Raw genomic sequence first — 46,987 nt, forward strand, 5'->3', positions numbered from 1 at the left:
TACGTTTAAACCGGCGGCAACAGAATATATGATTGTTGATAACGTTGATGTAGAAGGAGCATTGTCTACTTCTGAAATAAAAGAAATGGTTGGTTCCGGCATTTTCTCGGTGCAATCTCATACTGCAACACATGCAGACTTACCGAAAATTACAAACTATGAGGAAGAGTTAAAAGGTTCAAAAGAAAAGCTAGAAAAAATAACAGGTAAGCCTGTTATCGCGATTGCTTATCCATTCGGTCATGTAGATGATAAGGTTGTTGCAGAAACGAAGAAGTATTATCAATTTGCGACGACAACAAAATCCGGAAAATTCATTACAAAAGGTGAACCCGATGAATTGTTAAAAATGAAGCGTGTTCGCATACACCATACGACGACCGTAGAACAGTTTGCTTCTTCGATTAAATAACGATGAGGGCTCAATATATTTTGAGCTCTCTTTTTACGCTATATTTATATATATTTTTTGAATTTTCTTGTATTATATATAGTAAGAAATCTTTCAAATTAAAGGAGATTATACATATGTCATTTGAACAAACGTTAGAGAAATATGCTGCCCTTGCAGTCAATGTTGGTGTTAATATTCAACCAGGACAAACATTATCAATTAGCGCACCTCTTGAAGCTGTACAATTTGTACGCCTCGTTACAGAAAAAGCATATAAATCTGGTGCAAAACACGTATATGTGGATTGGAATGATGAGACGTTAACACGCTTAAAGTTCGATCTAGCTCCTGAAGAAGCATTCGCTGAGTTTCCATCTTGGAAAGCACACGCTCGTGAAGAATTAGCAAAAGAAGGCGCTGCATTTATGTCTATTTATGCAGAAAACCCTGATTTATTAAAAGGTGTAGAACCAACGCGTATCGCAACAGCTCATAAAGTAGCTGGTGAAGCAATGAAAGTATACCGTGATTACGTACAAGCTGATAAAGTAAGCTGGTGTGTCATTTCTGTTCCTACGAAAGAATGGGCTGCGAAAGTATTCCCTGACGTTGCACCAGAAGAACAAGAAGCAAAACTATGGGATGCTATTTTCAAAGCTACTCGTGCTGATTTAGAAAATCCTGTGGAAGCATGGAAAGAACACGATAAAACATTACATACAAAAGTTGATTACTTAAACGAAAAGCATTATAAAGCTCTTCACTATACAGGTCCTGGAACAGATTTAACGATCGAACTTCCAGAAAAACATGTATGGGCTGGTGCTGGTAGCTTAAATGAAAAGAACGTACCATTTATGGCGAACATTCCAACTGAAGAAGTGTTTACAATGCCACTTAAAACAGGTGTAAATGGCCAAGTATCTAGTACAAAACCGTTAGCATTTGCAGGTAACATTATCGATAACTTCACGTTAACATTTGAAAACGGACGTATCGTAGATTATAAAGCTGAAGTTGGAGAAGAAGCTTTAAAACATTTAGTAGAAACAGATGAAGGTTCTCACTTCTTAGGCGAAGTAGCTTTAGTACCTCATGATTCACCAATTTCAAACACAAATATTTTATTCTACAACACGCTATTTGATGAAAACGCATCTTGCCACCTTGCAATCGGAAATGCTTATGCATTTAACTTAGTTGGCGGAAAAACGATGTCTAAAGAAGAACTTGCTGAAAATGGCGCAAACGCTAGTATTACACACGAAGATTTCATGATTGGATCAGCTGAGCTTGATATCGACGGCATTACAGCTGATGGCAGACATGAACCAATCTTCCGTAAAGGTAATTGGGCGTTTTAATAAAAGCAAAAGGCTATCTTCCACACTGGAAGATAGCCTTTTATGATGCAGATGAAACCTTAAGCCCAATTACTCCTAACACGATGAAAAGAATACAAAATGCTTGGAATAGGCTAATGTGCTCTTTAAAAAAGTACACACTAATAATCGTAATAAGTAACGTCCCAACACCAGACCAAATTGCATAAGCAATACTTAAATGAATCTTTTTTACAACGATGGCGAACACGCTGAAACAAATTCCGTAAAATACAAAAATAAGTACACTTGGAATGAGCTTTGTTAAACCGTTTGATAATTTCATCGCAATTGTTCCAGCTACTTCAAAAATAATTGTTACAAGTAATAATAGCCAATATACCATACTAGAATCTCCTTCTCTGTTACCTTATAGAGATTCTAGTATACTACTTATAGTCCTAATGAAATATATTTAATTTCTAAATATTCCTCGATACCGAAATGACCACCTTCACGACCAATGCCACTCTCTTTAAAGCCACCGAACGGCGCTTGTGCAACTGATGGGAGGCCATCATTTAAACCGATAATACCATACTCTAGTGCTTCACTAATTTGGAATGCTTGGCTAATGTCTTTCGTGAAAATGTACGCTGCTAAACCGTATGGCGTATTGTTCGCACGTTCAATTACTTCTTCAACCGTTTTAAATTTCGCAACAGGTGCAACTGGTCCAAATGTTTCTTCATTCATACAAAGCATCGTATCATTCGCTAATCCAATTACAGTTGGTTGAATAAAGTGTCCATCTAGCTCTGTAACCTTTTGGCCACCATATAAAACTGTTCCACCTTTTTGAATAGCATCTTCAATATGTTCTTGTACTTTTGAAACTGCATTCTCATCAATAAGTGGTCCGACAGTCGTTCCGTCACCGAAACCATCTCCTACTTTCAACTTCCCTACTGCCTTTTGAAACTTCTCTGCGAATACTTCGTAAACTTCTTCCTGAACAAATACTCGGTTTGTACATATACACGTTTGTCCTGCGTTACGGAATTTCGAACCGATTACTGCCTCTACTGCTTTATCTAAGTCTGCATCATTCATAACAATAAACGGTGCGTGACCGCCTAACTCAAGTGAAACCTTTTTCATCGTTTGTGCCGCACTAGCCATTAACTCTTTCCCAATTTCCGTTGATCCTGTAAAGGACACTTTTCGAACACGCCCATCCTCCATCCACGTATCAGCAATTGCTTTCGCACTACCTGTTACAATATTTATTACGCCTTTTGGAATGTCTGCTTCATGAGCTAATTCAGCTAATTTTAACGCAGTTAACGGCGTTTGACTTGCAGGTTTTACAACCGCTGTACATCCTGCTGCAAGCGCCGGAGCTACCTTTCTCGTAATCATAGCAGCCGGGAAGTTCCAAGGCGTAATAGCTGCCATAACGCCAACTGGTTGCTTCATGACTAAAATACGTTTATTCGGATGAGAAGCAGGAATCATTTCACCATATACGCGTTTTCCTTCTTCTGCATACCATTCAACAAAACTATTTGCATAATTCACTTCACCAAGCGCTTCTGCAAAGGGCTTTCCTTGTTCTTTCGTCATGATCGCTGCAATCTCTTCTTTATTTTCCTCAATAAGTGTGAACCATTTTTTTAATTTCGCTGCACGATCTGCCGCTGTTAACTTAGACCATAATTTAAAAGCTTCATGCGCAGCATCAACAGCTTGCTTTGCCTCTGTTACCCCGCCCTTTGGTACAGTCGCAAATATTTCCTTCGTTGCTGGATTATTTACTTCGATTTGCTCTTGCAATGTAATCCACTCACCATTTATATACATCGCCTTTTTCTCTACATTTACAAACGTCGCTTTTTTATCCAATATTCTCTTCCTCCTCTATAAGTTTCTTTATTTTCCTAGTCGCAGCAGATTGACTTATTTTTAAAAACTCCGCTACTTTATAACTCGATCCATATGTTTTATATGCTTTCAAAATAATATTCCGTTCTACTTCTTCTAACATTTTATAGAGACTTTGACCGGACTGTTCAACCGTTGATTCTTGCATCGCTATTGGTAAATCTTCTATCGTAACGATATCATCGGCAGTTATAACAATTCGCTCAATCACATTTTCAATCTCTCTATTATTTCCTTCCCACGGGTAACCAACAAACATTTGTAATGTGCTAGGCGCTAATTTTACATTTCTACCATATTTCTCGTTAAAGTGTTGTAAATAATGATAAATAAGTGGCAAAATGTCTTCTGTTCTTTCCCGTAGTGGCGGGATTACAATGGGAATGACATTCAGACGATAATATAAATCTTTCCGAAATGTTCCTTGTTTCACCATCATACTTAAATCTCTATTTGTTGCCGCTACAATTCTAACGTCCACCTTTTTTAATTCTCTTCCGCCTATAGGGCGAAACGTTTTTTCTTGCAACACTTGCAAAAGCTTTGCTTGAGTTTCAAGCGGCATTTCGCCAATTTCATCTAAGAATAGCGTTCCTTTATGCGCTGATTCTAATAGTCCCTTTTTCCCTTCACGATTCGCACCTGTAAAGGATCCGCCTGAGTATCCAAAAAGCTCTGATTCAATTAAATTTGTCGGCAATGCCGCACAGTTAATTTCATAGAAACTTTCATTCTTCCGGTTACTCACTTCATGTAAATGACGCACCAATCGACTCTTTCCTACTCCTGTCTCACCTAAAACGAGAACCGTACTATCTACCACGGATACTTTCTTGATTGTCTCGACTATTTTTTGCATAGCGATACTTTTAAAAATAAGTCCTTCATGTTCATATGTTTCTCTCAATTCTTTTTTATATGTTTTTAACTGATTATCCATTTCTTCTACCTTTTGACGTAATTGATAGAGTTCTGTAAGATCACGAGAGTAACTAATTACTCTTCTTAAATTGCCCTCTTCATCAAAAACAGGCCTTGTACGAACGTGTAAATACTCTCCTGATTTTGTCGTCTGAACTAGTTCGATTGGCCTCTTTTTTTCAATTACTTCTAACGTTGCTGATGGGTAAAAGATACCATCTTTCTGCAATTCTTTTACATGTTTACCTACTAACTCTTTTGCAGCCAATTGATAGTGCCTTTCACATGTACTATTTACACGTACAACGATTCCCTTTTCGTCCGTCACAAAAATTTCGTCAAACGCATATTCAAATACATCTTGTAAATCCATTAACACTCGTTCCTTTTCTGCAACCATCCTAGCCACCCCTAACTTCCAATCCGTCGATTCACTTCACTACCTTTATTATAAAGTGAATTTTCTGCATTTTATATAGAGTCAGCTAGAATGTTTGCTGTTTTATTATTTAACTTTTAAACACGAGCAATATTTGCTTTCTCATAACAGACTTGCAACGATTCTTCAATGATTGTTAATCCTTCTTCCAGTTGCTCATCTGTAATCACTAATGGCATTAGCACACGAATAACATTACCGTATGTTCCTGCTGATAGTAGAAGTAAGCCACGTTTATTTGCTTCTGCGCATAAATTAGCTGTTAACGTTTTATCAGGTGCTTTCGTCTTACGATCTTGAACGAGCTCAAATGCACACATTGCTCCTAAACCGCGCACATCACCGATGCAATTATATTTATTTTTCATCTCTTCGAATCGGTTCATTACGACTTTTCCTAATTCTATCGCTCTATCATTTAAATTCTCTTTTTCTATTACATCAAGTACTGCTAATGCTGCCGCACATCCTAGCGGGCTTCCTGCATACGTTCCACCAAGTTCTCCTGGTGCAGACTCATTCATAATTTCTTTGCGCCCAATAACACCACTAATCGGTACACCAGCACCTAATGATTTAGATACCGTAATTAAATCCGGAACGACATCATAATGATCAATGGCGAAATATTTTCCTGTACGGCTAAATCCAGTTTGAATTTCATCCGCTACAAATAAGATGCCGTGTTCTGAACAAATATTGCGTACTTCTTGCACAAACTTCTTACTTGGGACGATAAATCCACCTTCCCCTTGAACAGGTTCCATTACAACGGCTGCAATCGTTTCTGGTGCTACTTCTGATACGAAGAAATTCTTAAACTCTTCAATCATAAAGTTATCGTACTGCTCTCCCGTTAATCCTTCTGGGCGGCGATATTCGTACGGGAATGGTGCTTTATAGACTTCAGGCGCAAATGGACCAAATCCAAATTTATATGGTTTTACTTTACTTGTCATCGTCATTGTCATTAATGTACGCCCGTGGAATCCTTTAGAAAATGCGATAATACCAGTTCTTTTTGTATATTTACGAGCGATTTTCACAGCGTTCTCGACTGCTTCTGCACCACTATTTAAAAATAGTACTTGCTTATCAAAACTTCCCGGCGCTAATGCCGCAAGTTTTTCTGCTAATTCAATATATGGCTCATACATCATGACATTAAAGCCAGTATGAATGTATTGATCTACTTGTTTATGGAGCGCTTCTTTAACAGCTGGGTGACAATGTCCTACGTTAATTGTTCCTATCGCTCCAGCGAAATCAATGTACTGATTACCATCAACATCAGTAACAAGAGCACCATTTGCAGATTGTACAAACGTTGGGATGCCGTTACTTACTCCTTTTGGTACTATATTTTGGCGGCGTTCTAGTAAAGACGCTGCTTTCGGTCCAGGAATTTGTTCATTTACTTTAGCAAATTTTTTTATACTCATTACGTACCCCATCCTTTTCTTTACATTGTTTTCTCTTTTCATTGCAAAATGTATGCCAATATTCTTTTCTAGTATTCATCTATTTCGTCATAAAAAATAAGTCTATAAAGACTCAAAACGAGTCTTTATAGACTTATTTTTCTTACACACTAGACTTTCCTTGTTCCCAAACAAGCTCACCTGAATGCGAAATAAAGTCCCCAACAGATTGTACTACTAAATCCGCAAGTGGTTCTAATGTTTGACGATTCCCTGTACCAGATAGTACTCCTATTGCATAGCAATCACCATTTTTCGCTAAATATAAATCAGTCGGTGTATCCCCAACGACCGCTACTTCACATGCCTTTAAATGAAACCTCTCACAGAAGGATTCTATAATTCTTTTATCGGGTTTTTGTGCCGCAAATGTATCTGAAGCTACAACATAATCAAAAAAGGTCTCTAATTGATACTGTTTTAAAAATAATTCTGTCGGTGCGAAATCATCAGCTGTAACAACACCTAAAATAAATCCTCTATCCTTTAAGCTTTGTAAAATTCTCGGTAAATCTGCCGTCATTTTCATGTAAGAACGATGCTCGTACATAAGGGCAAACAGTTTTTCACTTACCCATTCATGCATTTCCTCTTCCTTAGATGACGTAATATACTTACAAAGCCCCTTTGCCACATCAAGGCTTGTTCCTGCCGCTATTGCGCTACGTGGGTGAACAAATACCCCATCCACACCGATTTCTTTTAATAAAGTCGGCTGCATTGATTGTGGCAGTTGGTATAATTTTATACATTCAGCCACAAGTTCTTCAGCCACTTTTATCCAAATTGAATGAAAATCCATTAATGTCCCATCTTTATCAAATAGTATTGCTTTTACTTTCTCCATAACACCCCACCTCTCGTCTCTTATCTCCTCCATTGTATCAATAAAGTATGGATATAAAATAAACGAATTGTAAAAATACCATGAAAATCAAACTAACTTCCAATTTACAATACAAACCGGATTGTTTGACTATTACGTAACAGAAGCGTAAAATTACTCTCATCTTATTGAAAATTAGCTAATTACTTAACCTCATTAACTATCATGATAGTTTCCTAATTCTTTTTTTAGTAGGAGATGTTTATATATGGTTGAAGAAATATTTTATAAGAAAACATTAGAAAATCTGTTTTTAGATCCTGTTCAAATTACACTTTGGGATGGAAACACTGTACAGTACGGTGAAGGGAATCCTCAATTTCATATTACATTCCACAAACCTCTTGCCAAAAAAGAGATAATAAAAAATCCCTCCATCGCATTTGGTGAAGCTTATATGAATGGAGATATTGAAATAGAGGGTAACCTTGAAAAAGCGATTGAGTCTATTTATAAAAACAAAGACAGTTTTTTAGGTAATAGCAAATTACAATACCTTACAAGCAGATGGAATTTTTCAAAACGAAAAAATAAAGAAGATATCGCCTATCATTATGATATTGGGAACGATTTTTATAAATTATGGCTAGATGAAACAATGACATACTCTTGTGCATATTTCCAAAATGAAACCGATTCCTTAACAGCTGCTCAACATAATAAAGTAAATCATATTTTAAAAAAGTTAAACCTTCAAAAAGGAGATACTTTGCTAGACATTGGTTGCGGATGGGGTGAACTCATTACAGCTGCCGCAAAACAATATGGTGTGAAAGCAACGGGAGTCACATTAAGTGAAGAACAATATGCAAAAACTCTAGAAAGAATCGAAAAAGAAAATCTCACAGATTTAGTTGAAGTAAATTTACTCGATTATCGTGATATTCACGAGCGAAAGTTTGATAAAATTGTTAGTGTAGGTATGATTGAACATGTCGGGAAAGATCACATTACAGAGTACTTTGAAACGGTCAATGCATTACTCAATGATGGTGGTATTTCCGTTCTTCACTGTATTACTTCTCCTACAGAGGGCGCTACTAATAGTTGGATTGAGAAATATATATTTCCTGGTGGATACGTCCCCGCCGTTAATGAATTAATTACTAACATAACTAATCAGCATTTCTTTATAGTTGATGTTGAAAGCTTGCGCAGACATTACGGTAAAACACTTCAACACTGGGCAGAAAACTTTGAAAATACACTAGATGAAATACGTAAAACAAAAGATGAGCGATTTATTCGTATGTGGCGCTTGTATTTAAATGCTTGTGCAGCTTCGTTTTATACTGGTAACATTGATTTACATCAATTTGTATTTACAAAAGGGATTAGTGATTCCATTCCTTGGACACGTTCATATATGTATAAATAAAAAAGGATGCCTTTACAGGGCATCCTCTTGATGTTCAGGAACAAATAGTTCCAGACAATGATACATATTTTCGAATTCCATCGGTGCATCTCCACCATATTCACCATCTAAATTAATCATTAGTTTATCTGGTGAATGCACTTTAATTCGGTTCGCTTGTGTGTATAGTACTTTTGGATTGTTAATATGTTCACCACGCTGCGCTTGTGTTGCAGCTTTAATTAAGTCGGCAATCGAACCTTTTTTCAGCACTAATAAATCAAATAAGCCATCGTTAATCGATGCATATGGTGCTACCTTTTCAAAGCCACCCACTGAACGAGTATTCGTAATTAAAAACATCGTAATTTCTTCTTGTAGTAATTTTCCATCATACTCAATTTCAACATATGTTGGATGTAGTGATGGTAGCATTTCGATACCTTTTAAATAATAAGCAAGTTGTCCTAATACAGTCTTTAGCTTACTTGGTACTTCATATGTTAATTCTGTAATACGACCGCCACCAGCGATGTTAATAAAATATGTATCGTTTGCTCTACCAAGGTCTAATGGCACAGTTTTTCCTTCACAAATAATATCCGCTGCTTCTTCAATAGAACGAGGTACACCGATTGCACGTGCAAAGTCATTTGTCGTTCCAACTGGAATAATTCCAAATTTCGGACGGAATTCATGACCAACTAGACCGTTTACGACTTCATTTAACGTGCCGTCACCACCAGCCGCAATAACAACATCAAATTTACGCTCTACAGCTTGCCTCGCCGCCACCGTTGCGTCTCCAGGACCCGTTGTCGCATGACAAGATGCTTCATATCCAGCTTGTTCTAATTTTTGTAATACTTCCGGTAAGCTCTTCTTAAATAGCTCACGCCCAGAAGTAGGATTATAAATAATTCTTGCTCGCTTCATCATTTATTAGCACAGGAAATTTCTTTATGTATCGACAAAGAACATACCGAACTTCTATTCAGTATTCCCATGCCTACCTCCTCTCATCTTCCTATCCTTCTTTTATCTCGCTCAAACAGGCAGTAAGAACCCGATTCGTGTAGCCCATCAAAAGTAAATATTCATTTCAATGGTTTTGTTTTATTTGACAAAAAATTTATGTCCATCTATTTCCTCACAACAATTTACATATAACGAATAATAATTATCTATTATTTCATGAGATGAAAAAACCTCTATTTCTAGATTTATCATTATTCCCACCTTTTTGCAACTATCATACCATAGTTGCTATACAAACATTTTTCCACTTTTGACAGTTAATCAAACGTTTGTTTAAATAATTTTCTCTCATTTAAACAAACGTTTGATTAACCTAGAAAAACACCCATGTACGGGTGTTTTTCTGCTTAATCTTTAAAAGTTACTACTATTATCGCTTATTAATCTCTTCAAGTAAGATTTTGTTAACAAGCGGTGGATTTGCTTGTCCTTTTGTAGCTTTCATAATTTGACCAACTAAGAAGCCAATTGCACGGTCTTTACCGTTTTTAAAGTCTTCGATAGATTGCTCATTATTATCAAGAATTTCTGTTACAACTTTACGAAGTGTACCCTCGTCAGAAATTTGAACAAGGCCTTTCGCTTTAACGATTTCTTCTGGGTCTCCACCTTTTTCAATTAATTCGTTAAATACTTTCTTCGCAATTTTAGAAGAAATTGTACCTTTTTCAATTAATTGAACCATTTTAGATAAACCAGCAGGCGTTAATGCAACGTCTTTTAATTCTTTTTGTTGTTTGTTTAGGTATGCAAGTACTTCACCCATTAACCAGTTTGATGTTAATTTCGCATCAGCACCGTCTGCAACAGTTGCTTCAAAGAAATCAGACATTTCTTTCGTTAATGTTAATACGTGTGCATCATAAGCTGGTAAGCCTAATTCTGCAACGTAGCGAGCTTTACGTGCATCTGGAAGTTCTGGAATAGAAGCACGAACTGCTTCTTTCCACTCATCGTCGATGTAAAGTTCAACTAAGTCCGGCTCTGGGAAGTAACGGTAATCATCAGATCCTTCTTTCACACGCATTAAGATTGTTTTCTTCGTTGCTTCATCATAACGACGTGTTTCTTGTTGGATGATACCACCAGATAATAATTCTTTTTCTTGGCGAGCTTGCTCAAACTCAAGACCTTTTTGTACGTAAGTGAAAGAGTTTAAGTTTTTCAGTTCCGCTTTTGTACCGAACTTCTCTTGTCCAACTGGACGAAGGGAAATGTTCGCATCACAACGCAAGGAACCTTCTTCCATCTTACAATCAGATACGCCAGTGTATTGAATGATTGATTTTAACTTCTCTAAGTATGCATATGCTTCTTCTGGCGTACGCATATCTGGCTCAGATACGATCTCAATTAAAGGCATACCTTGACGGTTGTAGTCTACTAATGAGCCGTCAGCTGTATGCGTTGATTTACCAGCATCTTCTTCTAAATGAAGACGTGTAATACCGATACGTTTCTTTTTACCGTCTACTTCAATTTCAATCCAACCATTTTCACCAATTGGCTTATCAAACTGAGAGATTTGGTAAGCTTTCGGATTATCTGGATAGAAATAGTTTTTACGGTCAAACTTCGTTTCTGTTGCGATTTCACAGTTTAATGCCATTGCAGCTTTCATTGCAAAGTTAACTGCTTCTTTATTTAAAGTAGGAAGTACTCCTGGGTATCCTAAGTCAATTACACTTGTTTGTGTATTTGGTTCCGCTCCGAATTCTGTTGGACTCGCAGAGAAAATTTTCGAATTTGTTTTTAACTCAACGTGAACCTCTAAACCAATAATTGTTTCTAAATTCATCTATGCTCGCCTCCTTACAGACTTGCTTTTTTTGTATGATGGTCTGTTGCTTGCTCAAACGCATGTGCAACGCGGTAAATTGTCGCTTCATCGAAGTGTTTACCAATGATTTGTAAACCAAGTGGCATGTTGTTAGCACCGAACCCACATGGAACAGAAATCGCTGGAACACCTGCTAAGTTTACTGGGATTGTTAAAATGTCATTTGCATACATTGTCATTGGATCATCAACTTTTTCGCCCACTTTAAATGCCGGAGTTGGCGTTGTTGGTCCAATAATAACATCGTAGTTAGCAAATACATTTTCAAAGTCGTTTTTAATTAATGTACGTACTTGTTGTGCTTTTTTGTAATATGCATCATAGTAACCAGAGCTAAGAGCAAATGTACCAAGCATAATACGACGTTTTACTTCATCACCGAAGCCTTCGCTACGTGTGTTTTTGTAAAGATCCATTAAGTTATTCACATTATCAGAACGAACACCATAACGTACGCCATCAAAGCGTGAAAGGTTAGCTGATGCTTCAGAAGAAGATAATAAGTAATACGTTGCTAGAGCGTATTTAGAGTGTGGAAGAGATACTTCCTCCCAAGTTGCGCCCATACCTTCTAATACTTTTAAAGCAGCTAGTACTGACTCACGAGCTTCTTCGCCAACACCTTCTCCTAAGTATTCTTTCGGTACAGCAATGCGTAAACCTTTAACGTCGCCTGTTAAACCAGCTAAGTAGTTTCCTACTTCAACGTTAGCAGAAGTTGCATCCATACGGTCAAGACCTGAAATAGCTTGTAATAAGTATGCATTGTCTTCTACTGTACGTGTAATCGGTCCGATTTGGTCAAGTGAAGATGCAAATGCTACTAATCCGTAACGAGATACACGTCCGTAGGTTGGTTTTAAACCTACAACGCCGCAATATGCAGCTGGTTGACGGATAGAACCACCCGTATCAGAACCTAGAGAGAATAATACTTCTCCTGCTGCTACAGCTGCTGCAGAACCACCACTAGATCCGCCTGGAACGTAATCTAAGTTCCATGGATTTTTCGTAGCGTAGAAACCTGAGTTTTCATTTGAAGAACCCATTGCGAACTCGTCCATATTTAATTTACCGATTGTAATTGTGTCAGCAGCTTTTAGCTTTTGCACAACTGTCGCATCATAAATTGGATCGAAGTTTGCTAACATTTTGCTTGCACAAGTCGTACGAAGACCGTTAGTTACAATGTTATCTTTAACACCGATTGGCATACCGAATAATAAACCATTATCTTCAGCACCAATTTTCGCGTCTAATTCTTTCGCTTTCGCGCGTGCGTTTTCTTCATCTAATGTAAGAAAAGCTTTTACGTTATCTTCAACATCCGCAATACGTTTGTAAGATTCTTCTACTAAATCCGTAACGGAAATTTCTTTGTTGTTTAATTTCTTATGTAACTCTGATACTGAATGATCAAATAATGACATCGAAATTCCCCTCCTCTATTCTAATACTGCTGGAACACGGATTTGATTATCTTTGTGATCCGGTGCATTTTTTAATACTTCTTCAACTGGTAAACCTTTTTCTGGTACATCTTCACGCATAACATTTTTCATAGTTAATACATGAGTTGTTGGTTTTACATCTGTTGTATCTAATTCATTTAACTGTTCTGCAAATGTAACAATTGCATCTAGTTGTTTTTGAAATTTTTCTGCTTCTTGATCAGTAATTGCAAGACGTGCTAAATGTGCTACGTGCTTTACATTCTCAACGGAAATTCTTGACACGGCTAGGCCACCTCCATAATATATCGTTCAATCTACAATACTATTGATGATACCAAATTTTCAGTACTTCAAGCAAGTCAACACACGGCACTTACAGCATTTTTACATAAAAAAAGAAAGGCAAACGCCTTTCTTTACGATTTACTCTTTATCTAACGGTTTATTTTTCGGAAATCTCTCGTTATCTTCTTCATTATCACGAATTGTTTTTTGTAATACAAAACAAGACATCGTTAAAAATAATGTTCCAATTAAATAATATCCTTTTACACTAAGCGTTTCATCTAGCGTATAAATTCCAATTAGCATACCTGAAAGCGCGCAAACAAATGAAGTCCATGCTAAAAACGTGAACGCTTGCGTATTACGTCTTCTCATCGTTCTCCCCCTCGTTAGCTGTACATCTATTATAGATAAGTATATTTACTATGATGAATTTTTATGTAAATTCTAGTTTTATATTTATAAATCTTTCATAAAAGAATAATATTTTAAGATGAATTTTCTGTTTAATCCGAAAAAACAATTAAAATCATTTACATTTATTTCAATTCTACATAAAATAAAAATAAATATTACGAAACTCGAAATATACGGGAGTGGAATTAATTGTTGCAATACGAACATTTTTTAGACTTACTGCTAGATAATGCCAAGAAACTTTTCTATCCTGAAGAATGGGTAAGCTTAGATTTAACACTTTCTAAAACTGAAGTATTTTGTTTACTTTGGATGGAGCGAAATACAGATATTACAATGACAAAAATCGCTGACCTTCTTGATATACCGATGAGTACAACGACAGGTGTTGTAAATCGTCTTGTAAAAAAGGGATATATTGAAAGATACCGTGACGAAAATGACCGACGCATTGTATTAATTCGTTTAACAGAAAACGGCGTATTGCTCGTTCAAGAAGTAAAACAAAATGCAGCCCATTATTTTAACCTAGTGACCGAAGCATTATCGGAAGAAGAAAAAGCATTTTTACTACAAATCTTCCAAAAGATTATGAATCACATTGCTACGTCACAACAAAAAACAGAAGAAAAGGTTTCAACACCTAAAATGAAAAACATTCCGATTGAATAAAACCCTAGCTGGGTTTTTATTCAATCATTTATTTCGCCACTCGTAATATTTGATACTCGAAACAAAGGGGATATGAATGATGAGAATTATTTTGTATACAGGTAAAGGCGGCGTAGGAAAAACTAGCATTTCAGCGGCAACTGCACTTCAAAGCGCAAAACAAGGATTAAAAACTTTAGTAATGAGCACAGACCCAGCTCATAGTTTAGGAGATTCATTTGGTATAAAACTATCTTCTGAACCATTAGAAATTCGTGAAAACCTATGGGCACAAGAAATTAATACGATTTATGAGATGGAAAAAGGCTGGGGGAAATTACAGAAATATATTACACTACTCTTCACTTCCAAAGCAGCTGATGATATTACAACAGAAGAGTTAACGATGTTTCCTGGTATGGAAGATTTAATTAGCTTACTTCGTGTACTCGATTATTATAAACAAAACACATATGATGTTATTATCATTGATTGTGCCCCAACAGGAGAAACATTAGCCATGCTCAGTTTTCCAGACATGCTCGGCTGGTGGATGGAAAAACTCTTCCCTATTAAAAGAAAAGTTTTAAAAGTTGTTCGCCCTGTAGCGCAACCACTTCTTGGTGTCCCCCTTCCAACCGATGATATTATGGACGAATTAACAAATACACTTGAACAACTTGGAGAAATGAGAGATATTTTATCAAACCGAGACGTAACAAGTATCCGCATCGTTGTAAATCCCGAAAAAATGGTTATTAAAGAGGCTCAGCGTAGCTTTACGTATTTAAATTTATACGATTATAACGTAGATGCGATTATGATTAACCGCGTCATCCCTAACACTGTCATCGATCCTTATTTTCAAGCTTGGAAAGATACTCAAAAGAAATATAAAACATTAATTCAAAATAGCTTTGATCCGCTTCCTATTTACGAAGCTCCAATGTTTGAACAAGAAGTTGTTGGCTTACCTATGTTAGAACGCGTTGGAGATGCTTTATTTAAAAAAGATTATTGTCCTACTGAAGTAAAATTTAACGGTCGCACTCAATATGTAAAAAAAGATGGCGATGAGTATATTTTCGTTCTGTCCATTCCCTTCTCTAACAAAAGTGAACTTGCATTAAATCAAAAAGGTGACGAGCTTATCATTCGTGCTGGCTCTGTTAAACGAAACATCACATTACCCAAAACGTTAACACACCTTTCTATTCAAGGAGCAAAATTCGAAGATGATGTACTAAACATTCGATTTGGAGGTGTCGTGCATGCATGAGGAATTAATAAGGAAGGTAATTCGTACAAAAATAAAAATCGGTATGCATATATTAGAAGAGTTACCTGCACCAATCCAGCAATCAGCTAAGCAAATACTAAATATTTTACAAGAGGAACTATCTTCTTATGCTACCGAACAACCACAACATAATAGCAATTTAAAAAGTATTGTAATTGAATAGTTATATCCTTGTAGAAGTCCTTTTCCTATAGGCTTTCTACACCTTTATTGGAGCTGATGTAAATTGATAAAAACATTTTCTGTAAGACACTTTACTCCTCTTACAATCTGGCTAATTCCCTTTTTATTTTTCATTCATAACCTTGAAGAATCTTTCCAAATGCCACAATATCTTGCTAATCAATTTTCAATTACTTTTATAACTAGTCAACAATTTTCCATTGCGATTTCTATATTGACTCTCTTTGTTTTACTTATCGTCTTTCTATATCAAATAAACATCTTGTCTTCTATATACTGGATTATTTTTATACAAGGGGCAATTTTCTTCAACTCTGTTCAACATATTATTTTATTTTTCATTTACCGTTCTTATAACCCTGGCGTAATATCCGCAGTTTTCATTGCCATCTTTTCTATTTTCTTTTTTTCATCCCAAAAACACTTAATTCATAAAAATAAATTCTTAATTACACTCGCTTTCAGTTTATTTTCTTATCCTATTATAATTTGGATTACCTTACTATTCGCTAGCTACTTTCATCCATAAAAAAGACCAGGAAAACTCCTGGTCCATTACTCTACTTAACAAACATTGGATTCTATGTTATACAGAATTGGAAGGTACAGAATTAGGGTTTGTTTTGTTTGTTAAGTAGATTATATGTTGAACGAACTAACAGCGGAGGGGTTCCTTCTGTTAGTCCATTAAACCCAATCATTATTTTACGATTTTTTCAAGCTCATCAAGTGAAAGATCTACTGAAATTGAACCATCATTTGTTTCTTTCTTAATTGCATCTGTTACTTCTTTTGAATGATATAATTCAATTACTTTTTTCAGTGTTGGATCATCTTTATCTTTCGTACGAGCTGCGAAAATATTAATATATGGCTTCGCATTTTCATTCTTTGGATCTTCTAAGAAAATTGGATCCTTCGCTGGATCTAATCCAGCTTGACCAGCAACACCGTTATTAATAACTGAAGCTGCTACATCTTTTAATACACGAGGTGTTTGCTGTGCGATAACCGGTGTAATTTTTAACTTCTTCGGATTTTCAGCAATGCCGCTTGGATCTCCAAATAGACCAAAGTCTTTTTTAAGCTTTAATAACCCAGCTGCATCAAGAAGTTTTAATGCACGTGCTTGGTTCGTTGGATCATTTGGAATCGCAATTTCTGAACCATCTGGAATTTCATTTGCTTTCTTATGTTTTTCAGAGTATAAACCCATTGGTGCAATTTGCGTTGTACCAACAGCTGTAATATCTAGCTTATGCTCCTTTTTAAATTGCTCTAAGAATGCAATATGCTGGAATGAATTTAATTCAATATCTCCATCAGCTAACGCTTTATTTGGCGTTGTGTAATCAGAGAACTCAACCAGTTTAACTTTAATTCCTTCTTTTTCAGCTTTTTCCTTTACAATTTCCCAAGCGTTTCCATCCGTTCCAGTTACACCAATACGAACTGTTTTCTCTTTTGTTCCTGCATCCGAGCAGCCACTTAACGCCGAAATTCCTACAATTGCTGATAATGCAAATGCTAAAATTTTCTTCATTTCCTTTTCCCCACTTCCTTTTTATGATCTGCGTAAAAAGACTTTCGCAAAGTAGTTTCCTAAATTTTGAGCTAACTGTACAAGAATGATAAGTAAAACGACCGTTACGAACATAACTGATGTATCAAAACGTTGATAACCATATGTCATTGCTAAATCACCAAGACCGCCGCCACCGACAAGCCCAGCAACTGCAGAAAATTCAATTAAACCAACTGTCATAAATGTAACACCTAAAATTAATGGCGCTAACGCTTCTGGTACAAGGATTTCAAAAACAATTCTAATTGGTGAAGCACCCATCGCTTGAGCTGCTTCGATTACCCCTTTCGGAACAGAAACAAGATTTGTTTCAACCATTCTAGCAATACCGATCGCTGCAACTAACGTCATTGGAAAAATTGCTGCCGCCGTTCCAATCGTTGTTCCAATAACACTTCTTGTTAGCGGACTTAAAGCTACTAAGAATATGATGAATGGAATCGGACGAATTGTATTAATAATGATATTAAGAATAGAAAAGACCCATTTATTTTCTAAAAAGTTTCCTTTTCTCGTTACATATAAAAGTAAACCTAGAGGTATACCAAGAATTGTAGCAAATATAAGGGTTACAATTACCATTAAAAGAGTATCCCCCGTCGCATCTAATATGCGCGGCCAAAATATACTCCAATCAACTCGCATGAGCTTCTACCTCCTTCAGCTGCACTTGCAGTCTTAGATGTTGTAATGCTTTTTGAATTTCCCTCTGTTCACCTTGCAATTCTACAAGAAGATTTCCAAATAGCACATTTTGAAGTTCAATAATATTTCCGTACAGTACATTTACATCGACATTATAGTTTTTTGCGATATATGATAGTACTGGCTGTCCTGTCTCCTCACCAGTAAATGTTAGACGATAAATCTGACCACCATTTTGAATTTTTGCTAAAACACTTTCCGGTAAATGATCATTAATAACAGAACGTACAAAGTTTTGAGTCGTCTTTGTTTTTGGTTGTGTGAAAACATCAAACAGTTTTCCTTCTTCAATAACTTTTCCTTTCTCCATTACAGCTACACGGTGACAAATTTCTTTCACAACATGCATTTCATGTGTAATAAGAAGAATTGTTAAATTATATTCTCGATTTACTTTCTTTAATAAGTTTAGAATTTCTGTCGTTGTTTCTGGATCTAAAGCTGATGTTGCCTCATCACATATAAGAATATCTGGTGATGTTGCAAGTGCTCTAGCAATACCAACACGTTGCTTTTGTCCGCCTGATAGCTGCTCTGGGTAATTGTTTGCTTTATCTTCTAACCCTACAAACTTCAGCAATTCATTTACTCTTTCTTTTATTTCATTCTTTGGTACTTTTGCTAACTTTAATGGATAAGCAATATTCCCAAATACTGTTCTTGAATTAAATAAATTAAAGCTTTGAAAAATCATCCCGATTCTTTGTCTTAGCTTCCGTAATTCTTTCGTCGATAATGATGTAATCTCTTTATCATCTATTGAAATCGTTCCTGCCGTTGGTCTCTCTAACATGTTTACTAGGCGTAATAACGTACTCTTTCCAGCGCCACTAAAACCAATAATGCCAAAAATTTCGCCTTTCTCAACTGATAACGTTACATCCTCCACCGCATGAACAGATTGCCCACCTGTTTCATATACTTTACTTACATTGTTAAAAGAAATCATTTTTCCCCCTCCTATATGCTGTGAAAACTTGAAGCAGAGCTCTCGAGGTAAAATAAAAAGTGCTCTCCTTCTTATCAACCATAAAGATAAGAAGGAGAGCACTTATATGTACTCGTTCACATCTTCTCATCTTCCAAGCCTTTCATAGACTTGCTGGAGTTAGCACGGTATTAAAAAAACCCGTTGCTGAGGTATCGTAGGGCCAGTCCCTCCACCTCTCTGGATAAGAATGTATCGATTTAATTGTCGTTTAATTAATTCTCATTATAGAACTCAGAATAATAAGAGTCAATACATTTTTTAGAAAAATATTAATTATTTCTTTATTAAAATTTTCAGATGAAAAATTCAATAAAAAATAGTAATCTTTAAAGTTATGTAAAATTCTCCTCTTGCATATTTTTTAAAAGGATAATCTTCTCTACTAATTGAATACCATTATTTGAATATGAAATCGGAGGAAGATAAATATATGAAAACAGCTCTTTTACTCATTGATATTCAAAATGATTATTTTCCACACGGCAAAATGGAATTACGTAATCCAGTCGAAGCAAGCGCATATGCCCGTCGGCTACTACAGCTCTTTAGAAAGAAAAACGAACCTATTTTTCATATCCAACATGTAGCAATAAAAGAGGACGCTACTTTTTTCCTACCCAATACAGAAGGTGTACATATTCATGAAAGCGTACGCCCACTTAAAGAAGAAACCGTTATACTCAAACATTATCCAAATAGTTTTCGAGAAACCGATCTTCTAGAGCAATTACAACGTTTAAATATTGAGCACCTCGTCATATGCGGGATGATGACTCATATGTGTATTGATGCTACCGTAAGGGCTGCCTTTGATTTCGGCTTGCAATGTACTGTTATACATGATGCTTGTGCGACAAAAGATCTTTCTTTTAAGAATGCTACGATACCAGCTGTTTATATTCATAATACAATTTTAGCTAGTTTAAATGGCGTATATGCAAATGTAATGAGTACAGAGGAGTTTTTAGCTACAAAAAAACACTCTCTTCAGTGAGCAAAACCGAAAAGAGTGTTTCTTGTCAAACCATAGATTTTCTTTCAAATTGTATTATACAGGAAATCCTTAAAATGAATACAAAAAAATGTGACTAATAAGTCAACTTTTCTCATTGTTTTATTTCTATTTACATGTTTATCCCGATATGAATAGGTTTTAGCTAGTTCCACTTACCAAATAGTAATATATGGTAAGTGTTTTTTAATGCAAATTAACTAATTTCTCCTATTATTTATCTGTTTGTTTTTGTTTCTTTTTCAAATACTCCGCACGCAATTTTTCAATTTGCTGCTTTTTATCAAATTTGACAGGCGTCTGTTTTTCATGAAACTTCGCGACAGCTACCTGACCTTTGTAATCCAATTGATATTTTCCCACTTTGTTCACCTACTTTTCTTATCTTTAAAGAGAATCTATTCAGCAAATATAAATATACCTCATTTTGCTGAAGTAAACCTTATTACTTTATTAGTTTTTCTACTGATTACTATGTTAATCCACATATAAAAAATTTTTCAAAAAAAGAGATCTTCGCAGACTGCGAAGATCTCTTCTACTATTTCTTATAAAGTTTCAGAAGTAGTTTTTGCTTGCATGTGAAGCGCTAAGTAGTCAGGACCACCAGCTTTAGAGTCTGTACCAGACATGTTAAAGCCACCGAATGGTTGGTATCCTACGATTGCACCAGTACATCCACGGTTGAAGTATAAGTTACCTACGTGGAAGTCTTCACGTGCTTTTTCAATATGATCACGGTTGTTAGAGATAACTGCTCCTGTTAAACCGTATTCTGTATTGTTTGCAATTGCAAGTGCATAGTCAAAGTCTTTTGCTTTACAGAATGCTACTACTGGTCCGAAGATTTCTTCTTTCATTAGACGAGCATCTTCTGCAACGTCAGCAACGATTGTTGGTTGGATGAACCAGCCTTTAGAATCGTCTCCTTCGCCACCTGCTAAAATTCTACCTTCTTCTTTACCAATTGCAACATAGCTCATTACTTTATCGAATGCAGCTTGGTCATTAACAGGACCCATGTTTGTACCTAATACAGCTGGGTTAGCAACTGTTAATTCTTTCGTTAATTCAACAGCACGATTTAATACGTGATCGTATACATCTTCGTGGATTACTGCACGAGAACATGCAGAACATTTTTGTCCTGAGAATCCGAATGCTGATGCAACGATAGATTTAGCTGCTAATTCAAGATCTGCTTCTTTATCAACAACGATTGTATCTTTACCGCCCATTTCAGCGATAACGCGTTTTAACCAAATTTGGCCTGGGTTTACTTTCGCTGCGCGCTCATAAATACGGATACCTACATCACGAGATCCAGTGAAGCTAATGAAACGTGTACGAGGGTGATCTACTAAGTAGTCACCAACTTCAGAACCATTACCTGGTACGAAGTTTACTACGCCAGCTGGTAAGCCAGCTTCTTCTAATACTTCCATGAATTTCGCTGCTACTACAGGAGTTGTACTAGCTGGTTTTAGTAATACTGTGTTACCAGAAACTAAAGCAGCTGTTGTCATACCTGCCATAATTGCGAATGGGAAATTCCAAGGAGAAATGATAACACCTACTCCTAATGGAATGTAAGAGAAACGATTATATTCAATTGGACGGCTTTCTACTGGAATTCCGTCTTTTAATTTCAACATTTGACGACCATAATATTCCATAAAGTCGATTGCTTCTGCTGTATCAGCATCTGCCTCATTCCATGGTTTACCTGCTTCTTTTACAAGAATAGCAGAGAATTCATGTTTTCTACGACGAACGATCGCTGCAGCACGGAATAAAATGTCTGCACGCATTTCTGGCTTTGATTTTCTCCAAGTTTGGAATGTTTCATCCGCTACTTGCATTGCTTTTTCAGCTAACTCACGGCTTGCTTTTGAAACACGACCAACAAGTTCCTCTTTATTTGCAGGGTTTACAGAAACAATTTTGTCTTCTGTAGTGATTTTTTCTCCCCCAATAATTAATGGATAGTCTTGCCCAAGATAAGATTCTACTTTCTTTAAACCTTCTTCAAACGCTAATTTGTTAGCCTCCACTGAAAAATCTGTAAATGGCTCATGTTTGTATGCTACTACCATTATTTTTAGCCTCCCCTTAGAAAAACGTTTACATTTTACAACATTATTCTACACGATAATTTAGATTTATTCAAATATTCCTAGACTTATATTTTAAAAATTAATTAATTTTTAAAATATAATAAAAAAACAGAGTTATACAAATGTATAACTCTACAAAATATGAGTATATTCCAAAACGTTTTTGCTAATCAATAAAATAGTTACTAACAAAAATAAAGTCCTTACATATCCAACACCTTTTTGAACTGCAAACTTCGATCCAAAATAAGCGCCAAAAATCATTGATAATCCCATAATAATACCGTATTCAAAATGAATTATGTCTAAAAATAAAAAAGTGATTAACGATACGATATTACTAACAAAATTCAAAAGTTTTCCAGATGCTGCCGCTTGAATAAAATCCAAACCAATTAATAAAAATGCAAAAATTAAAAAGGATCCTGTTCCTGGTCCAAAAAATCCATCGTAAAACCCTATCATTAAAATAACAAAGAAAAATATTAATGTTTTTCTTTTCGTCATCTTCTTATAGGTAGATACACTTCCCCAATCCTTTTTCGCAATAATATAAATGGCAATAAACACCAACATCACAAGCACTAACGGACGTAAAATATCCGGCGGAATAAACTTTACTACTAAAGCACCTGCGACCGCTCCTATAACAGTTAACGGGATTAACTTTCCTACAATTTTAAAATCAACCTTTCCCGATCGAATAAAGTAAATCGCACTCGTAAACGTCCCCATCGTTGCAGCTAATTTATTCGTTGCAATTGCCGAAGCTGGTGGTAAACCAACAAACATAAGTGCCGGAAGCGAAATTAATCCACCACCACCAACAACTGAATCAATAAAAGCTGCTAAAAAACCGAATGCAATTAATAAAATAATGACTTGAAAACTTAATTCATCCATGCCCTTTACCCCTTACCCCATTATTTATAACATTTTAAATTATAACAAAATTAACCAAGAAAAAAAGCCGTTCCATAAAGGAACGGCCCTTCTACTTAATCTAAAATTTTCACATACGGTTCATCTTGCTTCGCTTCACGTATAATAATCGCTTCTGGACGTTCTACAGATTTAATCGTTACTTGTACTTTCATATAATTCGGGAAGTATTCCATAACAAGCCCAGCTACATATTGTGTAAAGCCAATTATTTCTGCTTTCCCATTAAACTGGACAGGAATATTGAGCTTTATTTCTCTTAATTCATCGTCTCTATACATACCAGTCCCGATAACAGCTGTATAGTCGCCTTGGAAATAATCGCTTAATTTTGCCTTGAAGTTTGATACTCTCGCCAAGTCTTCACGTTTATTATCTGTTTTCGCTTGTTCAGATGGGAACAAATAATATTTCTCATTAATTTGTTTCCAATCCTCAACGGTTTCACTACCTTTTTCAACATTCGCATAAGAAACAAAGTTCCCTGGTACGAGTGAGGACTTCGGAGCCTGACGATAAATTGCAAATGTTATCGGAAGGTTTTTTGTTTCAGGATCTTGTTGATGCATAACTTTCAAGATTTCTGGCACCATTTTTTTCCCTTCAGCTAACATCTTTTCATTCGAAATTGCAGCCTCACGCGGGTACCCATGCTCTTCCTCATAATAATGAACCGAATTCATCGCTAATCCAACTACAATGCCACTACGCTCATTTTTTTCGCCTTTGTTCACATAATAATCATGCTCTAAAATATTTGAAATATATATTGGATTTTTTTTATTTTTCACTTCTAATGATTCGGATCCTGTACCTAATGCAGGATTTAACCCTATGTTCGGGAATTTAACCGCATCTTTTTTTAATGTATCTTCTAGTTCCTTTTGTTCTGCATCTGTACGTTTTCTTTTAACAAGCATCTGTATATACTGAGTTGTTAGGGATTTTCCGCCTTTGAAAACATTATCTTTCGTACTAAATGATTCTTTCGCAATACGCATTAATCCTGTTTCAAATTCATCTATATCAAGACGATTACTTACTCCTTGCACAACTAAGCCACGTGCGTTTCCTCCCTCAAATGGAATAGTCGTCTTATAATATTCATCCGAAATAGAGTAATTCGGGACGATTGCTTGCTCTTTTGCTTTCCCCGATTTCTCAACCACTTTTTCATCTTTGTCGGCACCTGCACTACACCCGCTTACAAGTAGGCCAAGGCTTAATACCGCTAATGCTATTTTTTTCATGGTAAGTTTGCACCTCTTACTTATTTAGCTCTTGTAAGAACCTCTCTTCATTCCAAACCTCGACATTATGTTTCTCCGCTTGTGCTAATTTCGAACCTGCCGCTTCACCTGCAACAACTAAATCTGTACTTTTACTAACACTTCCTGTTACCTTTCCACCTAATGCCTCAATCTTCTTCTTCGCTTCACTACGTCCCATAACTTCTAATTTCCCTGTTAAAACGACAGTTTTTCCTGCGAAGTACGACTCAACGTTTTGTAAATCAGCAATTTTCATGCCTTTATATGTCATGTTCACGCCGTATTCTTTAAATTGTTGTAATAACTCTAATACGTCTTCATTATCGAAATACGTTACTACGGATTGAGCCATTTTTTCACCAATTTCATTAATTGCTTTTAGTTCTTCTTCCGTTGCCTTCACAAGCGCATCCATCGTTTCGAAATGCTCTGCAAATGTACGTGCCGCTTTCGCTCCAACATGGCGAATACCAAGACCGAATAATAATCGCTCTAATGAGTTTTCTTTAGAATTCTCAATTGCTTGTACTAAATTCGTTGCTGATTTTTCTCCAAATCGTTCTAGCTGTAATAATTGCTCTTTCGTCAACGAATATAAATCAGCAAATGTACGAATATAATCTGCCTCAAAGAGTTGTGTAATGACACGTTCTCCAAGTCCATCAATATTCATTGCATTTCTTGAAACGAAATGGATTAACCCTTCTCGAATTTGAGCAGGACAAGTTGGATTTATACAACGAAGTGCTACCTCTTCTTCTAAACGAACTAGTTCACTCTCACATGCTGGGCAATGCGTTGGCATATGATACTCTTCTTCCTCACCAGTACGCTTATCGAAAATAACATTCACAACTTCAGGAATAATATCTCCAGCCTTCTTCACAACAACGTAGTCACCAATTCGAATATCTTTTTCACGAATTAAATCTTCGTTATGTAAAGAAGCACGACGAACGATCGTACCAGCTACTCGCACTGGCTCTAGCTCTGCAGTCGGTGTTACAACCCCTGTACGACCAACACTTAATTCAATGCCTGTTAATCTTGTTACAACTTCTTCCGCTGGGAATTTATAAGCAATCGCCCATCTTGGACTTTTTGCTGTAGTGCCTAGACTTTCTTGAAGAGCAACATCATCTACTTTTATAACGATCCCATCAATCTCATAATCAAGATGCGGACGTTTTTCTTGCCATTCTTCTACATAAGCTATAACTTCTTCAATTGTTTCACATGTGCGTCGATTTGGATTTGTTTTGAATCCAAGTTCACCTAAGAAATCAAGCGATTCACTATGTGATAGGATTGTTTTTTCTTCTACATTCGCAAGACCGTATACAAACATAGATAAGTTACGCTTCGCTGCAATTTTCGGATCAAGTTGGCGGATTGAACCTGCTGCCGCATTACGCGGATTTGCAAATACATCTTCACCATTTTGCTCTTTTTCTTCATTTAACTTAACGAATGAACGCTTCGGCATATAAGCTTCGCCTCGTGCTTCTAACGTTACTTCTTCATTTAAACGAAGCGGGATTGCTTTAATCGTTTTTAAATTTTGAGTAATATCTTCACCTGTTACACCATCACCACGTGTTGCCCCTTGAATGAAGCGTCCTTTTTCATAATGAAGTGAAACAGCAAGTCCGTCAATTTTTAATTCGCATATATATCTTACATTCGCATCATCAATTCCTTGACGTACTCTTCGGTCAAAATCACGTAAATCTCCTTCGTTAAATGCATTTCCTAAACTTAACATCGGTGACTTGTGTGTTACTTTTTCAAATATATCAAGAACCGTTCCCCCAACGCGAACAGAGGGAGAATCTTCACTCATAAACTCTGGGTTCTCTGCTTCTAATTTTATAAGCTCCTGCATATTACGGTCATACTCCGCATCAGAAACAGAAGGATTGTCTAACACGTGATATTGATAGTTAAATGTATTTAACAAATCACGTAGTTCTTCTATACGTTTTTTTGCTATCTCTTTTGACATATCCTCATTCCTTTCCTATTGTTTCGTCACAGGTGCAAATTTTGCTAACAAACGTTTAACACCAATTGGGCTTGGGAACGCAATATCTAATTCTTTTGCATCACCTTCACCTTTTACACTTACAACTGTACCGATTCCCCATTTTTGGTGGGAAGCTTTATCGCCTACTGCCCAGCCGATTTGTTCGCCGCCTGTCGTCTTAGCTGCAGGACGCGCGAAAGCTGAGCGAGAACGTGTTGTAGTTGTCGTTTTACTGCTACTTGCCGTTCTTCCTTTTGCACCAAACGAAGTTTCACGCTTCGGCGCTGTTTCATTTAATGATTCTACTAGTTCTGTCGGGATTTCTGTAATGAATCGGGATGCGGCATTCATACTTGTTCTACCAAATAAAGTACGCATTTGTGCATTTGATAAATACAACTCTTCTTCTGCACGAGTAATACCTACATAAGCAAGACGACGCTCTTCTTGCATTTCATCTTCTTCCATTAGAGAACGAGTATGCGGGAATATTCCTTCCTCTAAACCAACAATAAAGACAACTGGGAATTCTAATCCTTTCGCTGAGTGCATCGTCATTAAAATAACTTCCTCACCAGCAGTTGGGTCTTCATCTACACGATCAATATCTGCAACAAGTGCTAAGTCTGTTAAGAATGCAACAAGGCTCTTATCTTCGCTTTGAGATTCAAATGTTTGCGTAACAGATAAAAACTCATCTAAGTTCTCTAGACGACCTTCCGCTTCTAACGTACGCTCGTTTTTCAACATGTCGCGATAGCCTGTTTTCTCAATAACTTCTTCTACCAATTCTGTAACAGATAAATACTCTTGCATATTTACCCAGTTGTGTAATAAACCTGCGAATTCCTTTACTGCCTTTGTAACCTTTGCACTTACTCCAACATGCTCAATCTCATCGAATACAGCTGTTAATGAAATTCCATTTTGTACACCGTAATTAATAATTTTGTCGATAGAAGTCGCACCAATTCCACGCTTTGGCACGTTAATAATACGTGCGAAACTAATCTCATCATCTGGATTCCCAATTAAGCGTAAATACGCCAAAATGTCTTTAATCTCTTTACGGTCGTAGAACTTCGTACCGCCGACAATTTTGTAAGGAATATTAGATTTCAGGAAAATCTCCTCGACCATACGAGACTGCGCATTTGTACGATATAACACCGCAAAATCAGTATATTTTCGTTTTCCCATTTGAATATCGTCGCGAATTTTTTTCGCAACAAAGTATGCTTCGTCCTTTTCCGTTGCAGCACGATAGTAAGAGATTTTGCTTCCAACTTCATTATCTGTCCATAATTTCTTCGGTTTACGATTCGTATTTCTTTCAATGACAGCATTCGCTGCATTTAAAATATTTTGTGACGAACGATAATTTTGTTCTAACAGAATAACTTGCGCATTCTCATAATCTTTTTCAAATGACAAAATGTTAGAAATGTCCGCACCACGCCAGCGATAAATTGACTGATCTGAGTCACCTACAACACATAAATTTTTAAAACGTGCTGCCAAATGTTTAACAAGAAGGTACTGCGCTTGGTTCGTATCTTGATACTCATCCACGTGAATATACTGGAATTTACGCTGATAAAACTCTAGTACTTCTGGAACACGTTCAAATAGTTGAATCGTCGTCATAATTAAATCATCAAAGTCTAATGAGTTATTTTTCAAAAGACGTTTTTGATATTCTGTATATACATCGCTCGTTAATTTTTCATATGGATCAGCAATTGTAATTTTCTTTGCATATTTATCCGCAGATAACAATTCATTTTTCGCATTACTAATACCAGCTAAAATAGAGCGTGGTTCAAATTTCTTCGGATCAATATTGCGCTCTTTCATAATTTTTTTGACTACAGTTAACTGATCACCTGAATCTAAAATTGTAAAGTTACGATTAATACCAATGCGATCGATATCACGTCGTAAAATACGTACACACATAGAGTGGAACGTAGAAATCCAAATATCTTCTGCTTCTGGTCCGACAAGTGTATCAATACGCTCGCGCATTTCACGAGCCGCTTTATTTGTAAAGGTAATAGCTAGTACATTCCATGGTGCTACTCCTTTTTCACCAAGTAAATACGCAATACGATGTGTTAACACACGTGTTTTACCACTGCCTGCGCCTGCCATTAATAGAAGTGGTCCGTTCGTTGTTTGTACTGCTTTTTGTTGCTGCGGATTTAAACCATTTAATAATCTATCTGTCATACTCATATATGCCTGCACCTACTCTCCTTTTACTGCTTTAACCGTTTTTAACGCTGCTTTTATATCATCATAAATAATATTTCCAACAACTACTGTATCAGCATACTGCGCCATTTCCTTCGCTTGTTCAGCATTAGAAATACCACCGCCATAATATAACTTAGCTTGTTTCAATTCTGCTTTCACATTTTTAACAAGTTCAACATCTCCATACGTACCGCTATATTCTAAATAAAATATCGGTAAACGTAATAGCTTGTCTGCTAAACGCGCGTATGCAATTACATCATCTTCTGTTACATCACACTTTGCATCTGTAAGCTGGGCTACTTTCGCTTCAGGATTTAAAACACAATATCCTTCCATAAAAATTTCGTCCCAATCCATAATATCCCCAAATTCTTTCAAAGCCTCATGATGAACGCCTGTTACCCATTCCACCTTTCGGCTATTTAAAACGCTTGGGATATAATAAAAATCGAATCCTGGTGTAATTGCTTCCACATCAGAAACCTCTAACACACAAGGAACTGCATATCTACGAATGCTAACTAGCATGTGTAGTACATTATCAATTGTCACCCCATCACTTCCGCCTACAATAACAGCATCTGTTCCAGACTCACAAATCATTTCTAAATGTTCGTCACTTAATTCCTTATTCGGATCAAGCTTAAATACATGTTTCCATCCGGAAATATCGTACATGAAAACACCCTTTCTTTTCTCAAGTTGTATATATTTCTGTTTAAAATAACAGTTTATTTTCATTAGGATTTTTTTAGTTCACCTTAAATATTTGTTTAAAGCGGAGAATTAAGTTTGAAATCCCCTCTTCCACATTTTTTAAACGAGAGGATTTAATTTTGAACTTCCTTTTATGCATTCTTTCATTATAACAAAAAAAGCTACTTACACACACGCACAATCCAACATCTTTTTCCACGTCAAATGTTGGATTACATATCCGAAAAATCAAAAGGGATACTAATAAAAGAAATAGTATTATCTATTTCAACTTTCATAAAAGGAGTGTTTTTCTAATGAAGCAAAATATCGGTACAATAAATGCCCTAATTCGAATTACACTCGGACTTGTCCTCTTCGGTTGTAGTGCAACGAAACTCGTGCGCAAACCTTGGTGCACTTGGTCTAACATTTTGCTATGGATTGGTGCAATGAAAGTTGCAGAGGGAATTGTTCGTTTCTGCCCTATTGTTGAAATGTGGAAATTCGGAAAATACATGAACATGGGGGCATTTAAAATGCCTAGCATGGATTTTGCTAAAAAGGGACATACTAAAAAAGAAGCGAATCAAACTTCCAATCACGACAAACCACAGTCAAATGGAAGTTATGACGCTTCTGACAAAGAGATTGAGTCAGCGATTGAAGATATAATCCTGGCAAAACCGCTTTGAATCATTTGTCACGATGCAAGATGCTCTCAAAGGGACTTAGCTGCTGCAGTGGGCGGTTAAGTCTTCTTTATTTTACCACGAAACAGAACATACATTCTCATTTTAAGTATTTAAATATACATAATCAATAAAATTCAGAAAATTAGGTGTAAAACCCTTGCTTAAAATGATATAAAAGTGATATCATTTTTATATCAGGAGGCGATCATATGAAAGAAAAACAAGTATTTTACGTTAATGGTTTTCTTGGGATTATTGGAATTTTAATTTTAGCCGCTATCGGTGTATTTTTCCTTGTACAAGAAATTTTCATAGGAGCAGCATTAACTATTATTTTAGCTGCAGTTCTTGCTACAGGTATCGGGATTGTTCAGCCAAATCAAGCAAAAGTCATTACGTTTTTCGGTAATTATTTAGGAACAATTCGTCAAAACGGTTTATTTTTAACGATTCCGTTCGCGTTCCGTCAAACTGTATCGTTACGTGTTGAAAACTTTAATAGTAAAAAATTAAAAGTAAATGATGTCGACGGCAACCCAATTGAAATTGCAGCTGTTATCGTATATAAAGTTGTTGATTCTGCAAAAGCAATGTTCGGCGTTGAACATTATGATCGATTTGTAGAAATTCAAAGCGAAACGGCAATCCGCCACGTTGCAACGAAATATCCTTATGACAATTTTCAAGATGAAACTTGCATTACGTTACGTGGAAACACTGAAGAAATCTCTGAAGAATTAAAACGTGAGTTAGAAGCACGCCTTGAAATTGCTGGCGTAGAAGTATTAGAAACTCGTTTAACACATTTAGCTTACGCAACAGAAATTGCCCATGCAATGCTACAACGTCAACAAGCAAAAGCAGTATTAGCTGCTAGAAAAGAGATTGTTGAAGGTGCTGTGAAGATGGCCAAAGATTCAATCCATATGTTAGATGAAGAAGGCGTACTAGAACTCGATGACGAGCGTAAAGCAAATATGGTGAACAACTTATTAGTTGCCATCGTTTCAGACAAAGGTGCGCAACCAGTTATTAATACAGGAAGCCTATACTAAAAGGTTGTAAATCCTTATGGCTAAAAAGAAAAGCTTTCCATTACGTATTGATCCTGAATTACACGCAGTCATCGAAAAATGGGCGAATGATGAGTTTCGTAGCGTCAATGCACACATCGAATATTTACTTCGAGAAATGGCAAAGCAAAAAGGGAAATTAAAAAAGAATAAAGATGCATAAAAAATCCCGCTGAGGAATCAGCGGGATTTTTCACATATTAATTTCTCGTCATCTCATGCCCAATTGCACGATATCCTATATCACTTCGGTAAAATAGACCATCACTCTCAATTTTACCGATTTCTTTATATACTTTATCTTTTGCTTCTTGTAAACTATTCGCCTTACAAGCAACAAATAGTACACGGCCACCGTTTGTCACAAAGTCACCATGTTTCATTGCTGTACCCGCATGGAAAACAATTACATCTTGCAATGCATCTAGCCCTTTAATAATTTCACCTTTTTTATATGCTTCCGGGTATCCTTTCGAAGCAAGCACAACACCAATTACCGATTCCTCTGACCATTGTAACGTTAACTCACTTTCATCTAATACAGCGTTACATACATCCACTAAATCATTTTCTAAACGGGGTAATACAACTTCAGTTTCAGGATCGCCAAAACGTGCATTAAATTCAATTACCTTTGGACCATCATTTGTTAAAATAAGTCCCGCATATAAAATTCCTGTAAACGATCGATTTTCTTGGATCATCGCTTTAGCAGTTGGATGTAACACCGTTTCAATCGCCTCTTGAACTGCTGACTCCGAAATTTGTGGTACTGGAGAATATGCACCCATTCCGCCAGTATTTGGACCTTTATCACCATCAAAAGCTCGTTTATGATCTTGTGCAATTACCATCGGATGTACAGTTGTTCCATTCACAAATGCCATTAATGAAAATTCTTGTCCATCTAAAAACTCTTCAATAACAACTTTCTTACTCGCTTCCCCGAACTTTACATCTTGCAGCATTTCTTTCACAGCTTGTAATGCCTCTTCAAGTGTCATTGCTACCGTTACACCTTTACCAGCCGCTAAACCGTCTGCCTTAATAACAATTGGTGCACCAACCTTTTCAATATACTTTACTGCTTCTTCATAGTCTGTAAAAGTTTCGTACGCTGCAGTTGGAATATTATATTTTTTCATAAGCTCTTTTGTAAAAGCTTTACTACCTTCAATAACAGCAGCCGCTTGATTCGGACCAAATACGCGAAGTCCCTCTTCTTTAAAACGATCAACAATTCCATTCATAAGTGGAATTTCTGGTCCAACGAAAGTTAACTCAACATGATTCTCTTTCGCAAATAAAACTAATGCATCAAAATCATTTTCATCAATATCAATTGGTGTTGCAACATCACGCATACCTTCATTACCTGGTGCTACATATACCTTTTCTACTTTTTCAGATTGTGCAAACTTCCAAGCTAAAGCATGCTCACGCCCACCGCGTCCAATTACTAAAACATTCATATTTCATCCCCCAATATTTAAATAAGTACAAACTAGAAGCTATGCTCCTAGTTTGTTTTTTCATATCAATCAAAGTTTAAAAAGGAAGGTTATCTTAACCGGACTTTTTAAACTTCCTCTATTAGTGTTTGAAATGACGTACGCCAGTGAACACCATAGCAATCCCATACGTATCCGCCACTTTAATAGAATCTTCGTCACGGATTGATCCGCCTGGTTGAATGATTGCTGTAATCCCTGCTTTTGCTGCTTCTTCCACTGTATCTGGCATTGGGAAGAAAGCATCAGATGCAAGTGCGCTACCTTGTGCTTTTTCACCAGCTTGTGTAATTGCGATTTTTGCAGAACCTACACGGTTCATCTGTCCAGCACCGACACCAATTGTCATATCATCTTTTGCTAAAACAATTGCATTTGATTTCACATGCTTTACAACTTTCCAAGCTAATTTTAAATCTTTCCATTCTTGCTCTGAAGGTTCACGTTTCGTTGGAATTGAAATTGTACTTTCATCTAATGATAACGTATCTTCCTCTTGAACGAGAAGACCACCTTGTACAGAAGTTAATTTTTTGCTTGCGCTTGTCGCCTTTTCAATATTTACAGTTAATAAACGTAAGTTTTTCTTACTTTGTAACACTTCTAAAGCTTCTTTCGAGAAAGAAGGTGCGATAATAATCTCTAAGAAAATTTCGTGTAACTTTTCAGCTGTAGCTTTATCAATTTCACGATTCGCTGCAATAATGCCTCCAAAAATGGATACTGGATCCGCTTCATAAGCACGTGTGTATGCTTCATGAATATCCGTACCTACTCCAACACCACATGGATTCATATGTTTTACTGCTACTACTGCTGGTTCTGTAAATTCTTTCACGATACTAAGCGCTGCATCTGCATCGTTAATATTGTTATACGATAATTCTTTGCCATGTAATTGTTCTGCGTATGCAACAGAAGAAGTTGCTGCGAATGGCGCTTTATAGAAAGTTGCTTTTTGATGTGGGTTCTCGCCATAACGTAAATCTTGCTTTTTCTCAAATGTCACAGTTAATGTTTCAGGACTTTCTTCACCCATTTGCTCTGTTAAGTAGTTAGAGATTAACGCATCATATGCTGCTGTATGGCGGAATACTTTCGCTGCTAATTTACGTTTCGTTTCTTCTTTTACTTCACCGTTCTCTTTCAGTTCTGCTAATACAACATCGTAATCTACTGGATCTACAATTACCGATACAAATTTGTGATTTTTCGCAGCAGAGCGAATCATTGTTGGGCCACCAATATCAATATTTTCAATTGCATCAGCAAATGTTACATCAGGCTTAGCGATTGTTTCTTTGAATGGGTATAAGTTAACGATAACAAAATCAATTGGCTCTATACCTAACTCGTTCATTTGTGCTACATGCGTTTCATTATCGCGAACTGCTAATAGACCACCATGAATATTTGGATGTAATGTTTTCACACGACCATCCATGATTTCTGGGAAACCAGTTACTTCAGAAATACCGATTACTTGTAAGCCATTTTCTTCTAGTAATTTTTTTGTACCGCCTGTTGATATAACTTCGATCCCTTGTTCTAGTAAACCTTTAACAAATTCTACTACTCCTGTTTTATCTGAAACACTTACTAATGCACGCTTTTTCATTTACCCTTCACCCCTGGTTGTATGTTAGTTAACAGTTGGTTCTTTCGTAGATTGAACAATTTGATTCACTGTATTTACGTATAATTTATGTTCAACTTGTTGAATTTTCTTTTGTAAGCTTTCTCTCGTATCCCCTTCAGAAACAACTACTGCTTCTTGTGCAATAATTGGCCCTGTATCCATACCTGCGTCTACATAATGAATCGTTACTCCAGTTACTTTCACACCTGCTTCTAACGCTTGACCAACAGCATCTTTCCCTGGAAAACTCGGTAATAGTGATGGATGAATATTAATAATCCTTCCGCCGTAAGCTTCTAGTAAAGTTGGTCCAATTAAACGCATATATCCAGCTAAAATAACATAATCAATTTCATACTCTTCTAGCTTCTTTAATATCTCTTTTTCAAACGCTTCTTTTGACTCATATGCTTTCGCTGAAAAAGCGAAACACGGGATATGATGATAATGTGCTCGCCCAACAGCGCGTGCTTCTGGTTTATCACATACTAATAAACTAATTTCCGCATCCAATCTTTTTTCTTCTACTGCATTAACGAGAGATTGAAAGTTAGATCCGCTTCCAGAAGCAAAAACTGCTAATCTACTCATAGCGCTGTGCCTCCATTAAAAGTAACGCCAGCTCCTTGTACAGTGCGTCCAATAATACGAGCAGTTTCTCCTTGCTCTTCAAGGAGACGAACAACATCTTTTGCATCTTCTTCCTTCACCGCTACTACCATACCAATACCCATGTTAAAAATATTGAACATTTCTTTCTCTTCCAGCTTGCCAACTTCTTGAAGTAAACTAAAGATCGGCTGAATTTCCCAAGATCCTAATTCAATTTCTGCACCGATTTCTTCTGGTAACATACGTGGAATATTTTCAATGAATCCGCCACCTGTAATATGTGCCATACCGTATACTTCATATTTCTTCAATAGTTCTAAAATAGGTTTGACATAAATTTTCGTTGGTTTTAATAATTCTTCACCAAGAGGTAGCTCTAAGCGTCCGTAAATGCGATCTAAAGATAGTTCTCCATCTTCTAGTAATACTTTTCGTACTAAAGAATAACCGTTACTATGAATACCGCTAGATGCTAAACCAATTAATACGTGACCAGCTTCAATTTTTTCACCTGTTACAATTTTCTTTTTATCAACGATCCCAACTGTAAAACCAGCTAAATCGTATTCTTCTGTAGAATACATTCCTGGCATTTCAGCTGTTTCTCCACCAATTAAAGCACAACCTGCTTGGCGACAGCCCTCCGATATACCTTTGACGATGTTTTCAATTTTACTAGGTTCAGCTTTACCACAAGCAATATAATCAAGGAAGAAAAGCGGCTCTGCTCCTTGGACAACAATATCATTTACACACATTGCTACCGCATCAATACCAATTGTGTCATGTTTATCTGCCATAAAAGCGAGCATCAATTTCGTTCCCACGCCATCTGTTCCAGATACTAATACAGGTTCTTCTAATGCAAATTTTGATAGGTCAAACATACCTCCAAAACCGCCTAAACCGCCTAGTACTTCTTTTCTCATTGTTGTTTGTACGTGTTTTTTCATGCGAGATACCGCTTCATATCCAGCTTCAATATCTACTCCTGCTTGCTTATATGCATTCGCCATCGTTATCTACACCTCGTCTTTTAATTTCTCCCTATCCTGTGCGGGCCGTTTTAAGAAAGAAGCTAGCTTCTACATCAAAAAGAAGTAGAAGCTTCTTTCTTCTTATTTCATACTTTCTAAAAGCTCTTGCTCATAATCATAAAGAGCTGTTGGATAATCTCCATTGAAGTACGCCATACATAGGCCACCGTATTTCCCTTCATATGGACGTCCAATTGCATCTACTAATCCATCTTCACTTAAAAATGTTAATGAGTCTGCACCGATCATTTCACGAATTTCTTCTAACGTATGATTTGCTGCAATTAATTCTTTTCTCGTTTGAATATCAATGCCATAGAAACATGGATATTTCAAAGGTGGTGAAGCTATTCTTACGTGAACTTCTGTCGCTCCAGCCTCGCGAAGCATACGAACAATTCGTTTACTCGTTGTTCCTCGTACGATAGAATCATCAATCATAACAACTCGTTTCCCTTCAACTACACCTCTTACTGCTGAAAGCTTCATCTTAACCCCTTGCTCTCGCAGTTCCTGAGAAGGTTGAATGAACGTACGTCCAACGTAACGATTTTTAATTAATCCTAACTCATATGGAATGCCTGTCGCCTCCGCATAACCAATTGCTGCTGAAATGCTAGAGTCTGGTACACCAGTAACAACATCAGCTTCAATAGGAGCTTCTGCCGCCAAACGTTTCCCCATGTTTTTACGTGCTGCATGGACATTAACACCAGCGATATTCGAATCTGGGCGTGCGAAGTAAATGTATTCCATACTGCAAATTGCATGTTCTACATCATTTGTAAAACGATCTACGTGAATTCCATCATCATTAATGATAAGTAATTCACCCGGTTCTACATCACGAATGTATGTTGCACCTACTACATCAAAAGCACATGTTTCTGATGCTACAACGTAAGCATCTCCCATCTTTCCAATTGAAAGGGGACGGAATCCATTTGGATCTAGCGCAACAATCATTTCATTTCCAGTTAGTAAAAGATATGCAAACGCACCTTTCACTTTATTTAGAGCTTCTTTTACACTTTCAATTAACGAATCTTTCGTACTACGTTTAATAAGATGTAAAAGTACTTCTGTATCTGAACTTGTTTGAAAAATACTTCCCTCTGCCTCTAATTCACGACGAAGCATTTTTGCATTAATTAAATTCCCGTTATGAGCTAATGCCATACTATGATCAGAAAAACGGAATAGTAATGGTTGAACGTTAGCCACTTCACTTCCACCAGCCGTCGCGTATCGTACGTGTCCGATTGCTGATTTTCCGTTCAATCCTTCTAGCTCTCCTCTTGAAAACACTTCTGATATTAAGCCTAATCCCTTGTGACCGACGATTTTTTCTCCATTATTTACGACAATGCCTGCGCCTTCTTGTCCACGGTGCTGTAAACTGTGCAATCCGTAGTATGAAACTTGTGCCGCATTTTCATGCCCCCAAATTCCGAAAACGCCACATTCTTCGTTTAACCCCTTTATTTCAGCAAGCATGGGATTGCCCCTTTCCAAGCCGTTCTCATTTCATCTACATTTGCTGTAAGTAACACTTCATTTTCTTCATTATGAATTGTCACCTCATTTGTATTTGTTACTTCTCCAACTTGAATTGCTTCTACCGCTTTCTCGAACGCTTCTTTATTTTCACGTTTTACAGTTATCACGAAGCGAGATTGTGATTCCGCAAATAATGCCGCTGTTGCTTCCCCGTCTAATTTCACAGTAGCACCTAAGCCGTTAGCACCAATTGCACTTTCTGAAATCGCAACTGCTAAACCACCTTCAGCAACGTCATGTGCAGATTGAACAAGGCCAGCTTGAATTGCTGCTAATACTTGTTTTTGACGTTTTAATTCTACGTCTAGATCGATACTTGGTGATTGGCCGAAAATTTTGCCGTGAAGCATTTTCTGTAATTCACTTCCACCAAACTCAGCTTTCGTCTCTCCGATAACATAAACTAAATCGCCAGCTTGCTTAAACTCTTGTGTTGTTACATGTTTTAAATCGTGTACAAGTCCAACCATCCCAACTGTCGGTGTTGGGTATACCGCTTCACCACTACGTTCGTTATACATTGATACATTTCCGCCAATAACTGGTGTTTGTAATGTGCGACAAGCTTCACTCATACCATCTACTGATTTCTCAATTTGCCAGAAGATTTCTGGTTTTTCTGGGTTACCGAAGTTTAAGCAATCTGTAATTGCAAGTGGCTCCCCGCCAGAACATACGATATTACGTGCTGCCTCTGCTACTGCAATTTTACCGCCCACTTCTGGATCTAAATAAATGTAGCGAGAGTTACAATCTGTCGTCATTGCTAATCCTTTTTCTGTACCGCGTACACGTACAACTGCTGCATCTGAACCTGGTGTAACAACTGTGCTTGTGCGAACTTGATAATCATATTGATCATAAACCCACTCTTTACTTGCAATCGTCGGTTGTTGTAATAGAGCGAATAACGTTTCTTTATAATTTTCTACTTTTGGTGTTTCCATTTTCATCTGCTGGAATTCAGCAAAGTATGCTGCTTCTTGTGATGGTTTATGATAAATTGGCGCTTCTTCTGCAAGAGCATCTGCTGGAACTTCAGCTACCATTTCACCTTTATGGAATAAACGAAGCATTTTGTCTTCCGTTACTTTCCCCATCGTAACAGCTGCAAGACCATACTTCTCAAATAAATCTACTATTTCTTGCTCTCTACCTTTTTTCACAACAATTAACATACGCTCTTGTGATTCAGATAGCATCATTTCATATGGTGTCATTCCTGTTTCACGCTGTGGTACATCATCTAAGTACATTTCAATACCCATGCCTGCTTTACTTGCCATTTCTGCAGAAGATGATGTTAAACCAGCTGCACCCATATCTTGAATTCCAACAAGTGCATCCGATTGAATAAGTTCTAAGCAAGCTTCAATAAGAAGTTTCTCCATAAATGGATCTCCTACTTGAACTGCTGGACGCTTCGCTTCTGAGCTTTCAGATAACTCTTCAGATGCGAATGTAGCACCGTGGATACCATCACGACCAGTTGATGCTCCTACGTACATTACTGTATTTCCAGCACCGTGCGCTTGCCCTTTTTTAATGTCCTCGTGGTTAATTAAGCCTACGCACATTGCATTTACAAGTGGATTTCCTTCATAACATGGATCAAACTGTACTTCGCCACCAACAGTTGGAATACCGATACAGTTACCGTATCCTGCAATTCCTGCTACTACTTCTTCGAATAAGTATTTCACACGTGGTGATTGTAATTCTCCAAATCGAAGTGAGTTTAATAGAGCTACTGGACGTGCTCCCATAGAGAATACGTCACGAATAATACCGCCAACACCTGTTGCTGCTCCTTGATATGGCTCAATAGCAGAAGGGTGGTTATGACTTTCCATTTTAAATACAACCGCTTGGTTATCACCGATGTCTACAATGCCAGCACCTTCCCCAGGCCCTTGCAAGACGCGCTCACCTGTTGTTGGGAATTTCCGAAGTACTGGTTTTGAATTTTTATAACTACAATGTTCAGACCACATAACAGAGAATAATCCTGTTTCTGTATAATTTGGCAGACGGCCTAAAATCTTTTCAACCATGGCGAACTCTTCGTCTGTTAGCCCCATTTCCGCATATATGCGCTCTTCTTTAATTTGTGTTGGATTTGGTTCAAGCATTAACGACATATGTTTCCCTCCACTGTTTTAAGATAGATTGAAAGACTTTTAACCCTTCAGCACCGCCAAGTAGTTCATCTACAGCACGCTCTGGGTGTGGCATCATACCAAGTACATTTCCTTTTTCGTTTACAATACCAGCAATATCTGAAACGCTTCCGTTCGGGTTTTCTACGTAACGAAATGCGATTTGATTATTCTCTTCTAATTGTTTAAGAGTCTCTTCATCACAATAGTAATTCCCCTCACCATGTGCAATTGGAATATTGATTACTTCATCTTTTTCATATTGTGATGTAAACATCGTTTCATTATTTTCAACACGTAACTGAACTGTTCGACACATAAATTTTAAGTTTTCATTTCTCATTAATGCTCCTGGTAATAATCCTGATTCAACAAGAATCTGGAATCCATTACATACACCTAAAATTGGCTTTCCTTGCTCAGCAGCTTTTTGTACTGCTTTCATTGCATTTGCAAAGCGAGAAATAGCACCGCAGCGTAAGTAGTCACCGTAAGAGAAACCACCTGGTAGTAGAATTGCATCATATTCATCTAAATTCTCTGTATCGTGCCAAACGTAATCTACTTCTTCGCCAAGCTCATCTTTAATTGCATGGAACATATCGACATCACAGTTCGAACCTGGAAATACTATTACGGCAAATTTCACTGTGCGACAACCTCCTCAACTTCATAACGGAAGTCTTCCATTACAACGTTTGCTAATAGTTTTTCACACATTTCCTTTACCTTGCTATCTAAGTCAGTTACCGATTTATCAATTGTTAGTTCCATGTACTTTCCAATTCGAACATCCTGTACTTCTGTGAATGAAAGGCTATGAAGTGCTCCTTTTACTGCTGTTCCTTGTGGATCTAATACGCTTTCTCTTAATGTTACATATACCTTAACTTTATACATGTGAAATTCCCCCTAAACGTTTTAAAATCTCTTCATAAGCATCTGTTAAATTTCCAAGATCACGACGGAATACGTCTTTATCAAACTTCTCATTGCTCGTTTCATCCCATAAACGGCAAGTATCTGGTGAAATTTCATCTGCTAAAATGATTTCTCCTTCATCCGTTACACCAAACTCTAATTTGAAATCTACTAATCTTACACGACAGCTTGCGAAATGATCAATCAACACTTGATTGATTTGTAGAGCCATATCTCGTAATACGCTTACTTGCTCTGGCGATGCAACGTTTAATACACGAATATGATCTTCCGTTACAAGCGGATCTCCTAAATCATCATCTTTGAAGTAAAATTCTACGATTGGTTCTGCAAGTACAGTTCCCTCTTCCATTCCTAATCGTTTTGAAAGACTTCCTGCAATTACATTTCTTGTGACAACTTCTAAAGGAATAATACTCACTTTTTTAACAAGTTGTTCTGTTTCAGATAGCTTCTCAACAAAGTGTGTTTTAATTCCTACTTCTTGTAACTTTCTGAACAATAAAGTTGTAATCTCATTGTTCAAACGACCTTTTCCTGTAATCGTCTCTTTTTTCTCCCCATTGAAAGCAGTCGCACTATCTTTGTACTCTACCCAAACCATATCTGCTGATTCTGTACGATAAATTCTTTTTGCCTTACCTTCATACAGCAATTCTAGCTTTTGCATTTCGCAAGCCCCCTGTAGTTTGAAAAATGTGAATAATTTTTTTATAAAGAATGGCACAGAATGACTCTATTCTGTGCCATATGAAATTTTACGCTTCGTTTAATCCAAGGCGTTCAAAGATTGTATCAACGTGTTGCATATGATGCTCATAGTTGAAGCATTCATTAATTTCTTCTTGTGTTAACTTGCTCGTAATACGCTCATCAGCTTCTACAAGCTCTTTAAATTGTACTTGTGTTTCCCAAGCTTCCATCGCTTTAGGTTGTACGATATCGTAAGCTTCTTCACGTACCATACCTTTGTCAATTAACGTAAGCATTACACGCTGAGAATAAATTAAGCCATATGTTCTTGTCATATTACGTTTCATATTCTCTGGGTATACAGTTAAGTTCTTAACGATATTACCAAAGCGATTTAACATGTAATTTAACGCGATTGTAGCATCTGGTAAAATTACGCGTTCTGCTGAAGAGTGAGAAATGTCACGCTCATGCCATAATGGAACATTCTCATAAGCTGTCATCATATAACCGCGGATAACACGAGCTAAACCAGTCATATTTTCAGATCCAATTGGATTACGCTTATGCGGCATTGCAGAAGAACCTTTTTGACCTTTTGCGAAAGCTTCTTCAACTTCACGTGTTTCACTCTTTTGTAAACCACGAATCTCAACTGCCATCTTTTCGATAGACGTTGCGATTAATGCAAGTGTTGACATGTAATGAGCATGGCGATCACGTTGCAATGTTTGTGTTGAAATTGGTGCTGCTTCTAATCCTAAGTTTTCACAAACATACTTTTCTACGAATGGATCGATATTTGCATATGTACCAACCGCACCAGATAATTTACCAACACGAACTGTATTAGCAGCTTGTTTGAAACGCTCTACGTTACGTTTCATTTCTTCATACCAAAGACCAAGTTTTAAACCGAATGTTGTTGGTTCTGCATGAACACCGTGTGTTCTTCCCATCATGATCGTATATTTATGCTCTTTTGCTTTATTAGCTAAAATACTTACGAAGTTTTCTAAGTCTTTTAATATGATTTCATTCGCTTGTTTTAAGATGTAAGATAACGCTGTATCTACTACGTCTGTAGATGTTAAACCGTAATGAATCCATTTACGTTCCTCTCCTAATGCTGGTGTTTCTGATACAGCACGAGTGAATGCAACTACGTCATGACGTGTCTCTTTTTCAATTTCATAAATACGATCAATATCAAATGATGCATGCTCACGAATTTTCTTAACATCTTCTTTCGGAATATCGCCAAGCTCAGCCCATGCTTCACAAGCTAAAATCTCAACTTCTAACCACGCTTTAAATTTGTTCTCTTCCGTCCAAATTGCACCCATTTCTGGGCGTGTATAACGACTAATCATCTTTTTCCCTCCAACAGTTGTTCTTGATGGTCCCAAATATGCAAACTCTTCGCTTTTTCTAGAGCGACTTCAATATTATCATTTAAAATATTAACATGCCCCATTTTTCGCTGCGCTTTTGCTTCTTCTTTTCCATACAAGTGTAAATAGCACCCGGTTAATCTATTCACTTGTCTTAGGACCCCTTCTATATGTTCGCCTAAAATGTTTACCATGACAACTGGTTTTAACAAATTTGTTTCTCCAAGAGGTAAATTACAGATTGCTCGAATATGTTGGCCGAATTGACTCGTTTCACATGCATCCTGTGTATAGTGTCCTGAATTGTGAGGTCTTGGTGCTAATTCATTAATGTAAATCTTACCATCAGCTGTAACAAACATCTCTACCGCTAGTGTTCCCACAAGTTCTAGTTCATCCGCAAGCACTTTTGCATAAGCAATAGCTTTTTGAGAAAGTTCTTCTGTAATGCGAGCCGGAACGATGGATTCATGCAAAATGTTATTTACATGAATATTTTCCGCTACCGGAAATACTTTCGTTTCACCACTTACACTACGAATGACAATAACTGATACTTCTTTTTCAAAAGGCACCCATTTCTCTAAAATACACTCTGCTGCATTCGCAAGCTCTCGCGCTGTATCAACGTCATCCTCACATCTTAAAACAACTTGCCCTTTCCCATCATATCCGCCTGTCGTCGTTTTTAAGACGGAAGGATATGATAATTCAGCGATTGCTTCAGTAAGCTGATCTTGATTTTGAACTAATCTATACGTTGCTACTGGTAATCCTGCTTTCTCAATCGCATTCTTTTCTGTAAAACGATTTTGTGTTTTACTTAACAACTGACTGCCTTGCGGTAAGTAAGCATGTTTTTCAAGCCATTGTAAACATCTATAATCAATATTCTCAAATTCATATGTGACAACATCACTGATCTCCGCTAAATGCTGAATTGCTTTTAAATCGTCATATGATGCAACAATTTCAATATCAGCAACTTGTGCACATGGTGAGTTTTTTGTAGGATCTAAAACAGCAATTTTATATCCCATCTCCTTAGCTGCCAATGCCATCATTCTTCCTAGCTGGCCGCCTCCAATAATACCGATTGTTTTTCCAGGTAAAATGATTCTCGTCATACTAGCTCACTACCTTCGCGCACATCTTTTTCAATTGCTTCTCTTCTCAATTCTAATGCATCATATATGTCATCATGGAATGATCCAAGTATTTGTGCAGCAAGTAAACCAGCATTTGTTGAACCAGCCTTACCAATTGCAACAGTTGCAACTGGAACCCCTCCTGGCATTTGGACGATGGATAATAATGAATCTAAGCCGTTTAACGCTTTTGATTGAACTGGAACTCCGATTACAGGAAGATTTGTCTTCGCTGCAACCATTCCTGGTAAATGCGCTGCTCCACCAGCTCCAGCAATAATAACTTTCAATCCACGTTCACGAGCCGTCTCTGCATATTCAAACATATAATCCGGAGTCCGATGAGCGGATACAACTTTTTTCTCATACGGTATATTTAATTCATCTAAAATGTCACAAGCATATTTCATTGTTTCCCAGTCTGACGTGCTTCCCATTATGACTCCAACTAGTGATTTCATATTAGAATCCCCCCGATTCAAATAAAAAAAGCCTGAAATAGAACATTTTCTCTTTTACTATGAGAGAAAGCGCTCTACTCAGGCATACGTATCCCTTGTGAATAGAAAAATACCGAGTGACTTTCCCTCATAGTCTAACGAATAACGGTCGTTAGGTAGAGACTTGCAGGCCATATCCCCGCGATTATATGAGGTCTTATATATTATTCTTTCTATGGCTATATTAACAATATTTCATAAACAATGTCAACAAATAATCGAATGTTTTTTTGTTACTCATCAATAACGTTCGTGTTTTAGTTATATTCAAAAGAATAATTGTAACTATATGCAAGAAGGATAAGCAATTAGAATATATATTTCTAGAGATCTACCATACACAAAACGGTTTGTATATTAATTCCGTATGCTTTTATATAAAGTGAAACTTTAATCAACCTTCAACAATCGGGCTTTTACGGGCAGTTGATCCCCCACCTAGCTTCTTTGCTTCCGCTGAAATTTGAGGTGGGGGTCTTACTGCCCGTTAATGCGGAATAAAGCATATCGTTTCTATTCCTTTGTATCGCAATCATTACTGTAATGATTGAATACTTATTTTCATTCTTATATCATCCCGCTTTTCTTACTCTCATTATGTAAAATATATACTTGTAGTAAGAAATAACAGTTACCCTCAATAGCCTCATTTTCATTCTTTTCTCTCATTAAGATTACTAAATTTACGGATTATGACATTTGATATATATAAATAAACACAAAAAAACCTAAGTCGAAACGACTTAGGTTTTTGCTTGGCGACGTCCTACTCTCACAGGGACAAGGTCCCAACTACCATCGGCGCTAGAGAGCTTAACTTCCGTGTTCGGTATGGGAACGGGTGTGACCTCTCTGCCATCATCACCAAACTATTGAAGGCATATTCCTTCAAAACTAGATAACATTGCTACATATTATATGGTTAAGTCCTCGATCTATTAGTATTCGTCAGCTCCACATGTCACCATGCTTCCACCTCGAACCTATCAACCTGATCATCTTTCAGGGATCTTACTAGCTTACGCTATGGGAAATCTCATCTTGAGGGGGGCTTCATGCTTAGATGCTTTCAGCACTTATCCCTTCCGCACATAGCTACCCAGCTATGCCCTTGGCAGAACAACTGGTACACCAGCGGTGCGTCCATCCCGGTCCTCTCGTACTAAGGACAGCTCCTCTCAAATTTCCTACGCCCACGACGGATAGGGACCGAACTGTCTCACGACGTTCTGAACCCAGCTCGCGTACCGCTTTAATGGGCGAACAGCCCAACCCTTGGGACCGACTACAGCCCCAGGATGCGATGAGCCGACATCGAGGTGCCAAACCTCCCCGTCGATGTGGACTCTTGGGGGAGATAAGCCTGTTATCCCCGGGGTAGCTTTTATCCGTTGAGCGATGGCCCTTCCATGCGGAACCACCGGATCACTAAGCCCGACTTTCGTCCCTGCTCGACTTGTAGGTCTCGCAGTCAAGCTCCCTTATGCCTTTGCACTCTACGAATGATTTCCAACCATTCTGAGGGAACCTTTGGGCGCCTCCGTTACACTTTAGGAGGCGACCGCCCCAGTCAAACTGCCCACCTGACACTGTCTCCCGGGTCGATAAGACCCGTAGGTTAGAATTTCAATACAGTCAGGGCGGTATCCCACCAGCGCCTCCACCGAAGCTAGCGCTCCGGTTTCAAAGGCTCCCGCCTATCCTGTACAAACTGTACCAAAATTCAATATCAGGCTACAGTAAAGCTCCACGGGGTCTTTCCGTCCTGTCGCGGGTAACCTGCATCTTCACAGGTACTATAATTTCACCGAGTCTCTGGTTGAGACAGTGCCCAAATCGTTACACCTTTCGTGCGGGTCGGAACTTACCCGACAAGGAATTTCGCTACCTTAGGACCGTTATAGTTACGGCCGCCGTTTACTGGGGCTTCAGTTCAGAGCTTCGCTTACGCTAACCCCTCTCCTTAACCTTCCAGCACCGGGCAGGTGTCACCCCCTATACTTCGCCTTACGGCTTCGCAGAGAGCTGTGTTTTTGCTAAACAGTCGCTTGGGCCTATTCACTGCGGCTTTCCGTTAAGAAAGCACCCCTTCTCCCGAAGTTACGGGGTCATTTTGCCGAGTTCCTTAACCAGAGTTCTCTCGCACACCTTAGGATTCTCTCCTCGCCTACCTGTGTCGGTTTGCGGTACAGGCACCTTTTATCTCGCTAGAAGCTTTTCTTGGCAGCGGGGAATCAAAGACTTCGCTCCATAAGGAGCTTCCCCATCACAGCTCAGCCTTTACGATAAGCGGATTTTCCTACTTATCAGCCTAACTGCTTGGACGTGCACAACCAATCGCACGCTTCTTCTATCCTTCTGCGTCCCTCCATTGCTCAAACGATAAAGAGGTGGTACAGGAATATCAACCTGTTGTCCATCGCCTACGCCTGTCGGCCTCGGCTTAGGTCCTGACTAACCCTGAGCGGACGAGCCTTCCTCAGGAAACCTTAGGCATTCGGTGGA

Annotated in this window: 43 protein-coding genes, 2 rRNA genes and 2 riboswitches (2 of these 47 running past the window's edge); of the genes, 11 read left to right on the forward strand and 34 right to left on the reverse strand. The window is 37.4% G+C overall.

Translation table 11 applies throughout. The features are described from left to right. On the forward strand, positions 1–412 hold the 3' portion of the coding sequence (locus tag QCI73_RS25690) for a polysaccharide deacetylase family protein (protein WP_353824002.1). Its footprint begins 671 nt before the window's first position; only the last 412 of its 1,083 coding nucleotides appear in the window; the start codon falls outside the window, past its left edge; the stop codon is at positions 410–412. 116 nt (positions 413–528) lie between these two features. After that, positions 529–1,758: an aminopeptidase gene (locus QCI73_RS25695; protein WP_000007360.1), complete on the forward strand. Its 1,230-nt coding sequence runs from the start codon at positions 529–531 to the stop codon at positions 1,756–1,758. A gap of 40 nt (positions 1,759–1,798) precedes the next feature. Here QCI73_RS25695 and QCI73_RS25700 read toward each other — a convergent pair whose 3' ends face one another. The 5 genes from QCI73_RS25700 to QCI73_RS25720 all read right to left on the reverse strand — a co-directional run bounded on the left by QCI73_RS25700 (position 1,799) and on the right by QCI73_RS25720 (position 7,348). Then, entirely contained in the window at positions 1,799–2,122 is a 324-nt protein-coding gene (locus QCI73_RS25700; protein ID WP_000263254.1) for a DMT family transporter, read from the reverse strand. 47 nt (positions 2,123–2,169) lie between these two features. Next, positions 2,170–3,621 carry an NADP-dependent succinate-semialdehyde dehydrogenase gene (gabD, locus tag QCI73_RS25705; protein ID WP_270795312.1) on the reverse strand — a complete coding sequence of 484 codons (1,452 nt, stop codon included), beginning with the start codon at positions 3,619–3,621 and terminating at the stop codon, positions 2,170–2,172. Further along, on the reverse strand, positions 3,614–4,981 hold the full coding sequence (locus QCI73_RS25710) for a sigma-54 interaction domain-containing protein (protein WP_000225164.1): 1,368 nt from the start codon (positions 4,979–4,981) through the stop codon (positions 3,614–3,616). The genes gabD and QCI73_RS25710 overlap by 8 nt, the downstream gene beginning before the upstream one ends. 116 nt (positions 4,982–5,097) lie before the next feature. Next, the gene (gene gabT, locus QCI73_RS25715; protein WP_353824003.1) at positions 5,098–6,462 is read right to left on the reverse strand and encodes a 4-aminobutyrate--2-oxoglutarate transaminase; all 1,365 of its coding nucleotides are present in this window, start codon (positions 6,460–6,462) and stop codon (positions 5,098–5,100) included. Between the two features lie 142 nt (positions 6,463–6,604). Beyond that, positions 6,605–7,348: an HAD family hydrolase gene (locus tag QCI73_RS25720; RefSeq protein WP_353824004.1), complete on the reverse strand. Its 744-nt coding sequence runs from the start codon at positions 7,346–7,348 to the stop codon at positions 6,605–6,607. A gap of 247 nt (positions 7,349–7,595) precedes the next feature. Here QCI73_RS25720 and QCI73_RS25725 point away from each other — a divergent pair, with 247 nt between their 5' ends. Next, positions 7,596–8,765, forward strand: a complete 1,170-nt coding sequence (locus QCI73_RS25725; RefSeq protein ID WP_353824005.1) for an SAM-dependent methyltransferase — start codon at positions 7,596–7,598, stop codon at positions 8,763–8,765. 12 nt (positions 8,766–8,777) lie between these two features. Here QCI73_RS25725 and QCI73_RS25730 read toward each other — a convergent pair whose 3' ends face one another. The 5 genes from QCI73_RS25730 to QCI73_RS25750 form a co-directional block, all read right to left on the reverse strand. Continuing rightward, complete coding sequence (locus QCI73_RS25730) at positions 8,778–9,683, reverse strand: diacylglycerol kinase (RefSeq protein ID WP_000977677.1); 906 nt, start codon at positions 9,681–9,683, stop codon at positions 8,778–8,780. Positions 9,684–10,152: 469 nt separating this feature from the next. Beyond that, complete coding sequence (gene gatB / locus QCI73_RS25735) at positions 10,153–11,580, reverse strand: Asp-tRNA(Asn)/Glu-tRNA(Gln) amidotransferase subunit GatB (protein ID WP_001047674.1); 1,428 nt, start codon at positions 11,578–11,580, stop codon at positions 10,153–10,155. A gap of 14 nt (positions 11,581–11,594) precedes the next feature. Beyond that, positions 11,595–13,052 carry an Asp-tRNA(Asn)/Glu-tRNA(Gln) amidotransferase subunit GatA gene (gene gatA / locus QCI73_RS25740; RefSeq protein ID WP_000051445.1) on the reverse strand — a complete coding sequence of 486 codons (1,458 nt, stop codon included), beginning with the start codon at positions 13,050–13,052 and terminating at the stop codon, positions 11,595–11,597. A 15-nt stretch (positions 13,053–13,067) separates the two neighbouring features. Beyond that, positions 13,068–13,358 (reverse strand): Asp-tRNA(Asn)/Glu-tRNA(Gln) amidotransferase subunit GatC, encoded by a 291-nt coding sequence (gene gatC / locus QCI73_RS25745; protein WP_000086999.1) that lies wholly within the window; start codon positions 13,356–13,358, stop codon positions 13,068–13,070. 141 nt (positions 13,359–13,499) lie between these two features. Further along, a complete protein-coding gene (locus tag QCI73_RS25750) occupies positions 13,500–13,736 on the reverse strand; it encodes a YiaA/YiaB family inner membrane protein (protein ID WP_001254393.1) in 237 nt (78 codons plus the stop codon). Between the two features lie 231 nt (positions 13,737–13,967). Here QCI73_RS25750 and QCI73_RS25755 point away from each other — a divergent pair, with 231 nt between their 5' ends. The 4 genes from QCI73_RS25755 (at position 13,968) to QCI73_RS25770 (ending at position 16,441) form a co-directional block, all read left to right on the forward strand. Further along, on the forward strand, positions 13,968–14,450 hold the full coding sequence (locus tag QCI73_RS25755; protein WP_044821657.1) for a MarR family winged helix-turn-helix transcriptional regulator: 483 nt from the start codon (positions 13,968–13,970) through the stop codon (positions 14,448–14,450). 76 nt (positions 14,451–14,526) lie between these two features. Continuing rightward, positions 14,527–15,708, forward strand: a complete 1,182-nt coding sequence (locus QCI73_RS25760; RefSeq protein ID WP_002163767.1) for an ArsA family ATPase — start codon at positions 14,527–14,529, stop codon at positions 15,706–15,708. Next, positions 15,701–15,892, forward strand: coding sequence for a DUF3926 domain-containing protein (locus QCI73_RS25765; protein ID WP_262724526.1), 192 nt, complete (start codon positions 15,701–15,703; stop codon positions 15,890–15,892). The genes QCI73_RS25760 and QCI73_RS25765 overlap by 8 nt, the downstream gene beginning before the upstream one ends. A 63-nt stretch (positions 15,893–15,955) precedes the next feature. Next, on the forward strand, positions 15,956–16,441 hold the full coding sequence (locus QCI73_RS25770) for an HXXEE domain-containing protein (protein ID WP_353824006.1): 486 nt from the start codon (positions 15,956–15,958) through the stop codon (positions 16,439–16,441). Between the two features lie 171 nt (positions 16,442–16,612). Here QCI73_RS25770 and QCI73_RS25775 read toward each other — a convergent pair whose 3' ends face one another. Genes QCI73_RS25775 through QCI73_RS25785 form a run of 3 tightly spaced genes read right to left on the reverse strand, consistent with a single transcriptional unit; the run spans position 16,613 to position 19,151 of the window. Beyond that, on the reverse strand, positions 16,613–17,455 hold the full coding sequence (locus QCI73_RS25775) for a MetQ/NlpA family ABC transporter substrate-binding protein (RefSeq protein WP_001992483.1): 843 nt from the start codon (positions 17,453–17,455) through the stop codon (positions 16,613–16,615). 21 nt (positions 17,456–17,476) lie between these two features. Further along, on the reverse strand, positions 17,477–18,142 hold the full coding sequence (locus QCI73_RS25780) for a methionine ABC transporter permease (protein WP_353824007.1): 666 nt from the start codon (positions 18,140–18,142) through the stop codon (positions 17,477–17,479). Then, positions 18,132–19,151, reverse strand: coding sequence for a methionine ABC transporter ATP-binding protein (locus tag QCI73_RS25785; protein ID WP_000622992.1), 1,020 nt, complete (start codon positions 19,149–19,151; stop codon positions 18,132–18,134). Before QCI73_RS25785 ends, QCI73_RS25780 begins: the two co-directional genes overlap by 11 nt. Before the next feature lie 123 nt (positions 19,152–19,274). Continuing rightward, a riboswitch (SAM riboswitch) is annotated at positions 19,275–19,381 on the reverse strand. A gap of 242 nt (positions 19,382–19,623) precedes the next feature. Here QCI73_RS25785 and QCI73_RS25790 point away from each other — a divergent pair. Continuing rightward, positions 19,624–20,187 (forward strand): cysteine hydrolase family protein, encoded by a 564-nt coding sequence (locus QCI73_RS25790; protein WP_000844889.1) that lies wholly within the window; start codon positions 19,624–19,626, stop codon positions 20,185–20,187. A 231-nt stretch (positions 20,188–20,418) separates the two neighbouring features. Here QCI73_RS25790 and QCI73_RS25795 read toward each other — a convergent pair whose 3' ends face one another. From QCI73_RS25795 to pcrB, 7 genes are all read right to left on the reverse strand, one after another. Next, entirely contained in the window at positions 20,419–20,568 is a 150-nt protein-coding gene (locus QCI73_RS25795; protein ID WP_000521648.1) for a hypothetical protein, read from the reverse strand. A gap of 185 nt (positions 20,569–20,753) precedes the next feature. Beyond that, on the reverse strand, positions 20,754–22,301 hold the full coding sequence (gene pruA / locus QCI73_RS25800; protein ID WP_353824008.1) for an L-glutamate gamma-semialdehyde dehydrogenase: 1,548 nt from the start codon (positions 22,299–22,301) through the stop codon (positions 20,754–20,756). A gap of 153 nt (positions 22,302–22,454) precedes the next feature. Then, positions 22,455–23,225 carry a TSUP family transporter gene (locus tag QCI73_RS25805; RefSeq protein WP_262724522.1) on the reverse strand — a complete coding sequence of 257 codons (771 nt, stop codon included), beginning with the start codon at positions 23,223–23,225 and terminating at the stop codon, positions 22,455–22,457. Positions 23,226–23,320: 95 nt separating this feature from the next. Further along, positions 23,321–24,514 (reverse strand): CamS family sex pheromone protein, encoded by a 1,194-nt coding sequence (locus QCI73_RS25810; protein WP_353824009.1) that lies wholly within the window; start codon positions 24,512–24,514, stop codon positions 23,321–23,323. Between the two features lie 16 nt (positions 24,515–24,530). Further along, positions 24,531–26,540: an NAD-dependent DNA ligase LigA gene (gene ligA, locus QCI73_RS25815; RefSeq protein ID WP_000031440.1), complete on the reverse strand. Its 2,010-nt coding sequence runs from the start codon at positions 26,538–26,540 to the stop codon at positions 24,531–24,533. 15 nt (positions 26,541–26,555) lie between these two features. Further along, on the reverse strand, positions 26,556–28,799 hold the full coding sequence (gene pcrA, locus QCI73_RS25820) for a DNA helicase PcrA (RefSeq protein WP_353824010.1): 2,244 nt from the start codon (positions 28,797–28,799) through the stop codon (positions 26,556–26,558). 12 nt (positions 28,800–28,811) lie between these two features. After that, positions 28,812–29,501 (reverse strand): heptaprenylglyceryl phosphate synthase, encoded by a 690-nt coding sequence (gene pcrB, locus QCI73_RS25825; RefSeq protein WP_000272090.1) that lies wholly within the window; start codon positions 29,499–29,501, stop codon positions 28,812–28,814. A gap of 335 nt (positions 29,502–29,836) precedes the next feature. Between pcrB and QCI73_RS25830 the strand changes: the two genes are divergently transcribed. The 3 genes from QCI73_RS25830 to QCI73_RS25840 all read left to right on the forward strand — a co-directional run bounded on the left by QCI73_RS25830 (position 29,837) and on the right by QCI73_RS25840 (position 31,450). Next, positions 29,837–30,214, forward strand: coding sequence for a YgaP family membrane protein (locus tag QCI73_RS25830; protein WP_353824011.1), 378 nt, complete (start codon positions 29,837–29,839; stop codon positions 30,212–30,214). A gap of 209 nt (positions 30,215–30,423) precedes the next feature. Continuing rightward, the gene (locus tag QCI73_RS25835; protein WP_000660683.1) at positions 30,424–31,269 is read left to right on the forward strand and encodes an SPFH domain-containing protein; all 846 of its coding nucleotides are present in this window, start codon (positions 30,424–30,426) and stop codon (positions 31,267–31,269) included. A gap of 16 nt (positions 31,270–31,285) precedes the next feature. After that, positions 31,286–31,450: a type II toxin-antitoxin system antitoxin gene (locus QCI73_RS25840; RefSeq protein ID WP_002063556.1), complete on the forward strand. Its 165-nt coding sequence runs from the start codon at positions 31,286–31,288 to the stop codon at positions 31,448–31,450. Between the two features lie 37 nt (positions 31,451–31,487). On the opposite strand, the gene purD is transcribed toward QCI73_RS25840, so the two are convergent. The 14 genes from purD to QCI73_RS25910 form a co-directional block, all read right to left on the reverse strand. Beyond that, entirely contained in the window at positions 31,488–32,759 is a 1,272-nt protein-coding gene (gene purD, locus QCI73_RS25845; RefSeq protein WP_001101951.1) for a phosphoribosylamine--glycine ligase, read from the reverse strand. Positions 32,760–32,880: 121 nt separating this feature from the next. Further along, on the reverse strand, positions 32,881–34,416 hold the full coding sequence (purH, locus tag QCI73_RS25850; RefSeq protein ID WP_353824012.1) for a bifunctional phosphoribosylaminoimidazolecarboxamide formyltransferase/IMP cyclohydrolase: 1,536 nt from the start codon (positions 34,414–34,416) through the stop codon (positions 32,881–32,883). A 24-nt stretch (positions 34,417–34,440) separates the two neighbouring features. After that, positions 34,441–35,028, reverse strand: coding sequence for a phosphoribosylglycinamide formyltransferase (purN, locus tag QCI73_RS25855; protein ID WP_000088580.1), 588 nt, complete (start codon positions 35,026–35,028; stop codon positions 34,441–34,443). Beyond that, the gene (gene purM / locus QCI73_RS25860; RefSeq protein WP_001262431.1) at positions 35,025–36,065 is read right to left on the reverse strand and encodes a phosphoribosylformylglycinamidine cyclo-ligase; all 1,041 of its coding nucleotides are present in this window, start codon (positions 36,063–36,065) and stop codon (positions 35,025–35,027) included. Before purM ends, purN begins: the two co-directional genes overlap by 4 nt. A gap of 102 nt (positions 36,066–36,167) precedes the next feature. After that, the gene (gene purF, locus QCI73_RS25865) at positions 36,168–37,583 is read right to left on the reverse strand and encodes an amidophosphoribosyltransferase (protein WP_353824013.1); all 1,416 of its coding nucleotides are present in this window, start codon (positions 37,581–37,583) and stop codon (positions 36,168–36,170) included. Next, positions 37,568–39,787, reverse strand: a complete 2,220-nt coding sequence (gene purL, locus QCI73_RS25870; protein ID WP_327924437.1) for a phosphoribosylformylglycinamidine synthase II — start codon at positions 39,785–39,787, stop codon at positions 37,568–37,570. Before purL ends, purF begins: the two co-directional genes overlap by 16 nt. Continuing rightward, a complete protein-coding gene (gene purQ / locus QCI73_RS25875; protein ID WP_000666779.1) occupies positions 39,771–40,454 on the reverse strand; it encodes a phosphoribosylformylglycinamidine synthase subunit PurQ in 684 nt (227 codons plus the stop codon). The genes purL and purQ overlap by 17 nt, the downstream gene beginning before the upstream one ends. Further along, positions 40,451–40,705, reverse strand: a complete 255-nt coding sequence (gene purS, locus QCI73_RS25880) for a phosphoribosylformylglycinamidine synthase subunit PurS (RefSeq protein ID WP_000278826.1) — start codon at positions 40,703–40,705, stop codon at positions 40,451–40,453. Before purS ends, purQ begins: the two co-directional genes overlap by 4 nt. Next, entirely contained in the window at positions 40,698–41,417 is a 720-nt protein-coding gene (purC, locus tag QCI73_RS25885) for a phosphoribosylaminoimidazolesuccinocarboxamide synthase (protein ID WP_001170542.1), read from the reverse strand. The genes purS and purC overlap by 8 nt, the downstream gene beginning before the upstream one ends. Before the next feature lie 88 nt (positions 41,418–41,505). Next, positions 41,506–42,813 carry an adenylosuccinate lyase gene (purB, locus tag QCI73_RS25890; protein ID WP_000625677.1) on the reverse strand — a complete coding sequence of 436 codons (1,308 nt, stop codon included), beginning with the start codon at positions 42,811–42,813 and terminating at the stop codon, positions 41,506–41,508. Further along, positions 42,810–43,961, reverse strand: a complete 1,152-nt coding sequence (gene purK, locus QCI73_RS25895; protein WP_353824014.1) for a 5-(carboxyamino)imidazole ribonucleotide synthase — start codon at positions 43,959–43,961, stop codon at positions 42,810–42,812. Before purK ends, purB begins: the two co-directional genes overlap by 4 nt. Continuing rightward, complete coding sequence (gene purE / locus QCI73_RS25900; protein WP_000839371.1) at positions 43,958–44,443, reverse strand: 5-(carboxyamino)imidazole ribonucleotide mutase; 486 nt, start codon at positions 44,441–44,443, stop codon at positions 43,958–43,960. The genes purK and purE overlap by 4 nt, the downstream gene beginning before the upstream one ends. A gap of 110 nt (positions 44,444–44,553) precedes the next feature. Next, positions 44,554–44,655, reverse strand: a riboswitch (purine riboswitch). Between the two features lie 580 nt (positions 44,656–45,235). Then, positions 45,236–45,351, reverse strand: a 5S ribosomal RNA gene (gene rrf / locus QCI73_RS25905). Positions 45,352–45,400: 49 nt separating this feature from the next. Beyond that, positions 45,401–46,987 (reverse strand): 23S ribosomal RNA (locus QCI73_RS25910) (it continues 1,336 nt past the right edge of the window).

The sequence above is a fragment of the Bacillus cereus group sp. MG16 genome, from assembly GCF_040459875.1.
GTDB classification, from domain to species: Bacteria; Bacillota; Bacilli; order Bacillales; family Bacillaceae_G; genus Bacillus_A; species Bacillus_A paranthracis.

Bases quoted from the DNA above. Each gene is read 5' to 3' on its own strand.
- QCI73_RS25785 (WP_000622992.1), bottom strand. From the start codon at position 19,151: ATGATTTCTTTTAACAATGTAAGTAAAGTATATGAAACAGGTGGGCAA.
- purL (WP_327924437.1), bottom strand. From the start codon at position 39,787: ATGTCGTTAATGCTTGAACCAAATCCAACACAAATTAAAGAAGAGCGC.
- pcrB (WP_000272090.1), bottom strand. From the start codon at position 29,501: ATGTACGATATTTCCGGATGGAAACATGTATTTAAGCTTGATCCGAAT.
- QCI73_RS25695 (WP_000007360.1), top strand. From the start codon at position 529: ATGTCATTTGAACAAACGTTAGAGAAATATGCTGCCCTTGCAGTCAAT.
- purD (WP_001101951.1), bottom strand. From the start codon at position 32,759: ATGAATGTTTTAGTAATTGGACGCGGTGGGCGTGAGCATGCTTTAGCT.
- purK (WP_353824014.1), bottom strand. From the start codon at position 43,961: ATGACGAGAATCATTTTACCTGGAAAAACAATCGGTATTATTGGAGGC.
- purH (WP_353824012.1), bottom strand. From the start codon at position 34,416: ATGAAAAAGCGTGCATTAGTAAGTGTTTCAGATAAAACAGGAGTAGTA.
- QCI73_RS25810 (WP_353824009.1), bottom strand. From the start codon at position 24,514: ATGAAAAAAATAGCATTAGCGGTATTAAGCCTTGGCCTACTTGTAAGC.
- QCI73_RS25765 (WP_262724526.1), top strand. From the start codon at position 15,701: ATGCATGAGGAATTAATAAGGAAGGTAATTCGTACAAAAATAAAAATC.
- purB (WP_000625677.1), bottom strand. From the start codon at position 42,813: ATGATTAGTCGTTATACACGCCCAGAAATGGGTGCAATTTGGACGGAA.
- QCI73_RS25710 (WP_000225164.1), bottom strand. From the start codon at position 4,981: ATGGTTGCAGAAAAGGAACGAGTGTTAATGGATTTACAAGATGTATTT.
- QCI73_RS25725 (WP_353824005.1), top strand. From the start codon at position 7,596: ATGGTTGAAGAAATATTTTATAAGAAAACATTAGAAAATCTGTTTTTA.
- QCI73_RS25760 (WP_002163767.1), top strand. From the start codon at position 14,527: ATGATGAGAATTATTTTGTATACAGGTAAAGGCGGCGTAGGAAAAACT.
- QCI73_RS25830 (WP_353824011.1), top strand. From the start codon at position 29,837: ATGAAGCAAAATATCGGTACAATAAATGCCCTAATTCGAATTACACTC.
- QCI73_RS25775 (WP_001992483.1), bottom strand. From the start codon at position 17,455: ATGAAGAAAATTTTAGCATTTGCATTATCAGCAATTGTAGGAATTTCG.
- QCI73_RS25780 (WP_353824007.1), bottom strand. From the start codon at position 18,142: ATGCGAGTTGATTGGAGTATATTTTGGCCGCGCATATTAGATGCGACG.
- QCI73_RS25700 (WP_000263254.1), bottom strand. From the start codon at position 2,122: ATGGTATATTGGCTATTATTACTTGTAACAATTATTTTTGAAGTAGCT.
- purS (WP_000278826.1), bottom strand. From the start codon at position 40,705: ATGTATAAAGTTAAGGTATATGTAACATTAAGAGAAAGCGTATTAGAT.
- pruA (WP_353824008.1), bottom strand. From the start codon at position 22,301: ATGGTAGTAGCATACAAACATGAGCCATTTACAGATTTTTCAGTGGAG.
- purC (WP_001170542.1), bottom strand. From the start codon at position 41,417: ATGCAAAAGCTAGAATTGCTGTATGAAGGTAAGGCAAAAAGAATTTAT.
- purF (WP_353824013.1), bottom strand. From the start codon at position 37,583: ATGCTTGCTGAAATAAAGGGGTTAAACGAAGAATGTGGCGTTTTCGGA.
- QCI73_RS25720 (WP_353824004.1), bottom strand. From the start codon at position 7,348: ATGGAGAAAGTAAAAGCAATACTATTTGATAAAGATGGGACATTAATG.
- gabT (WP_353824003.1), bottom strand. From the start codon at position 6,462: ATGAGTATAAAAAAATTTGCTAAAGTAAATGAACAAATTCCTGGACCG.
- QCI73_RS25840 (WP_002063556.1), top strand. From the start codon at position 31,286: ATGGCTAAAAAGAAAAGCTTTCCATTACGTATTGATCCTGAATTACAC.
- purM (WP_001262431.1), bottom strand. From the start codon at position 36,065: ATGGCGAATGCATATAAGCAAGCAGGAGTAGATATTGAAGCTGGATAT.
- QCI73_RS25750 (WP_001254393.1), bottom strand. From the start codon at position 13,736: ATGAGAAGACGTAATACGCAAGCGTTCACGTTTTTAGCATGGACTTCA.
- purE (WP_000839371.1), bottom strand. From the start codon at position 44,443: ATGAAATCACTAGTTGGAGTCATAATGGGAAGCACGTCAGACTGGGAA.
- QCI73_RS25835 (WP_000660683.1), top strand. From the start codon at position 30,424: ATGAAAGAAAAACAAGTATTTTACGTTAATGGTTTTCTTGGGATTATT.
- pcrA (WP_353824010.1), bottom strand. From the start codon at position 28,799: ATGAGTATGACAGATAGATTATTAAATGGTTTAAATCCGCAGCAACAA.
- purN (WP_000088580.1), bottom strand. From the start codon at position 35,028: ATGAGTAGATTAGCAGTTTTTGCTTCTGGAAGCGGATCTAACTTTCAA.
- QCI73_RS25805 (WP_262724522.1), bottom strand. From the start codon at position 23,225: ATGGATGAATTAAGTTTTCAAGTCATTATTTTATTAATTGCATTCGGT.
- ligA (WP_000031440.1), bottom strand. From the start codon at position 26,540: ATGTCAAAAGAGATAGCAAAAAAACGTATAGAAGAACTACGTGATTTG.
- QCI73_RS25730 (WP_000977677.1), bottom strand. From the start codon at position 9,683: ATGATGAAGCGAGCAAGAATTATTTATAATCCTACTTCTGGGCGTGAG.
- gatA (WP_000051445.1), bottom strand. From the start codon at position 13,052: ATGTCATTATTTGATCATTCAGTATCAGAGTTACATAAGAAATTAAAC.
- gatB (WP_001047674.1), bottom strand. From the start codon at position 11,580: ATGAATTTAGAAACAATTATTGGTTTAGAGGTTCACGTTGAGTTAAAA.
- QCI73_RS25790 (WP_000844889.1), top strand. From the start codon at position 19,624: ATGAAAACAGCTCTTTTACTCATTGATATTCAAAATGATTATTTTCCA.